The organism is Brevundimonas sp. (genome assembly GCF_029946145.1).
Lineage (GTDB): Bacteria > Pseudomonadota > Alphaproteobacteria > Caulobacterales > Caulobacteraceae > Brevundimonas.
The window spans coordinates 1-54,919 of the sequence record NZ_JAQSDY010000026.1; the positions used below are offsets into that span (position 1 = coordinate 1).

Here is a 54,919-nt window from a genome sequence, read left to right on the forward strand (position 1 = left end):
TGGACGACCTCGTCAAGGCGATGGACCGGCTGTGGACACACTGCAACGTGGCGCGCCTTCCTGCCGTCGCCTGAGCCAGGCCTCGGCGAGATTATCGTCGAACTGACCCGCAACGGGCCATACCTGAAATGCTCGGCCGTGCACGTTGCGACCGGTGTGGAGGCGTCCGCCGTCGGGCCGGTCACCGAGCGCGCGGGCCTGGAGCGGATCGCCATCGGCAAGCTGAAACGGGCGCTGGCCGCCCGCTGACCACAAGATGTTGTGGTGAACCGGCGTCGGGCCTAAATGGTTCGCCGCCAGAGCTTCGGGGATTCCAGTGACCGCCTTCACCCACGCCGACTATTTTTCGAAGACCCTCGCCGAGGCCGATCCCGACATCTTCGGCGGCATCCAGGGCGAACTGGGCCGCCAGAAGGAGCAGATCGAGCTGATCGCCTCCGAGAACATCGTCTCCAGGGCGGTGCTGGAGGCGCAAGGCTCGGTCCTGACCAATAAATACGCCGAAGGCTATCCGGGCCGGCGCTACTATGGCGGCTGCGAATACGTCGACGTCACCGAAAACCTCGCCCGCGAGCGCGCCAAGGCGCTGTTCGGCTGCGCCTTCGCCAACGTCCAGCCGCACTCGGGCGCCCAGGCCAACCAGGCGGTGTTCCAGGCCCTGCTGACCCCCGGCGACACCTTCCTCGGCATGGATCTGGCGGCCGGCGGCCACCTGACCCACGGTTCGCCCGCCAACCAGTCGGGCAAATGGTTCCGGCCGGTGACCTACAAGGTGCGCGAGAGCGACTGCCTGATCGACTATGACCACGTCGCCGAGATGGCCGAGAAGGAGAAGCCGAAGCTGATCCTGGCCGGCGCCTCGGCCTACAGCCGCCACATCGACTTCAAGCGGTTCCGCGAGATCGCCGACAGCGTGGGCGCCTATCTGATGGTCGACATGGCCCACTATGCCGGCCTGATCGCCGGCGGCGTCTATCCCGACCCGCTGCCCCACGCCCACGTCGTCACCACCACGACGCACAAGACCCTGCGCGGGCCGCGCGGCGGCATGGTGCTGTCGAACGACATCGAACTGGGCAAGAAGATCAATTCGGCGGTCTTCCCGGGCCTGCAGGGCGGGCCGCTGGAGCATGTCATCGCCGCCAAGGCCGTGGCCTTCGGCGAGGCGCTCAAGCCAGAATTCAAACTCTATGCCCAACAGGTCGTGACCAACGCCCGGGCCCTGGCCGCCGTGCTGGTCGAGCGCGGCGCGGCCATCGTCTCGGGCGGCACCGACAGCCATCTGATGCTGGTCGACCTGCGGCCCAAGGGCGTCACCGGCAAGGCTACCGAGGCGGCCCTCGAACATGCCCTGATGACCTGCAACAAGAACGGCGTCCCCTTCGACACCGCCCCCTTCACCGTCACCTCGGGCGTCCGTCTGGGCACCCCCGCCGGCACCACGCGCGGCTTCGGCGTCGGCGAGTTCCAGCAGGTCGGCCACTGGATCGCCGACATCATCGATTCCATGAAGGGCACGGACGAGGCCGACGCCGGCGTGTCCCAACGCGTCGCGGGCGAGGTGCGTGAGCTCACGCGCCGCTTCCCGATCTACGGATAACCCGCTGATGAAATGCCCCTTCTGCGGAAATCAGGACACCCAGGTGAAGGACAGCCGCCCGTCCGACGACGGCGCCGCCATCCGCCGCCGCCGGTCCTGCCCGCAGTGCAGCGGGCGTTTCACCACTTTCGAACGGGTGCAGCTGCGCGAGCTGATGATCCTCAAGCGTAACGGCCGCCGCACCCCCTTCGACCGCGACAAGCTGGAGCGGTCGCTGAACGTCGCCCTGCGCAAGCGTCCGGTGCAGGCCGAACAGGTCGAACAGCTGGTCAGCCGCATAACCCGCCAGCTGGAAAGCCTCGGCGAGACAGAGATCCCGTCCTCGACCGTCGGCGACTTCATCATGAAGGCGCTGAAGTCGGTCGATGAGGTCGCCTACGTCCGCTACGCCTCGGTCTACAAGGACTTCCGCCACACCGGCGACTTCGCGCGTTTCCTGGGCGACGAGGGTCTGGACGAAAACTGATGCGCCCCCCGGATCAAAGGATCCGCGTCACCCTGAAGCTGGCCACATCGCTGGACGGCCGGATCGCCACGGCCACGGGCGAGAGTCAGTGGATCACGGGCGAGGCGGCGCGGCTGGAAGGCCATCGCCTCAGGGCCGCTCATGACGCCATTCTGGTGGGCGTCGAGACTGTACTCGCGGACGACCCCGAACTGACGGCGCGGCTTCCGGGCCGGCCTGTAGACCAGCCGTTGCGGGTGGTGCTGGACAGTCGCCTGCGCACGCCCCCCACGTCGAAGGTCGCAAACGGCGACAGCCTGATCCTCACCGTTTCCGAGCCCGCGCCCGTCGGGACCGCCGTCGTTGAACGCGTCGAGGCCGACCAGGAGCGCCCGTCGGTCGTCGCCAGCCTCGGCGCCCTGAAACGCCGGGGCGTTTCATCGGTGCTGATCGAGGGCGGCGGGCAGGTGGCGGCCAGTTTCCTGCGAGCCGGCCTCGTGGATCGGCTGGAGTGGTTCCGCGCCCCGATCCTGCTTGGGGCCGAGGGGCGACCCTGCGTGGCGGCGCTCGGCCTTGCGAAGCTGGCCGATGCCCCCACCTTCCGGCGAGTGTCCGCCGAACCGGTCGGCGACGATCTGTGGGAACGCTATGACGCGATCCGCTAGCCTTCGCCGGCCTGCGACCGGTTTTGACGTACGGCGGCCCTCGCCGGGAGGGCGTTGAGTGTTCACCGGAATCGTCACCGACATTGGCCGGGTCCGTTCGGTCCGCCAGACCGCGCGCGACCGTCGCTATGAGATCGAGACCGCCTTCGACACCGCCGGCGTCGACCTCGGCGCCTCGATCAGCCACGCCGGCTGCTGCCTGACCGTGACCGAGAAGGGCCCCGGCTGGTTCGCCGTCGAGGTCTCGGGGGAAACCCTGTCGAAGACCACCCTCGGAGACTGGGCCGAGGGCCACCGCGTCAACCTCGAGCGCGCCGCGAAACTGGGCGACGAAATGGGCGGCCATGTCGTCTCGGGCCATGTCGATGGTCTGGGCCGGGTTGTCTCGGTCACGCCCGAAGGCGGCTCGCACCGCATCGACATCGAGGCCCCGGCGCCGCTGCACCGCTATATCGCCGCCAAGGGCTCGATCACGGTCGACGGCGTCTCCCTGACCGTCAACGCCGTCGAGGATCGGACCTTCGGTCTGAATATCATCCCCCACACCTGGGAAGCGACCACGCTCGGGGCCCTCAAACCGGGCGACGCGGTCAACCTCGAGATCGACATGCTGGCGCGATACCTCGCGCGGTGGCAGGAGACGGCGTGATGCAACTGGCCGCGAACATGAACGACAGCCCGATCAGCCCCATCGAGGACATCCTCGAGGACGCCCGCAACGGCAAGCCCTACATCCTCGTCGACGCCGAGGATCGCGAGAACGAGGGCGACATCATCATTCCGGCCCAGTTCGCCACGCCGGACCAGATCAATTTCATGGCTCGGCACGCCCGCGGCCTGATCTGCCTCGCCATCACCGCCGACCGCGCCCGCCAGCTGCGCCTGCCGCCGATGGCGGCCGAGAACCGCGAGAGCATGGGCACGGCCTTCACCGTCTCGATCGAGGCGCGCGAGGGCGTGACCACCGGCATTTCGGCCGCCGACCGCGCCCGCACGGTGCAGGTGGCGGCGGACCCGACCCGTGGCGCCGACGACATCGTCTCGCCCGGCCATGTGTTCCCGCTGGTCGCCCGCGACGGCGGCGTGCTGGTCCGCACCGGCCACACCGAGGCCGCGGTCGATATCAGCCGCATGGCCGGCCTTACGCCCGCCGGCGTGATCTGCGAGATCATGAACGACGACGGATCGATGGCGCGGATGCCGGACCTCGTCGCCTTCGCCCAGCTGCACGGAATGAAGATCGGCACCATCGCCGACCTGATCGCCTATCGCCGCCGCACCGAACGCTATGTCGAGCGGATCATGGATACGCCGTTCGAGAGCGTCCACGGCGGGCCGTTCCGCCTGATGCTGTACCGGAACACCATCGAGGGCGCCGAGCATGTGGCGCTGGTTCACGGCAAGATCGAGCCGGGCAAGCCGACGCTGGTGCGCATGCACCAGGTCGATTTCGCCGCCGACCTGCTGGGCCATGTCGAGGCGCGGCAAAGCTATATTCCCAAGGCCCTGAAAGTGATCAGCGACCATCCGGGGGCGGGCGTGACTGTCTTCCTCCGCGATCCTGACCTGCACGGCCTTGCGGAGCGGCTGGCGGGCGTTGAGAAACCCGTCGCGGTCGACCGCTCGATCCGCAACTACGGCGTCGGCGCGCAGATCCTGCTGGATCTCGGCGTGCGCGACATGATCGTGATGAGCTCGACCCGCCCCAATCCCGCTGCGCTGGAAGGCTACGGCCTGCGCATCGTCGGCTGGCGCGACATGGACGGAGAAGACCAATCCTGAGCGATCCCCCCCGCGTCCTCATCGTCGAGGCGCGCTTCTATGACGATCTGGCCGACGCCCTGCTGGAAGGGGCGAAGGACGCCCTGCGGGCTCGGAACGCGGAGTTCGACGTGGTCTCCGTGCCTGGCGCGCTCGAAGTGCCGACGGCCATCGCCCTGGCTGTCGAGGCTGGCCGCTACCCAACCGCGCCGCGCTACGACGGTTTCGTCGCCCTGGGCTGCGTGATCCGCGGCGAGACCTACCATTTCGAGATCGTCTCGGATCAGTCGGCGGCGGGGCTCCGCAATCTGGGGCTTAACGGCGTCGTCATCGGAAACGGCATCCTGACGACCGAGGACGAGGACCAGGCCTGGGCCCGGGCCCGCATCAGCGAGGGCGACAAGGGCGGCGGCGCGGCGCGCGCCTGTCTCGACCTCATTGCCTTGCGCAAGCGGCTGCGCGTAGGACTGGGCGCGTGACCGAACCCGCCAGCCTCCAGTCCGTCCTCGCCCAGCTCGCAGAGGCCGAGAAACAGCGCGCAGAACCGCAACTGACCAGCCGCCAGCGCCGCGCGCGCACCGTCGCGCGCCTCGCGGCCGTCCAGGCCCTCTATCAGATGGAGCTGGCCGGCGAGGGCGTCGAGACCGTCATCTCCGAGTTTTCCAACCATCGCTTCGACGCCGACATCGAGGGCGAACCCCTCGCCGAGGCCGACGAGGACTGGTTCGCCGGGATCGTGCGGGGCGTGGTCAGCGGCCAGCGCGACATCGACGACGCGGTCAAGGCGCGGCTGGCGTCCAACTGGCGGATGGAACGTCTCGACTCCACCCTTCGGGCCCTGCTCAGGGCCGGGGCGTGGGAACTGCGCGAACGCCAGGACGTGCCGCGCGAGATCGTCATCGACGAATATGTGGAACTGGCCAAGGCCTTCTTCGACGACGCCGAAGCCAAATTCGTCAACGCGGCGCTGGACGGCGTCGCCCGAGACGCCCGGCCCAGGGGCTGACACGGACATGCCCGCGGTCGATGTCGCAGGCGAGTTCGAGACCATCCGCCGCCTGTTCGCGCCCCTGGCCCATCCCGAGTGGGGACGGGGGTTGCTGGATGATGTCGCCGTGGTGCCCTCACGCGCCGGGCACGATCTGGTTCTGACCAAGGACGCCATCGTCGAGGGCGTTCACTTCCTGCCGGACGACCCGCTGGACACCGTGGCCCGCAAGCTGATGCGGGTGAACCTGTCGGACCTGGCCGCCAAGGGGGCCGAGCCGTTCGGCTATCTGCTGGCCTGCCACTGGTCCGAGCGTTGCGGCTGGCCCGAGCGGATGGCGTTCTGCGACGGCCTGCGTGTCGACCAGAAGGCGTTCGGCGTCGCCTTGCTGGGCGGCGACACGGTCGTGACGCCGGGCCCGGCCAGCTTTTCCATGACCATGCTTGGCTGGATCCCCAAGGGGCGAACCGTCGGCCGCGCTGGCGCCCGGGCGGGTGACCTGGTGTTCGTGACCGGCGCCATCGGCGACGGCTGGCTGGGACTGGAGGCGGTGCGGGGCAGGCTGTCGCTGGATCCTGAACGGATCGCCGCCTTGTCGGACCACTACCGGATCCCGACGCCGCGTACGGAATTCGCGGACCCGGTGCGGGATATGGCCACCTCGGCCATCGACATCTCCGACGGGCTGATCGCCGATCTCGGCCATCTGGCGGAAGCCGGGCGGGTGCGCATCGAGATCGATCTGGAAAACGTGCCGCTGTCGGCCGCCGGCCAGGCGTGGTTCGACGGCCGCGTCGACGAGCAGGCAGCGCTGGAAAAGCTGGTCACCGGCGGTGACGACTATGAGGTCGCCTTTACGGTCGGACCTCGCGATGAAGCCGCCATCCGGCGCGAGGCCGAGCGCCGGCATCTGCGCCTGACGCGAATCGGCCGCGTGACGGCGGGGCAGGGGGTCATCGCCCGTTTCGCCGGGCAGCCGGTACCCTTCGACAAGCCGGGTTTTACCCACGGCTGACAACGAAATCTCAAGGCGTGGCCGTCAAGGTGCCGCCATGCGCCGTCGTGACCTCATCGCCGCCTCCGCCGCCCTGCCGGTTCTCGTCGCCGGGAACGGGGCCATGGCCAGCGACAGACCCGCGCCCAGCGGCGCGAGCATCAGCATGCCCGGCGTGGGGCTGCCGGTCATCGCCGGCGGGCGTCTGCGGAACTATGTCTTCGTCTCCCTGCGCATGCATCTGGGCGGGTCGGCCACGCCCGAATCGATGCGCCTCAAGGAAGCCTATCTGCGCGACGCCCTGGTCCGCGCCGGACACCGGACGCCGTTTCTTGTGCCGGATGACTGGACGCGGATCGATGAGGCCGCCCTGTCCGCCAGCCTGATGCGATCGGCCGCTGTGATAGCTGGACGCGGCTCGGTGGTGCGCGTCGAGATCGTCAGCCAGGCGCCCCGCCGCCGCACCGGCGTCACCGCTGGCTGAACTTCGTTCACCAACGCTGTTGCGTCGGCCCCCGGCATTTGGCACGTTTCCGCCGCAATTCCCCAAGGACGCAACATGCGTCCGGTGCGCACGGGGGGACCGGAAGGCGGACAGAGGCGAATAACGCCCGCCGCGCCAAGGAACCGGGCGCCTGAACACACAGGGTTTGGAAACGCCATGAGTAACTATCTGTGGCTGGTCATCGCCGCGGGCGCGCTGGGAGTGCTTTACGGCCTCGTCCAGACCGCCGCGTTGATGAAGGCCAGCACCGGCAACGACAAGATGCGCGAGATCGCCGCGGCGATCCAGGAAGGGGCCTCGGCCTATCTGCGCCGCCAGTACACCACCATCGCCATGGTCGGGGTCGTCATCCTGATCGCGGCGTATCTGCTGATCGGCCCCTGGGCGGCCATAGGCTTCGTCATCGGCGCGGTGCTTTCGGGCCTCGCCGGGTTCGCGGGCATGCTGATCTCGGTCCGGGCCAACGTCCGCACCGCGCAGGCGGCGTCCGAGAGCCTCGCCAAGGGTCTGGACCTGGCCTTCCGGTCGGGCGCCATCACCGGCATGTTCGTGGCGGGCGGCGCGCTTCTGGGCGTGGCCGGCTACTACGCCTTCCTGACCGCCGGCGCGGGCTTTGAGTCCACCAGCCGCGAGGTCATCGACGGTCTGGTGGCCCTGGGCTTCGGCGCCTCGCTGATCTCCATCTTCGCCCGTCTGGGCGGCGGCATCTTCACCAAGGGCGCCGACGTGGGCGGCGACATGGTGGGCAAGGTCGAGGCCGGCATCCCCGAGGATGACCCCCGCAACGCCGCGACCATCGCCGACAATGTCGGCGACAACGTCGGCGACTGCGCCGGCATGGCCGCCGACCTGTTCGAGACCTATGCGGTGACGACGGTGGCGACGATGGTGCTGGCGGCGATCTTCTTCCGCGACCAGCCCTATGTCGAAACCATGATGCTGCTGCCGCTGGCCATCTGCGCCATCTGCGTGGTGACCTCGATCATCGGCAGCTTCTTTGTCCGTCTGGGCAAGAGCCAGAACATCATGGGCGCCCTGTACCAGGGCCTGATCGTCACCGGCGTCCTGTCGGTCGGTGCGGTCTGGTGGGTCATCACCAACCTGGTGACCGGCCCGGTCACGACGACCAGCGGTCTGGTCATCGAGCCTATGAGCCTGTTCTGGTCCGGCCTGGTCGGTCTGGGCGTCACCGCGGCCATCGTGGTGATCACCGAATACTACACCGGCTCCAACTTCCGGCCGGTGCGCTCGGTCGCCAACGCCTCGGTTTCGGGCCATGGCACCAATGTGATCCAGGGCCTGGCCGTTTCGCTGGAGTCCACGGCGCTTCCGGCGCTGACGATCATCGTCGGCATCGTCGCCAGCTATCAGCTGGCGGGCCTGTTCGGCATCGCCATCGCCACCACGACCATGCTGGGCGTGGCGGGGATGATCGTGGCGCTGGACGCCTTCGGTCCGGTCACCGACAACGCCGGCGGCATCGCCGAGATGGCGAGCCTGCCCTCGGACGTGCGTCACGTGACGGACGCCCTGGACGCCGTCGGCAACACCACCAAGGCGGTGACCAAGGGCTATGCGATCGGTTCCGCGGGCTTGGGCGCCCTGGTGCTGTTCGCGGCCTATACGTCGGACCTGAACTATTTCGCCGCCAACCCCGACCTGTTCCCGTTCTTCGCGGGCATGGGCGAGATCGATTTCGGCCTGACCAATCCCTATGTCGTCGTCGGCCTGTTGTTCGGGGGACTGCTGCCCTTCCTGTTCGGCGGAATGTCCATGATGGCGGTCGGCCGGGCTGCTGAATCGGTCGTGGAAGAGGTCCGTCGCCAGTTCCGCGAGAACCCGGGCATCATGACCTATGAGGTCAAGCCCGAGTACGGCCGGGCCGTCGACATCCTGACCAAGGCGGCGATCCGCGAGATGATCGTGCCGTCGCTGTTGCCCGTCCTGTCGCCGATCGTGCTGTTTGTGGCCGTCCTCATGATCTCGGACAAGGCCACCGCGTTCGCGGCCCTGGGCGCCATGCTGATGGGCGTGATCGTCACCGGCCTGTTCGTCGCCATCTCGATGACGTCGGGCGGCGGCGCGTGGGACAACGCCAAGAAGGTGATCGAAGAGGGCTTCACCGACAAGAACGGCGTCGTCCACGGCAAGGGCTCCGAGGCGCACAAGGCCGCGGTGACCGGCGACACGGTCGGGGATCCCTACAAGGACACCTCCGGCCCGGCGGTGAATCCGATGATCAAGATCACCAACATCGTCGCCCTGCTTCTTCTGGCGGTGCTGGCGAGCGGCAAGATCGCCTGAGTTTGAACGGCCTCTCCGGTTCGCCGGAGAGGCCGGCCATCCTGAAAAAGAAAGAGGCCCCGGAGAGCGATCTCCGGGGCCTTCTTCGTTCTGCCTGGTCGGGAGACCTAGTCGTCCCGGCGTTGCTGGCCGGGCGTGTCTTCGTCGGTGCGGGGCAGCTGGCCGCGGCCGACGTTGCCGAGCAGTTGCTCGAGGATCGTCAGCTGGCGGCCGCGGGTCGGCGTCTCGCGGCCGTTCATGGCGACGACCTGGCCGTCCTCGAGACCGAGATTGTTGACAGCCGAAACCTGACCGGCCTCGTTGAAGGTGATTTCGGTCACCGACCGCTGGGTCACGTGGGCGCGGTTGTAGGTGTATTTCTCGGTGACCTGGCTGATGTAGTACCAGATGCTGTCACGCTCGAAGGTCGAGGTCGTCGACGGCGTACCCAGCTTGGTCAGCACGGTCTGTTTGGTGTCCGTGCCGGCGACGATGTCGGCCGGCTTGGCGTCGATGGCTTGGAAACCGTTCTGACCCACCACCGGGGCGCACGCGGCCGTAAGGGCCGTGGCGGACAAAACGGCGATAAGGAGCTTGGAACGGAGCATTTGCGGCGCCTGCGACTTCAACAAGGTCTTTGACCTAACCGGACCCGAGCCTTAGTTCAACGGCGCGGCGGAAAAGGGGCCGCATGATCATGCTTCAGAATCTGTTCCGTACCCGCCCCCGAGAGCGTCTGGGCCAGCCGCTGTATGAACTGGCGGTGCGCCAGGCGCGCGACCCGGGCTTCTATACGGCGCTGGGCGTCGCCGACCGCATCGATGCGCGGTTCGAGCTCTACACCCTGCATGTGCTGTTGCTGGTCATGCGCCTGCGCGACGAGGGCGAGCGCGGGGCGCAGGCCGGTCAGGATCTGTTCAACACCTATGTTTCGTCGCTGGACCACGCCCTGCGCGAACTGGGTGTCGGAGACATCTCGGTGGGCAAGAAAATGCGCAAGCTGGGCGAGGCCCTGTACGGCCGGATGACCGCCTATGAGGGTCCCCTGCGCGAGGGTGACGCCGCGGCGTTGTCCGTCGGTCTGGCGCGCAACGTCTATGAGAGCGACGATCCCGCGGCCGGGGCTGCGCTTGCGGACTATGCGCTGGCCAGCCGGGGCCGTCTGGCGGCGCAGGATTTCGATGGGGTCGTGGCGGGGCCTGACTGGGCGGAGGTCGTCAAATGAGCGTTCCAACCCTTCCGTACAGCGAGCCGGTCCGCCTGCATCAGGTCCCCGGCGGCGTGAAGCGGACGCTGGAGCCCGACGCGGCGGCGCGAGCGCGGATCGCCAAGGCTCTGGATCTGGCCTCGCTGGAATCCTTCACCGCCGAGATGGATCTTGTTCCGACGGACGCCGGCTGGCGGTTGTCCGGACGGGTCCGCGCCAGCCTCGCCCAGATCTGCGGCATCACCTTGGAGCCCTTGCCCGTCGAGATCGACGCGCCGTTCTCCCTGACCCTGGCCGAGGCGGTGGACGAGGATTCCGACGAGATCGTCATCACCCTGGATGACGAATCGCCTGACCTGATCGAGGACGGCCAGATCGACCTGGGCCAGTATGCGGTCGAACAGCTTGCCCTGCGGCTGGACCCGTTCCCCCGCAAGCCCGGCGCCGAGTTCGTCCAGCCGCCGGAACCGGCCGAAATCTCGCCCTTCGCCGTGTTGAAGCAACTGCGTCCGTCCGACGAAGGTTGACGTCGGGGCGGCGCGGTTGCATCCCCCCGGGGCGGCGCTATCGTCGCCTTACTGACAAGCGCCGGACTGACGGCGCGACGGAGTCGAAACGGCTTGTCATCCCCCATCCTGATTTCGCTCGACGCCATGGGCGGGGACCACGGTCCGTCGGTCGTGGTTGCAGGCGTCCGCGACTACCGCAAACGCCACGGCGGCGACGGCGTGCGTTTCCTGCTGCATGGAGACGAGACCGCCATCCGGCATGAAATGGCCACCTGCGCGCTGACGGACGAGGTCTGCATCGTGCGCCACACTGACAAGATGGTGGCCATGGACGAGAAGCCGGCCCAGGCGATGCGTCGCGGCAAGGGCTCAAGCCTGTGGAACGCCATCGAGGCGGTCAAGCTGGGCGAGGCGGGCGCCATCGTTTCGGCGGGGAACACCGGCGCGCTGATGGCCATATCCAAACTGCTGCTGCGGATGTCGGCGCACGGGCTGGAGCGACCCGCCATCGTGGCCAGCTGGCCGACGCTCAAGGGCGTGACGGCGGTGCTGGATGTCGGCGCCAACGTCGAGAGCGATGCCGAACAGCTGGTCGAATTCGCCATCATGGGGGAGGCCTTCCACGCAGCGGTGCACAGCAGCGGCCGCCGGCCCACAATCGGCATTCTGAATGTCGGGTCCGAGGACATGAAGGGCCATGAGGAGGTCCGCGAGGCCAACCGCATCCTGCGCGAGGGCGGCGAGGCCTTCGGCTTGGACTACAGGGGCTTCGTCGAGGGCGACGACATCGCCAAGGGTACGGTCGACGTGGTCGTCACCGACGGGTTCACCGGCAATATCGCGTTGAAGACAGCTGAGGGCGTGGCCCGTTTCATTTCGGCCCTGATGAAGGAGGCCCTGACTTCTGGTGTCATGGCCCAGGCCGGAGCCTTGCTGGCCCTGCCGGCGCTGAGACGCATGCGCCAGAAGATCGACCCCAGCGCCATCAACGGCGGTCCGCTGCTTGGCCTGAACGGAATCGTGGTGAAAAGCCACGGGGGCGCAGACGCCAAGGGCTTCGGCAACGCCATCCGCATTGCGGTCGAGTTGGGCCGCAGCGACTATCTGGTCAAGGTCAGCGAGAGCTTCAACCGCCTGACCGCCGTCATGGAACAGCCGACCGCGCCCGCGGAATCGGCCATGGAGACTCCCCAGTGAGCGTCATTCGCAGCGCCGTGACCGGCGTAGGCTCATTCCTGCCGGAACAGGTCGTCACCAACGCGGACCTGGCGAAGATCGTCGACACCTCCGACGAGTGGATTCAGGAACGGACGGGCATCCGCCAGCGGCACAAGGCCCGCGACGACCAGCCGACCAGCGATCTGGCGGTCGAGGCGGCGAAGAGGGCCCTGGTCGACGCCGGCCGGACGGCCGCAGACGTCGACCTGATCATCGTCGCCACGACCACGCCTGACATGACCTTTCCGTCGGTCGCCTCGATCGTCCAGCGCAAGATCGGCGCGCCGACCTGCATCGCCTTTGACATTCAGGCCGTGTGCTCGGGATTTGTCTATGCGCTGAGCGTCGCCGACGGCTTCGTCGCCCGCGGCATGGCGAAATGCGCCCTGGTCATCGGCGCCGAGGAGATGACGCGGCTGATGGACTGGACCGACCGGTCGACCTGCGTCCTGTTCGGCGACGGCGCCGGCGCGGTCGTCGTCGAGCCTCGCGAGGGGCAGGGGACCAAGGAAGACCAGGGCCTGCTGGGCTTCGCCCTGCGCTGCGACGGGACCAAGACCGATCTGCTGTACGTCGACGGCGGTCCGGCCACGACGGGCACGGTCGGCCATCTGCGGATGGCGGGAAATCAGGTGTTCCGGCACGCCGTGGTCAATATCGCCGAGGCCATCACCGCCGCGTGTATCGCTTCCAACATCGAAGTCGCGGACGTCGACTGGTTCGTGCCCCACCAGGCCAACCAGCGCATCATCAAGGGCGTGGGCGACCGGCTTGGACTCGACGAAAACAAGGTGATCACCACCGTCGCCATGCACGCCAACACATCGGCGGCGTCGATTCCGCTGGCGCTTGACGCCGCCATCCGGGATGGACGCATCAAGCGTGGCGATCTGATCCTGCTGGAGGCCATGGGCGGCGGTCTGACCTGGGGCGCCTGCGCGTTTCGTCTGTAGGGCGTATTTCCGGCTTTCCATTTGACGACGCTTGCCCTTTTATGTCGGCGACCGACCTTTGGAGGGGAGCGGACCTTGGCCGAACACCAGACCCTGACACGCGCGGACCTGTGTGAAGCGGTGCATGAAGAGGTCGGACTTTCCCGACAGGAGTGCTCGTCACTGGTCGAGCGCACGCTCGAACTGATCATCGAATCGCTCGAACGCGGCGAGACCGTGAAATTGTCAGGCTTCGGCGTCTTCCAGGTGCGCGAGAAACGCGCCCGCATGGGCCGCAATCCGAAAACGGGTCAACCCGCCGCGATCCATCCGCGCCGGGTCATCAGTTTCCGCGCCTCGCAGATCATGAAGGGCCGGGTTCACGACGCTGTCGTGAGCGCCTGACGCCCGTGGCCAAGAGCCCGAACGCTTTCCGGACGATTTCAGAAGCCTCTGACGAGGTCGGCGCGCCCCAGCATGTGCTGCGCTTCTGGGAGACCAAATTCGTGTTCCTGACACCGCTCAAGCGGGCCGGGGGGCGGCGCTTCTACCGGCCGCAGGACATCGTGGTGCTGAGGGCCGTCAAACGGCTGCTGCACGAGGAAGGCCTGACCATCAAGGGCGTGCAACGGCTGCACAAGGAGCAGGGGCTGAAGCGTCTGGCCCACTATGGCGATCCGGACGGAACGGTGACCTTCGAGCCGGAGGGGGGCGCGCCGGTCGAGGTTTCGGCCACGAACGCCAGCGGTCCACCGTCCATCCGCCTGCGTCAGGCGCTGGCCGAACTGGAGGGCGCGCGGGCCCGGCTGGAAGCCGTCCTGTCGAGAAGCGCCTGAGGGCTGCTTTTTCGGTTTGCGGCGCCGCGAACCCCGTCTATAGGGAGCGCCTCTCGGAGCGTGGCGCAGCCTGGTAGCGCACTTGACTGGGGGTCAAGGGGTCGCAGGTTCGAATCCTGTCGCTCCGACCATTTTCCTTGTGAAAATCGGTTGGTTGAAGGGGTCGTCTCAGGACGGCCCCTTTGCAATTGAACCGTTACTTCTTTCTGTCCGCGCCCTCGGCCCAGCGGAACAGCGGATAGAGGGGCACGCCCCAGCCGATGCCGGCGACGGCGTAGACCAGCAGGTCGATCAGCGGCGAGGCCGGCAACAGGCCCCGGATCGCGATCGCGCCCCAGATCCAGACGGCGAGAAAGACGATCACGCCCAGCATGGCGACGAAGCGGCGTGTCCGCGGACCCATGGTCAGCGCTTGCTCCGGAACAGGAAGAAGCCGCCGAGGGCCAGGGCCGAGGCGGTCAGCGCCCAGACGACCCAGCCCCATTCGTCCATCGTTCCGATGGCGAAGACGCGGATGGCCAGGAACCAGCCGACGACGGCGGCGACGCCCGAGACGAGCGAGGTCGCGAACAGGCCGCGGCGGCCGGTGACCAGGTCGGCCAGCCAGGCCAGGGCGAAGGCCCCGAGAACGGCGATGGCGATGTCGGCGTACTGCAACGGCCTCTCCTGACTTGCGGCGATGCGACGCCGAAAAGCGACTCGATCTCGCCGCACAGGGCGGGCATACCGCTCAGTCCGGCGTCGGACCAGAGACGCGCCGGCACTGTAACGGTCGGGACGGCGGGCGTCGAATGAAGCGTTTCATCGGAGGCGATCAGAGCCGGGCCGTCGCCATCTGGCTGTTCGCCTGCGCCGTGCTGGTGTTCGCCATGGTGGTGGTCGGCGGCGTGACACGGCTGACCGGTTCGGGCCTGTCGATCACGGAGTGGAAGCCGATCATGGGGGCCCTGCCGCCCATGAACGCGGCTGACTGGCATGAGGCCTTCGAGAAATACCGGGCCATTCCGCAATACGCCCAGGTCAATGCCGGGATGAGCATGGGCGAGTTCCAGGGCATCTTCTGGTGGGAGTGGGCGCATCGCCTGCTGGGGCGTCTGATCGGGGCGGTCTTCTTCCTGCCCTTCGTGGTGTTTCTGGCCCTGCGACTGATGCCGCGGCGGCTGATCGCGCGCTGCGCCGTGCTGCTGGCGCTGGGCGGGCTGCAGGGGTTCATCGGCTGGTGGATGGTGTCCAGCGGGCTGTCGGAACGGGTCGACGTCGCCCCCGAGCGGCTGGCGACGCACCTGGGCCTGGCCTTGCTGATCTTCATGGGACTGATCTGGACCGGGCTGGAGGCCTGGAACGGCGAGTCGCATTCGCGGTCGCCCCAGGGGTGGAGCCGGGGGGCGGCGGTCCTGCTGGGCGCGGTTTTCATTCAGTGCCTGCTGGGCGGGCTGGTCGCGGGGGCCAAGGCGGGTTTCGTCTACACCGACTGGCCGATGATGAACGGGGCGGTCCTGGCGCCGGTGGACTGGGGCAAGGGGGCGCTGGCCTTCCTGCACGACCAGGCGCTGGTGCAGTTCAATCACCGGGTCTGGGCCTACGCCCTGCTGACCGGAGGCATGGTCTATGCGGTGCAGGCATGGCGCTGGCGGCTGGCCGAGGGGCTGGGCGTTTCGGCCTTTGTGGTGGCGGCCGTGCTCTGGCTGCAGGCGTTATTGGGCGTCGCCACCCTGATGAACGCCACGCCGCTGTGGCTCGGGGCGTTGCATCAGGCGGGGGCGGTGCTGGTGCTGACGGCGGCGACGGTAAACCTGTGGCTGGTCCGACGGTCGCAGGCGCGTCTGTTTACGTCCGGACCGAGGTCCAGGGGCCTCTGATCGCGAAGGTGATCCCGGGGTACTGGATGTTGACGAACATCACCTGGCCATCGGGCGAGAAGCAGGCCCCGGCGAACTCGGCGTTGCCGGTGAAGACGTTGCGGGCGATCGTGTAGAGCTTCCCGTCCGGCGTGACGCCTTTCACATGGTTGCGGATGTCGGCGGAATAGTTGTCCTCGCAGACGATCAGATGACCCCAGGGCGCAACGCAGAGATTGTCGCCCATGTTGATAGTCTTTTCATCGGTGCTTTCGACGAACAGCTGAAGCCGGCCCGGCCGCAGCCGCTCGCCAAGCGAGCCCTCGAAGCGCGAGGGGACGTAGCGCAGGATCTGGCCGCGCTGGATCGGTCCGCCGGAGGTGGCGGTCAGATACATTTCACCGTCGCCCCAGAAGATGCCTTCGCCGCGGGCCACGAGCGTCGCGCCGGCTGCATGGCCGCGTTGGCGGAGGTCGCCGGCGGGGCTTTCGACGTCCTCCATGTCGATCCAGACAATCTCGCGCCAGTCGCCGACGGACCAGATGCGGGTCTCGTGGTTGGAGGAGTCCGCGCCGCGAGCGTCACGGAAGGCCATGGCCTGGAGGCGGCCGCCCTCGACAAGCCTGCCGGGCGTCGTGGGGATGAAGCGGTAGAACAGGCCGTCGACCTTGTCCTCGGTCAGATAGACGATGCCGGTGCGGGGATCGACGCAGGCGGCCTCGTGGTCGAACCGGCCCATGGCCTTGAGCGGGACGGGATCGACCAGACCGGTGGCGGTGGCGGGCACCTCGAAGACATAGCCGTGCGCCCTGGCGACATCGGCGTCCGCGGGCGTGGCCTCGGTTTCCTCGCAGGTCAGCCAGCTGCCCCAGGGCGTGTGGCCGCCGCAGCAGTTGGTGCTCGTGCCCGAAAGCGAGAGGAACTGGCGCACGGTCCGCCGGGTCTCGAGGTCGTAGACGAGGGTGGTCGTGCCGCCGGGGAGGGGGCGGCCGTCCTTGTAGGTGTCATAGCCCCTGGCCGGATCCAGCAGGCCGAGGCGCTCCTGGTGGAAGCCGCCGGGGCCGAGGTTCCGGTGGAGGCCGCTGGAGCTGCCCAGTTCATGGTTGCGGACCAGGGCGACGCGCGGCCCGTCGAGGGGAAAACAACCCATGCCGTCGAACTGACCCGGGACGAACAGGCCGTCGTCCATGGTGTCGCCGCTCTGGGAGATGACCTGGTAGGAAAAGCCCTCGGGCAGGTCGAGCAGGCGGTTGGGGTCGCGAATCAGCGGGCCGTAGCCGGCGACCTGGTTGACGTAGGTCTCGGCGCCGACGGCGGTTTGCGCATGGGCGTTGCGCGCCAGGCCGACGAAGGCGAGGGCGGCGGCCGAGCCGGCGATAAGATCGCGACGATGGGGGCGCATGGAGACTCCGGAGGTGACGGGATCGCTTATGACGGGGGCGGGCCTTGTGGTCATCATGGTTCTGTGACGGGTGTGCGGGCTGGGTTCTCCTCGCTTCATCATTTCTGTCGTCATCCCGGCGAAGGCCGGGACCCAGCGGCGCCGAAGGCGATCTGTTCACGCACTCTGGGGCGCTCCGATGTGTCCGCGACAGGTTCGCGCTCGCGCGCGCCACTGGGTCCCGGCCTTCGCCGGGATGACGACAAGGAGGGGGCGGGGCTCAATCCTTCAGCGCCCGCCCGGCCACCACCGCCTTCGCTCCGAATTTCGCCCGCAGCGCGTCGATGGCGGTTTCGGTTTTCAGGGCCCGGGTCTCGGTCGTGTCGAACAGGGCCGGGGCGTCGACGGCGTCCACCACGTCGCCCATGCCGATGCCGATCAGGCGGTAGGGTCGGCCCAGTTCGGGGGCCATCAGGGCGCGGCCGGCCGCGAACAGGGCGCGGGCGGTCTGGACCGGCTCGGGCAGGGAGATGCGGCGGGTGATGATCCTGAAGTCCGTGCGGCGCAGTTTCAGCACCAGAACCCGACTGGCCACGCCGTCGCGGCGGGCCTTGGACGCCAGCTTCTCGCACAGGGGCCAGAGTTCGGCTTCCAGATCCTCGGCCGAGGTCAGGTCCTCGTTGAAGGTGGTCTCGGCGCTCATGCCCTTGCGGTCGTGGACTGGATTGACCAGCCGGGCGTCGCGCCCGTGGGCGAGGTCATGCAGCCGCAGACCGGTCTCGCCATAGCGTTTGACCAGATCGCGGACGTCGGCGGCGGCCAGATCGCCGACGGTGGCGAAGCCGTCGCTGTTCAGGGTCTTCGCGAACACCGGGCCGACGCCGGGCAGGATGCGGATGGGTTTGGGGGCCAGAACGTCCTTCGCCTCGGAGCCGAGAACGGAAAAGCCGCGGGGCTTGTCCAGTTCGGACGCCACCTTGGCCAGGAAGCGATTGGGGGCCAGGCCGATCGAGACAGTCAGGCCCGTGTCTTCCTCGATCTGTTTCTGCAGGCGAATCAGCTGCCAGGCGGGTGGGCCGCCGTTCAGGCGCTCGGTGCCCGCCAGGCCGATCCAGGCCTCGTCCAGCGACAGGGTCTGGACCAGGGGCGTCAGTTTGCCCACGGCGCCGAAGATGGCCTCGCTGGCGGCGATATATTTGCGGAAGTCGGGCTTGATGACGACGGCCTCGGGGCAGGCCTTGAGCGCCTTGAACATCGGCATGGCCGAGTGAACGCCGTACTGGCGCGCGACGTAGCAGCAGGTCGAGACCACGCCACGCTTTCCGCCGCCGACGATGACAGGTTTGTCGCGCAGTTCGGGCCGGTCGCGCTTTTCCACCGAGGCGTAGAAGGCGTCGCAGTCGAGGTGGGCGATGGTCAGCTGGTCCAGCTCGTCATGGCAGACCACGCGGCGCGAATCGCAGGCTTCGCACCGGTCGACCTTGTGGTCGCCGGTCCAGAGGCAGTCGCGGCAGATGGCTTTCACCCAGGCACCGTCATCCTCGGGCTTGTCCCGAGGACCCACGGCCGGTGCGGTTGCAAAGGGTGGATCATGGCGGCGCGATCGTGCCTCACCGCTGTCTTTCATGCGACGGAGAAATGGGTCCTCGGGACAAGCCCGAGGATGACGGGAAAAACGGGCTTCACCCCAACTTAAGACCCGTGGGGCCACAGTGCACGAAGAAGGCGACAAGCCTCCGTGCAGCCGCACTCCATGAGGCGACAGGCCAGGTGATGATGTCCAAGAAAGTCCTCATCGTCGAGGATAACGAGCTGAACATGAAGCTCTTTCATGATCTGCTCGATTCCCAGGGCTATGAGACCCTGCAGACCCGCGAGGGTCTCCAGGCGCTCGCCCTGGCGCGCCTGCACAAGCCCGACCTGATCCTGATGGACATCCAGCTGCCGGAGATCAGCGGCCTGGAAGTCACCAAATGGCTCAAGGACGACGAGGAGTTGAGCCACATCCCCGTCGTCGCCGTCACCGCCTTCGCCATGAAGGGCGATGAGGAGCGCATCCGGCAGGGCGGATGCGAGGCGTATATCTCCAAGCCGATCTCGGTGATGCATTTCCTCGACGTGGTTCGGAAACATCTGGGGTAGGGATCGATGACGGCGCGTATTCTGGTTGTTGACGACGTCGAGCCGAACGTTCGCCTGCTCGAGGCCAAGCTGACGCTCGAGTATTACGAGGTGCTGACCGCCTGCGACGGCGCCACGGCGCTGCAGATCGCCTCGGACGAACGGCCCGACATCATCCTGCTGGACGTCATGATGCCCGGCATGGACGGGTTCGAGACCTGCCGCCGGCTGAAGGCCGATCCCGTGACCCGCCACATCCCCGTGGTGCTGGTGACCGCGCTGGACGGGCGCGAGGACAAGATCAAGGGGCTGGAGGCCGGGGCCGACGACTTCGTCACCAAGCCGATCGACGACGTGGTGCTGTTCGCCCGGGTGAAGTCGCTGGTGCGGCTGAAGTCCGTGATGGACGAGCTGCGCGAGCGCGAGGAGACGGGACGCCGCATTGGTGTCGACACCGACGGCGCGGGCCGTCTGCGCGGATCGGGCGGGCGGGTGCTGATCGTCGATGACAATGCGCGTCAGGCCGAGAAGATGGTCGAACATCTGGCCGGGGAACACCGGCCGACGGTGGAGTCCGACCCGGCGGCTGCGCTGATCGCGGCGCGCGGGCCGGTCGATCTGATGATCGTCAATGTTTCGAGCTCGGAGTTCGACGGCCTGAGGTTCGTGGCCCAGGTGCGCTCGACCGAGGCGTCGCGGCGTCTGCCGATCCTGGCGGTGGTCGATCAGGCCGACCGGCCGCGCCTGCTGAAGGCGCTGGAGCTGGGGGTCAACGACATCCTGCCCCGGCCGGTGGATCCGGAGGAGCTGGAGGCGCGGACGCGCACCCAGATCAAGCGCAAACGCTATGCCGACTTCCTCAAGGAGAAGCTGGACTACAGTCTGGAGATGGCGGTCACCGACGCCCTGACGGGGCTGCACAACCGCCGCTACATGGCCGGGCAGCTGCAGGGGCTGATGAACCGGGCGGGACAGGGCGGCGAGCCCGTGGCCCTGCTGATGATGGATCTGGACCATTTCAAGCTGGTCAATGACAGCTTCGGCCACGACGCCGGCGACGAGGTGCTGCGCGAGTTCGCGGTGCGGCTGGCGACCAATGTGCGGGCCATCGACCTGCCGTGCCGTCTGGGCGGCGAGGAGTTCGTGGTGGTCATGCCGGGTGCGAGCATTGAGGACGCCGTGCGCGTCGCCGACCGCATCCGGCGCGACGTGGCGTCCCAGCCGTTCCCGATCATGGGCGGCGCCGAGGGGCTGACGATCACCGTCTCGGTGGGCGTGGCGGCGAGCACGGGGGACGGCGACACGCCCGAGGCCCTGCTGAAGCGGGCCGACGAGGGCGTCTATGAGGCGAAGGCCCACGGGCGGAACCAGGTCATCGCCCGGGCGGCGTGAGGGGCGTTAGCGGCTCATCCAGGGCTTGGACTTGCCGGTGGCGATGCGCGCGGCCTGTTCGCGCTGGAAACGGCCGCCCCGCGGCGGCTTCTCTCGCGCATTGATCGCCGCCTGCTTCAGCCGGAGCGCCCGCTGGACGGGACTCTCGCTGGCGGGTTCGGGCGCGGCGGGGGCCTGCGGATCGTCGGTCGGATCACTCATCACATCAGTCTAGCACGCCAAAGAAAAACGCCCGGCGTTTCCGCCGGGCGTTTTTTTGTCCAGCAGGGCGTTGGCCCTACTTGATCTTGCCTTCCTTAAACTCGACGTGCTTGCGCACGACGGGATCGTACTTCTTGACGACCATTTTCTCGGTCATCGTACGGGCGTTCTTCTTGGTGACGTAGAAAAAGCCGGTGTCGGCCGAGGAGTTCAGGCGGATCTTGATAGAGGCGGGCTTGGCCATCGGGAATTACCTTTGCGACGGCGAAAGCCGCTGGAAATAAGAGGCGCGGAACATACTCAGGCGCGACCGGAAGTCAACGACGACTTGCGGCCTTCCATTCGCCGAGACGCCGGACGGTGGCGCAGGCGGGCGAACCGTCCTTGCCGCGGCCGGGCAGATGGACCTCCAGAACGGCGCCGGGGGTGAGCAGGGCCGGCGGGATGTCGTGGATATCGATCTTGGCGCGGCGGCTCCAGACGCTGGCGTGGTCGCCCGCGGACGTGCCGATGCGGATGTAGACGAAACGGCGCTGCGGGCCCTCACGGCGCACGAACGGGCCGGTGAGGCGGCCGTCGGGATGCAGGGTGACCGGCAGTTGGAACGAGACGGGGCCGTCGCCGGCGGTGAGGGGCTCGAACGGCAGGTCGTCCTTCTGGAGGCTGTAGCGCACCCCGGGGACCGGATCGTCGATGGTGAGGCGAAGCGTCACGGTGTCGGCCATGTGGGCAGATTAGACGAGATGAACGGGCCGTGCCACGCTGGCCTGATGAAACAGCTCGCCGTCCTCGCCGCCGCCTTCGCCCTGTCCGCCTGCGCCACGGTTCCGGCGCCCGCGCCGCAGCAGGACGCCTTCATGGCCAGTCTCAACGCCCTGTGCGGACAGCGATTCGAGGGGCGGGTGGTGAGCACCGACGCCGCCGACGCGAACTTCGCCCGGTCGCGGCTGGTGATGCACGTGCGCGACTGTTCGCCGGACGAGGTCCGCATTCCCTTCCATGTCGGCGACGACACGTCCCGGACCTGGGTGATCAGCCGCAACGAAGAGGGCGGGCTGACGCTGAAGCACGATCACCGCGATCCCGAGGGCAGGCCCGACGGCCTGCACTGGTACGGCGGCGACACGACCTCGGCCGGGACGGCGAACCGCCAGGAGTTCCCGGTCGATGCGTTCTCCATCGAGCTGTTCACCGCTGGCGATGCGGCGGTGTCGACGACCAATGTCTGGGCCGTCGAGGTGCATCCCGGGCGGACATTCGCGTATGAACTGAGGCGCGCGAACCGCCACTTCCGGGTCGAATTCGACCTGACCGACCCGTTGATCCAGGTCGCACGCTAGCCGGCCGCCATCACGCCGCAGACGACGCGGTCGCCCGCGCCGCCGATGGGCTGGCTGGTCTGGTCGTCCATGCTGGCGTGGATGACCAGGGCCGAGCCGTCCGCGTCCCACAGCCACTGGCCGGGGCCGTCGCGGGCGATGCGGGCGCGGGTGGTGAAGACCTCGGCGTTCACCCGGCCCCGGGGGTCAGCGAAGACATTGGGCAGGTCGCCGTCGTCGGGTCCGCCGGCGTTCAGCAGGCCGTGGGTCGCCTTGGGGTCGCCGTGGTTGATGTGGCCGCCGGCCGAGGTGAAGGGCGCCGCGCACTGGCCCGTGGCGTGGATGTGGACGCCATGCCAGCCTGGGGTCATGCCCTCGGCCTCGATACGGATCAACAGGCCGGTCGCGCCCTGGGTCAGGATGGCTCGTCCGGCCCGGGCGCCCGACGAATTCATCAGAGTGGCCTCGCCGAAATCGCCGATCGCGGCGCGATCCGGGCCGTCGGAATAGTCCACGGCCGTCACGCTGACACAGGCCCCCAGGGCGGCCATCAGGGGCAGGGCGGCGAGGGCGGAGAGGCGGGCGGGGCGCATGGGCTGGAATCCTTGTGTGGAGGGAGCGTGTCCGGGGCCGGCTGGCTTTGCCACGGGGGTTCCCGGATGCTAGAAAACCCGTTCGCGGATCACGTTCCGATTCCGGCCATTTAAAGCCTGATTTCCTTGACTGACGACAGCTATAACGACGCGCTTCCCCCGGTCTCGGGCGGCGGCGGCGGCGACATCTCCACCATCACCATCGAGGACGAGCTGAGGCGCTCGTATCTCGACTACGCCATGAGCGTGATCGTGAGCCGCGCCCTGCCGGACGCGCGGGACGGACTGAAGCCCGTGCACCGCCGCATCCTGTATTCGATGCACGATCTGAAGATGACGCCGGACCGGCCGTATTCGAAGTGCGCCCGGGTCGTCGGCGACGTGCTGGGCCGTTTCCACCCGCACGGCGACGCCTCGGTCTATATGGCGCTGGTGCGCATGGCCCAACCGTTCTCGATGGGGCTGATGCTGGTCGACGGCCAGGGCAATTTCGGCTCGGTCGATGGCGATATGCCGGCCTCGATGCGTTATACCGAGGCCCGGATGGCCCCGGCGGCCTCGGCCCTGCTGACCGATATCGACAAGGACACGGTCGATTTCCAGCCGAACTACGACGAGAAGGAGCTGGAGCCCGTCGTCCTGCCGGCGCGGATCCCGAACCTGCTGGTCAATGGCGCGGGCGGCATCGCCGTCGGCATGGCGACCAATATCCCGCCGCATAATCTGGGCGAGATCGTCGACGCCTGCGTCGCCTTGCTGGACGACCCCAACATCAGCGACGACGCCCTGCTGGACATCGTGCCCGGTCCCGACTTCCCGACGGGCGGCGAGATCATGGGCCGAACCGCGCCGCGCAACGCCCTGCGCGACGGGCGCGGCTCGGTCATGGTGCGCGGCCAGGCGACGATCGAGACGATCCGCAAGGACCGTGAGGCCATCGTCGTCACCCAGCTGCCCTATCAGGTCAACAAACAGACCCTGATCGAGCGCATCGTCGAAATGGTCCGCGAGAAGCGGATCGAGGGCATCTCCGACGTCCGCGACGAATCCGACCGCGACGGCATGCGGATGGTCATCGAGCTGAAGCGTGACGCGTCCGGCGACGTGGTGCTGAACCAGCTGTGGCGCTTCACCGCGATGCAGAGCTCGTTCGGCGTCAACATGCTGGCCCTGAACCACGGCCGCCCGATCCAGATGGGGCTGCGCCAGCTGCTGGAAGCCTTCCTCGAGTTCCGGGAAGAGGTGGTCGTCCGCCGCATCAAATTCGAACTGGCCAAGGCTCGCGACCGCGGCCATGTGCTGGTCGGTCTTGCCGTGGCCGTGGCCAATATCGACGAGGTGATCCACATCATCCGCAGCTCGGCCGATCCGGCCGAGGCGCGCGAGCGGCTGCAGGCCAAGAGCTGGCCGGTGGGCGACATGATCGCCCTGATCGAGCTGATCGCCGACCCGCGCTCGATGCTGGTCGACGGCGACAAGCTGAACCTGACCGACGAACAGGCGCGGGCCATCCTGGGTCTGACCCTGTCCCGCCTGACCGGCCTGGGCCGCGACGACATCTTCGCCGAGGCGCGCGGTCTGGCCGACACCATCCAGGGCCACCTGACCCTGCTGAGCGACCGCGCCAACATCCTGGCCGTGATCCGCGAGGATCTGCTGCTGGTCCGCGAAGAGTTCGCCGTTCCGCGCCGCACCGTCATCGGCGAGGGCGATTTCGAACTGGAAGACGAGGACCTGATCCCGCGCGAGGACATGGTCGTGACGGTCACCCACGGCGGCTACGTCAAGCGCGTGGCGCTGAACGCCTATCGGACCCAGCATCGCGGCGGCAAGGGCCGCAGCGGCGTGGCGATGAAGGAAGACGACGCCGTCGTCGGCGTCTTCTCGTGCTCGACCCATACGCCGGTGCTGTTCTTCGCCACCAACGGCAAGGCCTACAAGCTGAAGACCTGGCGTCTGCCGCTGGGCAATCCCCAGTCGCGCGGCAAGGCGTTCGTCAACCTGCTGCCGATCGTGCCGGGCGATTCGATCATGAACGTCCTGCCGCTGCCGGAGGATGAGGCCGAGTGGGCCAATCTCGACATCATGTTCGCGACCCGGTCCGGCGACGTGCGCCGGAACAAGCTGAGCGACTTCGCCACCGTCAACCGGGCCGGCAAGATCGCCATGAAGCTGGAAGAGGGCGACCACATGGTCGGGGTGGCCCTGTGCACCGCCGAGGACGACGTCATGCTGACGACCGCCCTGGGCCGCGCCATCCGCTTCAAGGCCGACGACGTGCGCGTGTTCAAGGGCCGCGATTCGACCGGCGTGCGCGGCGTGCGCCTGCAGAAGGGCGACGAGGTCATCTCCATGGCCGTGCTGGGCCGGGTCGACGCGACGCCGGACGAGCGGGCCGCCTACGTCAAACACGCCTCGGCCATGCGCCGGGCGACGGACGGCGAGGACGAGACGCCGACGGTCGAGGCCGACGACGAGGGCGGCGAAGGCTCCGCCGACGCCGCGGCCCTGAGCGTCGAGCGCATCGCCGAGCTGGGCGCCGCAGAGCAGTTCATCCTGACCGTCACCGACACGGGCTTCGGCAAGCGGTCTTCCGCCTATGAGTACCGGCGCACGGGCCGGGGCGGGCAGGGGCTGACCGCCCACGGCCTGGGCGGCCGCGCCGGCACGCGTCTGGCGGCCTCCTTCCCGGTCGAGGACGGCGACGAACTGCTGCTGGTCACCTCGGGCGGGCAGATGATCCGCACGCCCGTGGGTCAGGTCCGAATCGTCGGACGGTCGAGCCAGGGCGTCACCATCTTCCGCACCGCCGAGGGCGAGCGGGTCGTGTCGGTCGAGCGGTTGCCGGATTCCGGCGGCGGGGATGAAGGCGGGGTCGACGAGGCGCTGGACAGCGAGGGCGGCGAAGAAACCGAAAGCTGAGTTTCCGATCCGGTCATCCCGGCGAAAGCCGGGACCCAGTCCTTCGGGCGATCCGGCCGCGCCAAGCTTTGCTGGCATCGATTCCATGCAGCCTGCCTCGCGAAAGCACTGGGTCCCGGCTTTCGCCGGGATGAGCGGAGTTCTTGATGTCAGCAGCACCTGAACTGTGGGTGGATGGTCAACCGGCCACCGCGGACGACCTGACTCATGTCGCCCTGGTCAACTACGGCGCCTACACCTCGTTCCGGGTGGAGGAGGGCGGGGTGCGGGGGCTGGACCTGCACCTGTCGCGACTCGAGGCGGAGGCTGTCGAACTCTTCGGGGCGCCGGTCGGCGAGGCGCGTCTACGTGAGCTGATGCGGGCGGCGGTGGCGGGACGCGGGGCGTGCTGGCTGCGGGTCAGCCTGTTCTCGCCTGAAATCGGGCCGCGAACGCCGGACTGGCGCGGTCGTCCCAAGGTCATGATCGCTGCGTCGCCGCCGCCTTCGCCGCTGGCCGAGAGCGTGCGGGTGCAGGTCCAGACCTATGCCCGGGAAACGCCGCATCTGAAGCACGTCGCGACCTTCGGCCTGATCCGCGCCCGCCGGCTTGCCCGCGCCGCCGGCTTTGACGACGCCCTGTTCGTGGATGTCGAAGGTCAAGTGTCAGAAGGAAGTCTTTGGAATATCGGTTTTATATCCGGGACTGATGTGACCTGGCCACAAGCGCCGATGCTGGCGGGTGTCGCCCAGGCGCTGGTGCAGCGCGGCCTTGGTCAGTCCGGCTTCACGGGTCGGACCGCGCCGGTCCATGTCGATGACCTTGGCGGTTTCGACGCCGCCTTCATCTGCAACAGCGCGACGCCGGCCTGTGCTGTGACCGCGATCGGCGATCAGGCCTTCGCCACGTCGCCCGCGATCATCGACCGCCTCAAGGCCGCCTGGGCCTCGAACCCCGTTCAACCGATCTAGGCTGTGGCGGCGACGGCTGCTAAACCTCTGGAAAGCGGGGAGGACTGTATGCGCATCGGCCTGTATCCGGGCACGTTCGATCCCGTCACCAACGGGCATATGGACATCATCGGCCGCGCCGTGAAGCTGGTCGACAAACTGGTCATCGGGGTGGCGCGCAACGACGACAAGGGTCCGCTGTTCACGACGGACGAGCGGGTCGAGATGGTGCGCGCCGAGGTGGCCCATCTGGGCGACAAGGTCGAGGTTCAGGCCTTTTCCAGCCTGCTGATGCATTTCGCCGAGCAACTGGACGCCAGCATCATCGTGCGCGGTCTGCGCGCCGTCGCGGACTTCGAATACGAATTCCAGATGACGGCGATGAACCAGCGCCTCAATGCCGACATCGAGACGGTCTTCCTGATGGCCGACCCGCGGCACCAGGCGATCGCCTCGCGGCTGGTCAAGGAGATCGCCCGTCTGGACGGCGCGATCGACAGTTTCGTCAGCCCGGCCATCGCCAAGGCGGTCCGGGACAAGGTCAAGGGATAGAATGAACCTCAGGATCGCAACCATCGGCGTGTTTTCGATGGCCTTGTTCGCCGCCGGTCAGCCCGTCACGGCCCAGGCGCCCGCCGCCGACTGGCGCACCGTCGCTCCGGAAAACCTGCTGGTCATCGACACGGCCAAGGGGCGCATCCTGGTCGAGCTGGATCCCGTGGTCGCGCCGCTGTCGGTCGCGCGGGTCCGCACGCTGGCGGATCAGGGCTTCTATGACGGGCTGAAATTCCACCGAGTGCTGCCGGGCTTCATGGCCCAGACCGGCGATCCCCTCGGCACGGGCGCCGGCGGCAGCGAACTGCCGGACATTCCGGGCGAGTTCCAGTTCAGGCGCGGACGGGATCTGGGTTTCGTCAACCTGGTCGCCGCGCCGACGGGGCTGCTGGGCGTCGCCGGCTCCATGCCGATCTTCACCCAGCCGGACGCCCAGATGATGGTCACGGCCGACTTCAAGACCGCGGCCCAGGCCCTGTTCTGCCCCGGCGTCGTGGGCATGGCCCGCAACCAGGACCCGAACAGCGCCAACAGCCAGTTCTTCCTGATGACGGGGAACAACGACAGTCTGAACGGCCTGTACACCCCCTTCGGACGGGTCGTTGCGGGGCTGGAAGTGGTCAAGGCGCTGAAGGCTGGCGTCGAGGCCAACAACGGTCAGGTCGTCGATCCGGACATCATGACCCGCGCCCGCACGGCGGCGACCATGCCCGAGGGCCAACGCCCGGCCGTGCGGGTGATGACGCCGCGCAGTCCGGCGTTCGCGGCCATGGTGGAGCAGAAGCGGGTCGAGCTGGGCGCACGGTTCACGGTTTGCGAGATACAGCCCCCGGCCGAAGTGACCGGCGGCTGATTCAAGGATGAGGGGGAAGACGATGCGACAGTTTCCGGGCCTCGCGGCGCTGACCGCCCTGGCTGCCCTGGCGGCCGGAGGGGTGAACGCCCAGGATGCGGGAGGCACGCCCGCGCCGCCTCCGCCGCCCATCCCTGCAACGGTTGTGGCGGCGCCCGAGTGGCGCACGACGCCGGCCGAGAACCTGCTGGTCATCGATACGACCAAGGGCCGGATCCTCGTCGAGCTGACGCCCGAGGTCGCGCCGCTGCACGTCGAGCGGATCAAGCTGCTGGCGCGCCGCGGCTTCTATGACGGCGTGCCGTGGCACCGCGTCATCGACTGGTTCATGGCCCAGACCGGCGATCCGCTGGGCAATGGCGAGGGCCAGAGCCCCTATCCCGACCTGAAGGGCGAGTTCACCTTCCGCCGCGAGGCGACGATGCCCTTCGCCGCCGTGGCCGAGCCGGCCGGGGCGCGGGTCGGCTTCTTCCATTCGCTGCCGGTCCAGACCCAGCCCGATTCCGCCTTCGCCCTGACCGCCGACGGCAAGGTCCATGCATGGGGTCTGTACTGCCCCGGCGTCGCGGGCATGGCCCGGGACGAGGGCAATGACACGGCCAACAGCCAGTTCTTCCTGATGCGGCAGGCCTATCCGGCGCTGGACAAGCGCTACACCATCTGGGGCATGACGGTTTCGGGCCTGGACGTGGTGCGTTCGCTTCAGGTCGGCGACGGCGACAACGGGATGATGACCCAGACCCAGCCGGACCGGATGACACGGGTGCGCGTCGCCGCCGATATTCCGGAGGCCGAACGGCCCTCGGTGCAGGTGCTGGCGACGGATTCGCCGCGCTTCCGGGCGCTGGTGGAGGAGACGCGGGCGGCGCGGGGTGCGGACTTCTCGGTCTGCGACGTCACCCTGCCGGTTCAGGTGGTCAACTAGTTTCGGACCGCGGCGGGGAGCCCTGGCCTCGCCCGCGCCGACGGCGGCGTCCGGGCGTCCGGGCGGCGCGCATCTGTTGCAGCAGCAGGCCTTCCCTCAGGCCGCGATCCGCGACGCGGACGCGTTCGGACGGCCAGGCGCGCTGGACGGCCTCCATGATGGCGGCGCCGGCGAGCACCAGGTCGGCGCGATCGGGTCCGATGCAGGATTCCGCCGCCCGGCCCGCGGGGCCCAGGTCCATCAGCTTCGCCGCGGCTCTTTCACAGTCGCCGCTGGTCATCCAGAGGCCGTCCACCAGGTTTCGCTGATAGCGGCGCAGGCCGAGGTGGATTCCGGCCAGGCTGGTGATCGCGCCGGACGTTCCGATCATGTGGCCGCGCCCGCCCGTGAAGATGTCCCGCAACGCCGGGCCCACCGGCGCGGCGGCGAGGGCCTGGCCCATGTCCGCGACCATGGCTTCGTACCAGAGATCCAGTCCCGTCCCGGGCTCCGGGTGGCGTTCGGCCAGGGTGACGACGCCCACAGGTGCGGACATCCAGCCCTCGAGCACGAAGTCCGCGCGGCCCTCGCGCCTCAGCCAGCTGAGTTCGGTCGATCCGCCGCCGACATCCACGACGAGGACGGCCTCGGCCGAATGGTCGAACAGGTTGAGGCAGCCTTCGACCGCCAGCCGCGCTTCCTCGACCGGGTCGATGATCCGGAGTTTGAGTCCGGTGCCCAGCCGGACCCGTTCGATGAAGGCCTCGCCGTTGTCGGCCTGGCGGCAGGCCTGGGTCGCCACCGCCATCAGCCGGGAGGAGTTGACGCCCTTTTTCGCGATGCGCTCGCCGCACAGGACCAGGGCTTCATAGGCGCGGTCCATGGCCCCGTCATCGAGCCGGCCCGTGCGGGACAGGCCTTCGCCCAGGCGGACGATGCGGCTGAAGGAATCGACGACGCGAAAGCCGTCGCGCGCCGGCTTTGCGATCAGCAGCCGGCAGTTGTTGGTCCCCAGATCGAGCGCGCCATACAGGGGCGCCTCGCGACCTGACGTCCCGGATCCGCCGACGGCGCCGCCCGGGGCGCGCTGTCGATCAGGCTTTCGGGACTGGGACCGCTCGTCACGCCGGGGCGCGCCGTCGGTCTCCGGCATGGGCCGAACTTTCAAGGTGGGCGGTCCGATACGGCGCCCGTCCCGCACACCTTGGACCGGAGGACGGCGGTCGCCAAGCGCAGGTGACGCGAAAATGAACGGGGCGACGGTCATGAGGCTCAGGTTCGGACCGGCATTCTGCGGCCATGACCCGTCAAACTGTCGCGAAATTCGGCCTCGGCCAGATCGTCCGCCATCGGGATGCCGCCTTCCGCGGCGTCGTGATCGACATCGACCCCAGCTATGCCGGCGATCCGGCCGAGACGGGCGAGGTGACGCCGGATCAGCCCTTCTATCAGGTGCTGGCCATCGGGCCGGACGGCGGCTTTATCGCCTATGCGGCGGAGACCGCGCTGGAGCATGATCCCGAGCTGTCGGCCCTGACCCGGGAGGCGGAAAAGCGCTGGTTCACCGTCGACTTCGAGGGCCGGCACGCGCCCCTGGCGCACGCCATTCACTGACGACGGCTGGCGTGGACGTCGCGACGGCCCTAGATTGGCGACAAGGGCCAGTCAGAGCCCGCAGGTTGCAGGAGACGTCCATGTCAGACTTCGAGCATGTGTTCGACAAGCCGCCCGAAGGCGCGGCCGCTGACTGGACCATTCCGCAGGACTGGGCGTCCTATACCGCGGGCGAGCACCGGACCTGGGACACCCTGTACGCCCGGCAGATGAAGATCCTGCCCGGCCGCGCCGCCGACGTCTTTCTGAAAGGGCTGACGGCGCTGGATCTGAACACCGGCGGAATTCCTGATTTCGCGGTGATGAACCCCAAGCTGCAGGCCCTGACGGGCTGGACCGTGGTCTGCGTGCCCGGTCTGGTGCCGGACGAGGTCTTCTTCGACCATCTGGCCAACCGCCGTTTCCCCTCGGGGCAATTCATCCGCAAACCTGACCAGCTGGACTATCTGCAGGAGCCGGACATCTTCCATGACGTCTTCGGCCATGTGCCGATGCTCAGCGATCCGGACTTCGCCGCCTATATGGAGGCCTATGGCAAGGGCGGGCAGCGGGCGGCCTCGCTGGGCATGCTGCAGAACCTGGCGCGGCTGTACTGGTACACGGTCGAGTTCGGCCTGATGCAGGATCCGGGCGGACTGCGCATTTACGGCGCCGGGATCGTCTCGTCGGCGACCGAGAGCGTATTCTCGCTGGAGGACCCGTCGCCGAACCGGCTGGGCTTCGATCTGGAGCGGGTGATGCGAACCCTGTACCGGATCGACGACTTCCAGCAGGTCTATTTCGTTATCGACTCCATCGAGCAGCTGAAGGCCGAGACGCTGAAGGATTTCGGCCCCATCTACGACCGGCTGAAGGGCGCCGATGACATAGCCATCGACGCCATTCTGCCGACCGACCGGGTCTTCACCCGCGGCACCCAGGCCTATGCGGGCAAGGGCGGGCGGTTCGCGGCCTGAACGGGCGCCTTCCGCGGCTGCGGCTTGACGCCGAGCAGCAGGCCCAGCCATCCTGACCGCCGGGCGATCTCATAGGCCGCGAAACAGGCGGCGAAGGTCGCCGTGATCACCAGCCCGGCCTCGATTGGCAGCGGCAGGTTCAGCGGCATCAGATACCAGGCGGCCAGGATGATCACCGTCTGGTGCACGATGTAGAACGGGAAGACTCCAACGCTCAGATACCGCAGCACCGGCCCGCCGTGGTTCAGATACCGCGCGCCGTAGCCGAGGATGACGGCGATCCAGGCCCACTGGTCGATCGCGTAGACGACCCGCATCGCGTGGCGCAGCGTCTCGGGCGGCATCGCGTCGTCGGCGCGATAGATCAATGCATAGGTCGCCCACGCCGCCCAGCTGAGCACCGCCAGGATGGCCGCGGGTCGGCGCAGCCGCACGAAGTTCGCCTTCAACACTTCCGACCGCGCGATCAGGAAGCCGAACAGATAGGCGCCGAACGACAGGGCGTGATTGTACCAGTCGCCCCAGAAGGCGTGGGTGACCTCGAAGATCGGCGCGAGGGTGAAACGCAGCACGGCGAACCAGAGGATCGGCCAGATCAGCAGGCCCCAGCCGGCGCAGGCCCGCTGGATCCAGCGGCTCACGACGTCCAGCGGCTTTCCCGGAAGCCCGACGAGGGCCGCGATGAGCAGGCCGTAGGGTAGGAGGTAGGCGATGAACCACAGATGGTTCCAGGTCGGGGTGGTCAGGCAACCGTCGGCGTCGCACCAGCCCCCGGAAGCGGTGGCGTATTTGACCCAGAAGTCCTGCAGCCACGGAGAATGCGCCGGGTCCGCGACGCCCAGTCCCTGCGCGGCCTGGAAGACCTCATAATAGCTCTGGGGCGGAACGATCACGAACATGCCGAACAGAAGGGCGGGCAGAAGCCGCAGGATCCGCGACCCCGCCAACCGTCGGCCGGCCCGGCCGCCAGCAGCTTCAAAGCCGTCCACCATGAACCGGGTCGCCGCTCCTGAAACCACGAACAGCAGGGTCAGCCGCCAGGGGCTGGTAATCATCATGAACGGCTGGACCGCCTCGACGATGCGCGGGCTCTTCACATGGAAGTCCCAGGACACGTAGAGCATGCCCACGTGGTAGAGGATGAGAAGGAAGAAGGCCCCGACCCGGATCCAGTCGAGGTCATATCGGCGGACGGCGCCCGAGGCGGCGTCGGGGAGCGGTGCGGACGACATGGCGGTTTCTCATGAGCGATGAACGGTCCCCCGGGGTCCCATCCGGAGCGGGCGCCGGGCAACCGTACGGGGACGGGCGGACCGACCGGCGGGGCGCGGTCACGCAGGCTGTGACGACCGGCGCGAACCCTGTGACGGGCGGATGGTTTCGGGCGCCCCTGGATGGTCGCGATCTGCGCACGGCCTGGCTGGTCATCGCACCCGTGACGGCGATCGTGATTTCCGTGAACGCCCTGACCAACCTCAGCGACATGCCTCACATCGCACCGTGGGAGCCGTGGGTCTGGGAGATCAGCAGCGCGGTCGCCATCATGTTGGCGATGCCGGTTCCCTGGCTGGCCACGGCCCTGGCGCCGCCCGATGAGGCGGCGGCCGAGGGCTGGCGGCCCAAGGCGCGATTCCTGCTGATTCATCTCGTGGCCCTGCTGGCCTTTTCGGCGCTGCATGTGGCCGGCTTCGTCCTGCTGCGCACGGTCGCCTACGATCTTGTGGACGCGGGCCCTTATAAGTTCGGCGACCGGTTCATCTACGAGCTGCGCAAGGACCTGATCAGCTACGCCACCTATGTCGCGACCTTCTGGCTGATCGGCTATCTGCGTCGGCGGCGTGACGAGCCGGTGCGGCCGGTGAGTTTCGACATTCGCGACGGCGCCCGCATCATCCGCGCGGCGCTGCCGGACATCGTCGCAGTGTCCTCGGCCGGCAACTATGTCGAGTTCTGGCTGGCGGACGGACGTCGCCCGCTGATGCGCGCGACGCTCGCGGCCATAGAGGTGGAGCTGGAACGGTTCGGCTTCGTCCGGGCGCACCGGTCGTGGCTGGTCAATGCGGGCCGCGTCACCGGTCTGCGACCCGATGGGTCGGGGGACTGGACCGTCGAACTCGGTCCGGTCGAGGCGCCGCTGTCGCGCCGCTATCCGCAGGCCCTGGAGCGGCTCAGGTCGCCGGTCTGATCAATCCTCATGGACGATCAGGCTGCGGTGTCTGGTGTCGCGCATGAACAGATAGACCAGCAGGGACACGCCGATCATGCCGGTGACGTACCAGAAGAAGGCGCTCTCGATCCCGTTCGACTTGAACCACAGGGCCACATACTCGGCCGTGCCCCCGAAGACCGCGTTGGCGATGGCGTAGGGCAGGGCGACGCCGAGGGCGCGGATGTGGGCCGGGAACAGCTCGGCCTTCACCACGGCGTTGATGGCGGTGTAGCCGCTGACGATCACCAGCGAGACCATGGCCAGAAGGAAGGCGATGAAGGGGCTGTCGGTCGTGGCCAGGGCCGACATGATCGGCACGGTCAGCAGCACGCCCGAAACCCCGAAGGCGATCATCACCGGCTTGCGGCCGATACGATCGGACAGGGCCCCGACCGCGGGCTGGAGCAGCATGAATACGAACAGGGCGGCGGCGCTGATCTGGGTCGCCGTGTCCTTCGAAAAGCCCGTCGTGTTGACGAGGAATTTCTGCAGGTAGGTGGTGTAGGTGTAGAAGGCGAGCGTGCCGCCGGCAGTCAGACCCAGCACCAGCAGGGCCTCGCGCGGATGCTTCATGATCAGCAGAAGGGCGCTGGACTTCGGCGCCTCGCCGGCGTCGGAAGCGATGAAGGCCGAGGTCTCGTCCAGCCGGCGCCGCAGCCAGAAGACGACCACCGCCAGGGCGGCCCCGACGAAGAAGGGGATGCGCCAGCCCCAGGCCGCCAGATCGGCCTCGCTCAGGGTGTTCTGCAGCAGGATGAGCAGCAGCAGGGCCAGCAGCTGGCCCGAGATCAGGGTGACGTACTGGAAGCTGGACCAGAAGCCGCGATGCTTGGCCGTGGCCATCTCGGACAGATAGGTAGCCGACGATCCGTATTCGCCGCCTACGCTGAGACCCTGAAGCAGGCGGGCGAACAGCAGCAGGGCCGGGGCGGCGACGCCGATCGCTGAATAACCGGGGGTCAGGCCGATGATCAGGCTGCCGGTGCACATCAGGGTCACCGACAGGGTCAGGCCGGCCTTGCGGCCCTTGCGGTCGGAATAGACTCCCATGACCCAAGCCCCGACGGGCCGCATGAAGAAGCCGACGGCGAAGATGGCGGCGGTGCTGAGCAGCTGGGCGGTGGAATCGCCCTTGGGGAAGAAGACCGGGGCGAAGTAGACCGTGAAGGCGGCGTAGGCGAACCAGTCGAACCATTCGACCAGATTGCCGGCCGAACCGCCGATGATGTTGCGCAGGCGGCGGGCGGGGGTCATCGCAGGGTCCCCCAGGTCGTCCAGGTTCCGATGGCGTAGGCGAGGCCGAACACCAGGACGATCGCCGAACTGACCCAGGCGAAGGTCCCGGCCTGACCCGTCTGGAGCATGACCGCAGGTACGAAGACGAGGGCGCGGATCAGGTAGACGGCGCTGATCGCGACCAGACCGAGCCGGAGCAGGGGCAGGCGCGGCAACAGGCCCGCGCCTGAGAAGGCATAGGCCGCCCAGACGGCGAGCACGGCGGCGATTCCTAGGGTGATCAGGGTCGCCGAGGGCGCGCCCTGCTCAGCCAGCCGGACCATGCGCTTGCCGGCGCCGAAGGCGGCGTACCAGCGCGGCCCGCCGACGATGACGGCCAGATGGGCCAGCGAGGCCGCGGCGCTGAGCGCGCCGCCGATCAGCAGCCATGGGTTGGAATTCTGCACGGCAAGCTCCCCTCAACGCGGCGCATCATCCAGCGGTTTGCCCATTCGGACCAGAGGCACAGCCGCGCCCCCGCGGTCGTCGTCGAAGCGTTCGATCTCGCGATAGCCGTTGGCGAGATAGAGAGGCTCGCCCCCCAGGGTGGCGACCAGCTCGATGCGGTCGTAGCCCTCGGCGCGGGCGGCGTCCTCGCAGACCTGCAGGATCAGCCGGCCGATCCCCCGACGAACGAACTCTGGCGCCGTGTACATGGCGCGGATGCGGGCGGCGTCGGTTCCGGGATGCAGCAGGGCGGGCTCGCGGCCGGGCGAATGGTCGCCGCCGTAGGTGGTGATGCGCCGGCTCCAGCCGCCGCATCCGGCCAGGACGCCGTCGACCTCGACGATGAACCAGGTGCGGTCGGTCAGAAGCTGGCTGTCCAGTCCCATCAGCTTGCGGCTGGCGGCGATCTGCTCCGGCGTCAGAAAGGCGGCGAGCGGGCCGGAGATGGAGCGGTCCATCAGGGCGACGAGCGCCGGAATATCGGCCTCGGTCGCGACGCGGTGGGTGAAATCGGCCACGGGTCTCGCTCCTGAACGCCTTGCGTCCCGGCCTATGTCCGGTCGCGGCCCATATAGACGAGTTCGATACCCTCGTCCGAGCATCGCCGATCAAACTCCTCGAACCCGAGAAGCCAGTACAGGGCGATATGGCGCGTGCTCAGGGCGCCGGTGAAGAGCTCGAAACGCCGCACCGAGGGCGGCGCATGGTCCTGTACCGCCTTGATCAACCGGACGCCGAGCCTCGCACCCTCTCGATCCGGCGCAACCACCAGCCGCCCCATATGGCCCACGGATCCTTCGATGCGGACCCGTGCGGAACCCACGATACGGTGTCCGTCGACCGCCGCCAGAACGATCTCCGACCGGATGGCTTCGGCGACCTGCTGAAGGGTTTCCAGAAGGGGCGGCAGGAACGGATCGCGGTACAATTGGGCCGTGGTCACATAGGCGGCCCGCTGCAGCGTCAGAAGCTCCCCGGCATCCGCCTCGATGGCCCTGCGCAGGATTACGGGCATGCGATTCAGCTCCGCTGGAACGGATAGAAGCCGCCGCCGAGGCCGAGCAGGCCGGTCAGTTCGTCGAGGGCGGAGCGGCTCTCGTCCAGCAGGAACGGGTCGGCCAGATCGGCGGGGGCCAGGTGGTCGCGATAGTGGGCCGCGGCCCAGGCCGACAGTCGCGAATGCAGATCGTCGGTCAGCCGCATGGCGGGGTTGGTCGCGGCCAGTTCGGCCTCGGTCAGGACCACGCGCAGACGCAGACAGGCCGGGCCGCCGCCGTTGCGCATCGACTGGCGCACGTCGACGTATTCGATCTTGCCGATGGGTCCGTTGGAGGTGGCGAGCCGTTCGGCGACGGCGTGGCTGCGCGGGTTGTCGCGGGTCTCGGTCGGGCAGATCAGGGTCAGGCGATCCTCGCCCGGGATCCGCACCAGCATGGAGTTGAACAGATAGCTGGAGATGGCGTCGGCCAGCGGCAGGTCGGCGGACGACACCTCGATGAAGACCGGTTCGAACAGGCCCAGGGCGGCGGCGCGGACCGAAGCCTTCGTCGCCTCCGTGTCCTCGAAGGCGAGCTCGTGGAAGAAGAGGGTCTCCAGCGCGCCGACGCAGACGACGTCGTTGTGGAAGGTCCCGCCGGCGATGGCGGCCTTCGACTGGCGCGGGAAGACGGGCCGGGCGGCGACGTGTCGGCGGGCGAGGGCTTCGGAGGCTTCGCGCGTCTGGCGGGCGGGGTAGGCGCCGGACCACGGCTCATACGCCTCGCGGCCCCAGACGAGGATGTTGACGCCGGGCGCGCCGTGGTCGGCGCACAGGCGGACGTGGTTGGCCGCGCCCTCGTCGGCGAGGTGGCCGACCGAGGGCAGGGCGTCGTGGACGGCGAATCGGGCGGGGTCCGGGAAGAGGGCGTCCAGCGCGCGCTTCGTCTGCTGGTGCTCCAGCGAGCGGTGCAGGTTGGTCACCAGATTGGCGGGGGTGAAATGGACCCGGCCATCGGCGGCGTCGGCGGATGGCGTCACCGTGGCGGCGTTGGCGGCCCACATGGGCGAGGCCGAGCACGCGGCGGCGGCGAAGGACGGCGCGGTCTTCCACGCGGCTTCCAGAACGGCGGCGTCGGAGCCGCTGAAGCCGAGCGTGCGCAGGAAGGGGATGTCGGGCCGCTCATGCGGCGGCAGGACGAACTGGGGCAGGCCGAGGTCGGCCAGCCGCTTCATCTTGTCGAGACCCTGCAGGACGGCGGCGCGGGGGTTGGAAGCTTCTCCGGCGTTCAGGCTGGAGGCGAGGTTGCCCGGCGACAGGCCGGCGTAGGAGTGCGTCGGACCGATCAGTCCGTCGGCGTTGGCTTCGACAGCGGATGTCACGGTCTCAAGCCCTTGATCTCACTCTCGATGTTCTTGACCGCGCCGGCCTCGAAACTGGCCACCGGATAGGCGCAGTAGTCGGCGGCGTAGTACGCGCTGGGCCGGTGATTGCCGCTGGCGCCGAGGCCGCCGAAGGGCATGTCGCCGGCGGCGCCGGTGGTCGGGCGGTTGAAATTGACCACGCCGGCGCGGATGCGGCGGATGAAGCGGTCCCAGTTGGCGGGGTCGTCGCTCACCAGACCGGCGGACAGGCCGTAACGGGTGGCGTTGGCCTCGGCGATGGCGGCGTCGAAGCTGGCGACCCGGGTGACGGACAGGAAGGGGGCGAACATCTCCTCATCCGGAACCGCCACGCCGGTGACGTCGATGATGGCCGGCCGGACGAAGGCGCCGGGCAGGTTGTCGACGGGGCCTGAGGCGCGGATGACCTTCGCACCCATGGCGATCCGGTCCTGCAGCGCCTGCAGCGCGGCCTCGGCGGCCTTCTGTGAGATCAGGGGGCCGGCGTAGGGTTCGGGCGTGGAGTTCCAGGGCGCGAAGATCAGGCGATCGACGAAGGCGGCGACGGCCTCGACGATGGCGTCGCCCCGGGGGCCCTCGGGCACGATCAGGCGGCGCGCGCAGGAGCAGCGCTGGCCCGTGGTGACGAAGGCGGACTGGACCACGATGCCGGCGACGGCCTCTGCGTCACGTGCGTCCCACACGACCAGCGGATTGTTGCCGCCCAGCTCCAGCGCCAGGATGACGTGCGGGTCGTCGGCGAATTTGCGCCGGAAATGGGCGCCGGCCGCGCCCGAGCCGGTGAACATCAGGGCGTCGATGCCCGCGTCCAGCAGGGCGGCGCCCGTGTCCCGCCCGCCCTGGACGACATTGACCACGCCGTCGGGCAGGTCGGCCTCGGCGAAGGCCTCGGCCATCAGCTGGCCGGTCAGGGGCGTCTCTTCCGACGGCTTGAACACCACGGTGTCGCCGGCCAGCAGGGCGGGGACGATGTGGCCGTTGGGCAGGTGGCCGGGGAAGTTGAACGGCCCCAGCACAGCCGCGACCCCGTGCGGGCGGTGGCGAAGGGTCGCGTGGCCGAAGGCGGTGTCGGCCGTCCGCTCGCCGGTGCGCTCGTCATAGGCGCGGATCGAGATGTCGACCTTGCCGGCCATCGCGGCCAGCTCCGCCGTGGTCTCCCACAGGGCCTTGCCGGTCTCGCGGCTGATGGCCTCGGCCATCCGCGGCGCGCGATCCTTGAGGACGGCCTGGTAGCGTTTCACCGCATCGATGCGGTCCTGGCGCGGGCGGTCGGCCCAGTCGGGGAAGGCGGCGCGGGCGCGGTCGGCGGCGGCCTGAACTTCGGCGGGCGAGGCGGCGGCGCCCTCCCAGACGGTGTCGCCGGTGGCGGGGTCGATGGATTTGAACGGGATCATGGTCATGGGCTCAGGTCTTGACCCGCACCGTATCCCCCGCCCGCACCCTGAGGGCGTCGGCGGTTTCGGCGGTCAGGGTGGCGGTGTCGCCCTCGATAAGGGCGCGCTGGCGGACGGCGCGGAAGTCGGAGACGCTGTCGGTCGAGATCAGGGCGGGCAGTTCGGCCTCGACCTCGGCGGCGACGGCGACGGTCAGGCGGCGGGCGTCGCGGACGGTGCGGATGTTGTCGCGACCGCAGGCGACCGTGGGGCCGGCGTCGAAGATGTCGATCAGGCCGTTGGGCCGGAAGCCCTCGCTCTCCAGCAGGGCCATCGCGGGCACGCCCTGCGGATGGACCTTGCCAATCACGGCGCGCGCCGGTTCGGGCAGGAGGTCGATGTAGATCGGATGACGCGGGGCGAGGTCGAGGATGAACTGCTTGTCCGTCGAGCCGGTCATGCGGTCGGCCTCGTCGAACTCCATGGGGAAGAATTTGTGCGCCACATGGTCCCAGAACGGGCAGGCCCCATCGGGGGTGAAGACGCCACGCAGCTCGGCCAGGACGTTCTCGTTGAACAGCTCCGGCTGGGCGCCGATCAGCATGTAACGCGACTGGCTGAGCAGGCGGCCCGCGCCGCCCTTGCGCCGGTCGGCCTTGAGGAACAGCGAGCCGACCTCGCTCCAGCCGGTGCATTCATTGACCAGCACCAGCGTCCTCTGTTCGAGCTTGATGCCCAGAGAAGGCGACGACTGGGTGTTGGTCACCACGCGGAACGAGAAGAAGGGCCGGTTCAGGCCGACCGCCGCCTTGACCGAGCCGATGCCGTCGACGTCGCCGGTCTCGGTTTCCTCGAGCATCAATGTGTACCAGCGATCCGCCGGCGCGAGCTTGCCCGTGAAACTGTCACGGCTGACATCCAGCCGTTCCGCCAGCTGGTCCGGATCCTCGGGCAGGCTGGTGAAGCCCGGGCCGCTGAGGATGGCGAGCTCCAGCAGGTGGTCGAGGTCGGCGGGCGCGGCGGGTCGGACGACGAGCATGGGGTTACATCGTCTCCAGACGCAGGGATTTCAGCTTCAGGGCGTCAATCTCGCCCGAGGCGATCTTGCACAGTATCAGGGCGCTGAGCCGGGCGCGTTCGACGAAGCTGGCGGGCCAGGCGAACTCCTGATCCGAATGGATGTCGCCGCCGAGGACGCCGAGCGTGTCGACATTGGGCAGGCCGGCGGCGTGCAGGTTGTTGCCCTCGCAGACCCCGCCCGACGGCTTCCAGGCCACGGTCTGGCCCAGCAGGGCGCCCGTATCGCGCACGGCCTCGAACAGGGCCGTCTGGGACGCGTCCATCGGCTTGGGCGCGCGGGTCATGCCGCCGTGCAGATGCACGGTTAGTCCGGGGAAGGGGAGGTCGGCGATGATCTCGCGAATCGCGGCCTCGATCCAGTCCGAGGCGGCCTTGTCGGGAACGCGGACGTTGAAGCGGACCACGGCGTTGTCGGCGACCACGTTGAGGGCCCCGCCGCCGGATATCTTCGCGACATTGACAGTGACGCCGTCGCGCCGACCGTTCAGGGCGTGCAGGCCGGCGGCGAGGATTGCGGCCCCGGCGACGGCGTTGGCGCCCTCGTGGAAGGCGCGGCCGGCATGGGCCGCCTTGCCCGACACGATCAGATGATAGTTGCCGCTGCCCTTGCGCGCCCCGGCCAGCGTGCCGTCGGCGAGGGCGGGTTCGTAGGTCATGCCGATGTGGCCGCGCGCGCCGAGGTCCGCCAGCAACGGCGCCGAGGCAGGAGAGCCGATCTCCTCGTCCGGGGACAGCAGGACGGTCCAGCCGACGCGCTCCCGGTCGGGGCAGGTCTCGAAGGCTTCCAGAGCCGCCAGCATGACGCTGATCCCGCCCTTCATGTCGGCGATGCCCGGTCCGTTCAGCGCGCCGTCCGGACGGGTCGAGACGGTCTGGAAGCCGCTGTCGACGGGGAAGACGGTGTCGTAGTGGCCGGTCAGGACGACCTGGATCGGCGCCTCGGGCCGGGCGGTGATCTTCAGGGCGTCGGCGTGGGCTTCGGTCCGCACCGCGCCGTCGTCGCCGACCGAGGTCGAAGCCTGGGTGGCGATTCGTTCGACCGTGGCGGGCAGACGGGCGGCTTCCGTCTCGAGCCGATCCAGCATCAGGGCCAGACCCACGGCGTTACGGCTGCCCGAGTTGACGCCGGCCCATTCGACGGCCCTGCCGACGATGGCGGCTTCGCGCGCCGCGACATGGTCGAGCGCGAGCTGGTCGGAGGGCTGAATTCGCATGCCGGCGGACCCTAGCGGGGCCGACGGCAAAGGTGAAGGAGGCCCGGGTATCGACTCGTCTCCGCTCGGGGTAGGCTCGCGACATCCTCGGGAGGAACAAGAGAATGACCGATCTTATCAAGGCGATGAACCCCACCGCGCCACTGACGACGGAGGATGTGGCGCTTGCGGCCGCCCGGGTCAGCGCCGTCGGCATGGTGATAGGCGCGATCAATCAGGCGGTGGCCGGCTGGTACGCGTCGACGCCGGAGGCGGTCGAGGCAGCCGGCCGAATGGTCGAACAGTTTACCGGTCAGGCGCCCGACCCCGCCGCCCTGGCGCAGCAGTCCCAGATCGGTCTGGGCATGACCGGCGCCTTTGTCGTGCTGCAACTGGTCCTCGCGTTCGTCCAGTGGCGGAAACCGAACCAGGTGCTGCCGATCCTGTTCCTGGTTCTGGTGATCTGGGGGCTGGGCGGAGCGCTTATCTCGATCTTCGCGCCCGCGTTCTCTGGCGGCCAGCCGATGTGGCTGACGGTGTTCACCCTTGTCGCCCTGTCCGTCGCCGCGATCATGCATGTCGCGGCGATCCGGGGCGCCAGCGCCCTGGACAAGATCCGGACAAACGCCGCGAAATACCAAGCCTAGCGGTTCGGGCGCCGGTCCTCGCGATCGGCGCCCGGCTGCCGTGACTGGCGGCGCCAGCGGATCGACAGACTGGCCTCGCCCTGTCCGCCGAATTTCGAGCTGATGGTCAGGTTGCGGCGCACCTGCCATTCGACGTTCACGGCCGCGCCGCTCTCCCCGCCGCCGATGATCTCCAGATAGACATTGTCGTTGATATAGCGCCCGCCGGCGACGGTGAGGCCCGACGCCTCGCCGCCGAACGACAGCCGGTCGAGACCGGCCAGTTCGCGCAGGTTGCCGATGACGTCGAAACCGCCACCGCCCGCGAGGGCCGCGACGCCCGCCGCCAACTGGGCGGCCTCGAACGCCGACAGCTGGGACGCCGACCGTCCGAACAGCACCTGGGACAGGATTTCGTCCTGGGGCAGGGCGGGGGTCGAGGTCAGGGCGATCTCCGGCCTGGCCGCCGTTCCCGTGACGCGAATGGTGGCCGTCAGCGCCGGGTCGTCGCGCGTCGCGGTGAGGTCCAGCCGGATGAGTTCAGGATTTGTCGACAGGCTGACCGTTCCGCGCTCGTCGAACACGAACCGCTTGCCGGCGAAATCGTAGTCGCCGCGCACGACCCGCGCCGTGCCGCTGAGGATCGGCCGGCTGATGGTGCCCGTCACCCGGGCATTGACGTTCATCTCCACGTTCAGGCCGCGGCCGACGACGCGCACATCGCCGCCGGGAGACCGCAGGCCGATGTTGAGGCCGAATTGAAGTCCACGCTGCTGGTTCTGCTCCTCTTCCGGGACATCCCCCCCCGGCTTGTTGATCTCGACCACATCCATGCGGACGATGCCGTTCGAGCCCGGCGGATTGGCCTCGATGCGGGCTTCGTCGATGTCCATCTCGCCTGTCAGGGTGATGTTGCCGTCCTGGCCGCGCGTCACGGTAAGAGGTCCGGACGCCCGGGCCTCGGCAATGTCGTTGTCGATGATCCGGAACCGGTTCAGCAGCAGCTGGAAGCTGGAGCCGGACCCCTGTCGCAGGCCTATGCGCCCGTTGCCTGTCACCGAGCCGCCCGCGCCGTCCACCGCGCTGAAGGCTTCCACGAGGCCCGTGGTGTCGTCGAAGCGGCTGGCGAGGGTGACGTTCTCAAGCCGCACGCCGGTGGCGCTGTCGCGGAAGGTTCCCTGTTGCAGGTCGAGCCGTCCGTTGATGCGCGGTTCGGCGAGTGATCCAGCCAGGGTGGCGCGGGCGTTCACCTGACCGGTCAGGGACCGCTCGCCGCCGGCCAGCAGGTCCCAGATCGGCTGAATCTGGCCCTGGATGGAGACGTCGCCCGACATGGCGCCGGTGCGCACGATCGCCAGCCGCAAGGGAACGGCCGACGCCACCACGGGCAGGGTGACGTCCGCCGTGGCGCGGACGGCGTCGCCGTCATTGGCCTGGGCCTGAACCCGCAGGGTGTGGTTGACCAGGATCGCGTTCAGCGTTCCATCGACCGCCAGGCCACGCGGCGCATCGACGCTGCGAACGTCCTGCAGCGCCAGGTTGGCCGAACCCGACAGGTCGTCGCCGGCGCCCCGCAACGACAGGCGGCCGGTCATGGATCCGCGCATGTCGCGCACCACGGTTCCGAGGTCGACGCTGGTCAGATTGGCCTCGATGATGGCGGCGCGGGAATCCTGACGCAGTTCGCCCAGAAGGACGCCGCCGCCGATGCCGAGATCGACCCGCGCCACGCGTCCATCACCCGAAAGGGCGATGACGGCGGGGTTGCGCGTCGTGAAGGCGATCTCGCGGACCCGACCAGAACCCTCCAGCACCACCGACTGGGCAGCCCCTTCGCGGGAGTAGACGCCGGTTCCGTCGAAGGAGACCGGAGTCGCGCCGCCGATGTCGGTCTTGAGCGTGAAGGGCAGGCGCGACAGGGTCCCGCGGCCGTTGAGGTCGAGGGTCCGGATCACCCAGCCGGATCCCGTCAGGCGGACGTTGCGTCCTGTCACGTCCAGGATCGCCGTCTCCGCTCCGTCGCCGTCGGTCAGACGGACACGGCCGTCGGCGGTCCCCGAAGCGAGGAAGGCGCCGGGCCGTGCGGTGAACGTCAGGTCGGCGCTGGACGGGAAACTGTTGGACAGGGCGATCGCGCCCTGGGCCGTGACGCCGCCTGCGTTCAGATCCACATCCGTGAGGCGGATGCGGTCGCCGCCGAGGAAGAAATTCCCGCTGGCGCGTGCGGGTCCATAGTTCGATCCGGCGGTCAGGGCGATGCGGCCGTCGGAGGCGTCGGCGCCGCGCCGGAAGCTCAGCACCATGTCCGCATCCGTCAGGACCAGCGCACCGGCGCTCAGCTTGCCGAATTTCGCCGTCAAATCCGCTCTGGGCCGGGCGAGGGTGCCGGTCAGGGCTCCGTCCCCGGTCATCGCCCCGTCGATGGCGACCGGACCCACTCCGAAAGGACCTCGGGCGTTCCAGTTCAGCGCCAGCCGCAGCCGCCCGTCCCCTTCGATCAGACCGCGCGCGCCGGCGGTCCCCTGGGCTCCGGTCAGCACGGCGCGTTCGACCTCGATCCGCCCGCCGTTGAGCGCGCCGGTCAGCTGGAGCCGCGGTGTCGTGCCGAGGAGCCGGTCCAGTTCCGCCATGCCGGTCGCCAGCCCGCGGCCCCGGGCGTCGAATGTCAGTCGCCACGGCTGTCCCGCCCGCGTCATGGAGGCGGTGATGGGGCCGCCGAACGCGCCGCGCGCGCCCTTGCGGAGGCGGGAGACGTCGGTGATCCGGGCCTCGCCGCGGAATCCCAGACCGCCCGTCAGGCTTCGGCCGCCCGATCCGGACAGGGTCAGCGCCTGGCCGGTCGCCTGCACCCGCTCCAGCAGAATCGCGCCGTCCGCCAGCCGGGCCGCTTCGAACGAGACGCGTGGCTGGCTTCCCAGAAGACCGCCCACGATTCCGGCATTGGAGCCGCCGGCGGCGCGAATGTCGCCGTCCAGATCCAGCCGCCCCAGGCGCATGCGAGCGTTCAACGGCCCGCTCACACGCCGGGCCCGGTAGCTCGAGACCTCGACAGCCAGCAGGTCCGCCGATCCCGTAAGGGCCCATGCAGAGACGTCGCCCTTGAACAGTCCCTTCCAGGCTGCCGGCCCCGCCGCGCGCTGGCCGACCAGGCGGGTCAGGGAAGGCGTCGATATGTCCAGGGTGACGCCGGCCGGACTGCTGCGGTCGCTTAGCCGGATGTCGCCGCTGGCGCTGGCGTTCAGATTGTCGGCGATCAGCCGCCAGCCGACACCGTGCAGGCCATCCCTGTCGCTGTCGGTCGAGGTGGCGAAGCCGAACCGGGCCGTGCGGCCGATCCGCCGGGCAAACGGCGCCAGCAGGTCTGATCCGGAGAAGTCGGCGAAGCCGGAGATCCGCGTCAGGTTCCCGCCGTACCGTCCCTTGATCACCAGGGGAACGAAGTCGCCGGTGCGGACCGTGGCGTCGATGACCGAGCCATTGACCACCGCCGTGGCGAAGAACGGTCTGTCCGGCGAATAGCCCAGCGCCCCCGCGATGGGGCCGCCCTGCGCCTCGTTGGCGCGCAGGTTCAGCCGCAGGTCGGTGATCTTCGCTCCGAGCGTGGCGTTGACGCGCAGATAGTCGCCGGGCCGGCTGTTGCTGGCGGCGTTGATGATCGCCTTCTTCGGGCCTTTCCGCGGCACATCGGCCTCGCCCGACAGCCGCCAGCGGCCATATTCCTGGCTGAAGCCTTCCAGCAACTCGACGTCGGCGGAGAAGCGGTCGATATCGACCGACAGGGGCTGGGGGCCGGGCGGGGTGGTCGTGGGTTCGACCTCAGGGCGCCGGATCAGACGAATGACCTGGGCTTCGACATTGGTGGCGTGGAACTCGCGCGCCATCAGCGGCCACCAGTCCCAGTCGACGCGAACCTTGCGGGCTTCCAGCCAGACGCCCCTGGCGTCGGTGACGGTGACGCGGTCGATGGTGAAGTCATCGAACAGGTCGCCGCGCACGCCCTCGACATTGATGCGGCCGTAGCGGCCCAGCTTCTTGCCGGCGACGAAGCTGGTGACCAGCTCGCGGCCCGGGCCGGACAACAGATACATGCGTCCGCCGACCATGACGACGATCAGCAGGGCCGCGATGACGGCCGCCGCCATGCCGCCGAAGAAGGCGATGGCCTGCAGGCGCGTGCGCTTCCTCTTCGCCGTCTCGGCCGGCGTGTCAGGTGTTTCCACAGGAGGCGGGGCGTCGGTCAAAACGCCTGTCCGATACTGACATAGACCTGAAAGTCCGCGTCGCCCTCACGGCGGTCCAGCGGGAAGGCGATATCGGCCCGGATCGGTCCGAACGGCAGCTTGTAACGGACGCCGAAGCCGGCGCCGTAGCGCAGGTTGCCGAAGTCCGGCGTTTCCTGGAAACCGATCGCACCCGCGTCGACGAAAGCCACGGCCTGGAAATTGCGCCAGACGTCGCGGCGAATCTCGACCGAGGCCTCGATCAGGCTGAGGCCCCCGCGCGGCGTGTTGTCGGGAAGGCGCGGTCCGACGCCCTGGTATTCAAAACCCCGCACCGAGCCGCCGCCCCCCGAGTAAAACAGGCGATCGGACGGAATGGTCAGTTCGGCGCCGCCAACGATGGAGCCGAGGCGGGCGCGTCCCGCCAGCACGGTCTTCGCGCCGTCCTGAAGCGGCAGATAGGCGGTGACCTGGGCCTCGGTGCGCAGGAAGATGGTCGTATCCTCGCCAGACACGGCGGTGGGCTGGGCCCAGGCGGACAGCCGCCAGCCGGTCGTCGGATCGAGGGGATCGTTTGACCGGTCCAGGAAAGCGCTGGCCCGGCCGGTGAGGATGATCAGATCACGGTCGAAATTGATCGGCAGCCGGGTGACCGGATCGAACCGGTTCTCGTCATATTTGCCAGCATCGAAACCGACTCCGTAGCTGATGTATGACGTCTTGCCGAGGCGCTGCTGAAGGTCGGCGGCCAGGGACAGGGCTGTGCGGCGATAGGCGTCCGTATCCTCGTTCAGCACGGCCGCGGACAGCCTCAGGGTCTCGCCCGGCCGCCGCCAGTGCGGCAGGCCCAGACTGACGCCCAGCCGGCTGTCGACATCGGCCGCCCGCGCCTGCCAGACGATGGTGTCGGCGCGTCCGAAATGGTTGTGCCAGGTCCAGATCAGGTCGAGGCCCGATCCTTCGGCCGTCGAGAAGGTCGCGCCTGCCTCCAGGATCCGACGGGGGCGGTCGGTCAGGGTGACGACGATGGGGCGGTTGCCGTTGCTCAGGTTCTGCTCGCGGGGCGCCAGGGCCACGCCGACGCCGTCATAGACGCCGGTTTCCAACAGCCGCCGCTCCAGCTCGGCGACGTCCTCGGGATCGTAGACCTCGCCTTCGGACCACGGCGCCAGGCTCGTCACCCAGGCGGGATTGGTGGGGCCGCGGGTCTCGAGCCGCACACCGTCCAGACGCACCAGGGCGCCGGACGAGATTCGATAGCTGGGCTGGACGGTGAAGGCCGCATGGTCGACGACGACACGCCGGGGCTCGGCCGCCGCGTCGGCATAGCCGCGACGCGTCAGGGCGGCGACGACCCGGCCCTCGGCGGCGATGACGTCGCCGGCCCGGCCGGCCTGGGCGGCTTTGACCGCGACTTCGTGGAGTGCGGCGGTCTCCGATTCGGCGTCCGGCGCGGGAGCGGTCCACTGCACGCGGGGATCGGTCAGCACGAACCGTCGGCCAGGCGTGACGTTGACGATGGCGACGGGATTTTCCTCGCCCTCGACCGCATCTTCCAGCACGGGCTGGTAATAGCCCTCGGACCTCAGCAAGGCCTCGGCGGCCTCCATGGCGCCGCGCGCGCGCCGGCGGGCTTCAAACCGGTTCGAAGGCGGATCGTCGACCTCGCCGACGGCCCGGACAAGCTGCGCGCGAAGCTCGGCGTCCATCTCGCCGCGGATCTGCGCGCGCGGGTCTGCATGGGCGGCGGACGCGAGAAGAGCGAGACCCGCCGTGCTGACGAGAAACAGGGCGTGCCGTGGCGTCAAACTGAAACTTTCGTCAGGGCAGGGAGCCGCCGCGCGATCGGCGGCCGGATCAGTAGAAGAGGGTTTCGCTTTCGGGTTTGACCGACTCTTCGGACGTCCGCTTCTCGGGAGGAAGGGTGGTCGAGTCCACGGGCGGCGTGTCGACCGCGCTGGGGGCGGCGACCGGGACGCCGGCGTCTTCGGCGGCGGGGGCGACCGGTTCGTCCATCGTGATGTCAGCGGTTTCAGGCTCGTTCGAAGCCTGGGGATCGTCGCAGGCCGCGGCGGTCAGGGCGCTGGTCAGGACCAGACAGGCGATGAGTCGTTTCATGGATGGCGTCTCCCCCGGATCGGCCTTCCAACGCGCGACCGGTTCGCCCGTTCCATAGCCTTGAACGGGGCGAGGGTCACCACGCCAGGCGGCGGCAGGACAAGATTTTGCAGCCCTGTGTCGGGGGAGTCCACGTCGCGACTGCTCAGCTCCAGCGGGCCAGGGCCTCGGCGACCGACAGGGCGGCTCCCTGGGGTTCGGGAGGCGCGTTCGATCCCGCGAACCTGGGGGCCGGGGCGGGCTGGGGCGGGCGGGTGGCGCTGAAGGTGTTTCGAGCGGCGTTGTGGGGATGGAGCGGCGCTTCGGCGAGCGACAGCACCGGGGTAACACAGGCGTCGGAGCCTTCGAACAGCGCCGCCCAGTCGTCGCGGTCCCGGGTCGCGAAAGCCGCTTCCAGCCGGGCGTGCAGCGCCGGCCAGTTCGCCATGTCGTATTGCGGGGCTTCGTCCTCGCGGAGGCCCAGGCCTGTCAGCAGGGCGGCGTAGAACTGCGGCTCCAGGGCTCCGACGGCGACGAACCGGCCGTCGCGGCAGGCGAAGCAGCGATAGAAGGGGGCGCCGCCGTCCAGCAGATTGGCCCCGCGCGCATCGCTCCACAGGCCGCGGCCCGCGAGCGCGTGGAACAGGCTCATCAGCAGGGCCGAGCCGTCGGTCATGGCGGCGTCCACGACCCGCCCGGCGCCGGTGCGTCGGGCTTCCAGGAGCCCGGCGAGTACGCCGGTGACCAGCATCATGGCCCCGCCGCCGTAGTCGCCGATCAGGTTCAGCGGCGGCCGGGGCGGCCGGTCGGGCTCTCCCATGGCGTGGAGGGCCCCGCTCAGGGCGATGTAGTTGATGTCATGCCCGACCTCCGCCGCCTTGGGCCCCGTCTGGCCCCATCCGGTCACGCGGCCGTAGACGAGACGCGGGTTCCGCGCCGCGCAGACGTCGGGTCCGAGACCCAGCCGTTCCATGACGCCGGGCCGAAAACCCTCGATCAGGCCGTCCGCAACGGCGATCATGTCGAGGATCCGGGCCTGGTCCCCAGCGTCCTTCAGATTGACGGCGACGGATGATCGTCCGCGATGAAGAACCTCGCCGCCCACGTCGGAGAACACCGGTGCGCCCGCGCTGGCGCTGCGTGTCAGGCGCAGCACGTCAGCGCCGAGGTCGGCCAGGACCATGCCGGCGAAGGTCACTGGCCCGAGGCCGTCGAACTCGATGATGCGCAGGCCGGACAGGGGTTTCATGACCGATGCCTAGCCCGGAGCCCTCAATCCGTCGACCCGGCGCTTGACCCGGACGCCGGATTGCAACAGAAGGCGCGTCGCCGGGTCGCGAACGCGATCCCGCAGGTGTGCGTCCTTAGCTCAGTTGGTTAGAGCATCTGACTTTTAATCAGAGGGTCCTCGGTTCGAGCCCGAGAGGACGTACCACCCCCTCTTCAGCACCGGGCGTCAGCGCGGCTTCGGCCGGCGCGCGCGGCACTTCTTGCAGACCAGGGTCCCGGGCTTGGTGCGGCTGTATTTGAAGTCGTGTTGGCACTGCTGCTGCGCGAACCACGTTTTTATGAACTGAAACATGCAGTGGGAGCCTAACCGGATTTGCGCAGCCGTGAAGCGCTTTCGCCGCGACGCCTGCCGTGGTTGAAGGAGGGATGCGCCCGACCCTGTTCATGCTCGCGATCGCGACAGTCCTCGCCGGCTGCCAGGCCGGAGGTTCGGCCATGGACGGCGCGCGCCAGTTCGGGGCGGGGCTGGGCGCCGCGGCGACAGCGCCGCTGGATGACCTGAACCTGCGGCGGGAGTACATCCCGACCGTCCTGTTGCAGGCCGAGGCCAACCCCTACGACCTGCGCAACCTGACCCGGTGCGCCACCATCGGGGCCGAGATCGCCCGACTGAACGAGGCGCTGGGGCCAGACACCGACGAGCCGCCCGCGCCGGACGGCTCGTACCTCAGCGAACGGGCGGCGGATGCGACGGCGGAGGCGGCGCTGGACGCCGTCCGGGACGCCACGACCGACTTCATCCCGGGCCGCGGCTGGATCCGCCGGCTTTCGGGCGCGGAGCAACACAGCCGCCACGTCCAGTCCGCCGTCCAGGCGGGGCGGATGCGGCGCAGCTTCCTGAAAGGGGTGGGAATGCAGCGCAACTGCGCCCCGCCCGCCGCTCCGGCGTGGTTCCGCCCGCGGGGCGGCAGCCAGCGCTAGCCGTTGGAGGTATGCCGGGCGTGGAAATCCCGTCGGAAGGCCTCGAAACGGCCCTCGGCGATCGCGGCCCGCATCGCCGCCGTCAGGGCCTGGAAGAAGGCGATGTTGTGCCAGCTCAGCAGAACCTTGCCGAGGATTTCGTCGGCGCGGATCAGGTGATGCAGATAAGCTTTTGAATATTGGGATGAAGCGGGGCAGGCGAGGGTAGGGTCCAGCGGGTCCTGGTCCTCGGCGAAGCGGGCGTTCTTGAGGTTCATCGGCCCTTCCCAGGTCCAGGCCTGGCCGTGGCGGCCGGCACGGGTAGGCAGGACGCAGTCGAACATGTCGACGCCGCGCCAGACCGCCTCCACGAGATCAACGGGCTTGCCGACGCCCATCAGATAGCGGGGGCGGTCGGCGGGCAGCATGTCGGGCGCATAGTCCAGGACGTCGCACATGGCCTGATGGCCCTCTCCGACGGCCAGGCCGCCGATGGCGTAACCGTCGAAGCCGACCTCGCGCAGTCGGTCCGAGGACTCGCGGCGCAGATTTCTGAAGGTCGAGCCCTGCTGGATGCCGAACAGGGCCTGGGTCTCGCGCACGCCGAAGGCGGCCTTCGAGCGCGCGCCCCAGCGGGCCGACAGTTCCATGGCGGCGCGGGCGGCGGGCTCCTCGGCCGGCCAGGAGACGCACTGGTCCAGCTGCATGGAGATGTCGGCGCCGATGCGGTCGGCCTGGATCTCGATCGAGCGTTCGGGGCTGAGGACGTGTTTCGAGCCATCGATATGGCTGGCGAAGGTGACGGCCTCTTCCTTCACCTTCGAAATGCCGGCCAGGGACATGACCTGGAAACCGCCGCTGTCAGTCAGGATCGGCTTGTTCCAGCCCATGAATTTGTGCAGCCCGCCCAGCCGCTCCATCCGCTCGGGACCGGGACGCAGCATCAGGTGGTAGGTGTTGCCCAGGATGATGTCGGCGCCGGTCTGGGCGACCTGATCCACCGTCATGGCCTTGACCGTGGCGGCGGTGCCGACGGGCATGAACGCGGGCGTGCGGATGTCGCCGCGCGGGGTCTTCAGCACGCCGGTGCGGGCGCGGCCTTCGGTGGCGGAGATGTCAAAAGGAAAGGGCATGGGGCGGTGGCCTTAGCGCCTAAAGCCCGGCGCGTCACCTCGGAGCCCGGGCGGGCTTGGTTCAGGCCTTGGGCTGCCTCGGCAGGAAGCGACGCCAGCCCAGCACCACCGCGGCGCCGAGAGCCGAGATCGCCGCGTTCATGAACAGGGCGAAGCAGAGCAGGAAAATCAGCACACTGATCGCCCCGACCGGCGTCGTGGCCGGAACGCCGTTCATGTTGAAGAGCCCCGGAGAGAGCACCGCCAGAATCAGGCCCAGAAGGGTCGCGGCGACCTGAAAGCTCGCCGCGACGAGGAAGGTGGTCGTGAAGAGGCCGCCAAACGACGCTGTGCGGATGTAGTGCATGAAGTCCCCCCGGATCAGTCGGTCCGGAATAGCAGGCTGCCGTCCCCGTAGGAATAGAAGCGGTAGCCGTCCCTCACCGCATGGGCATAGGCCGCCTTCATCGTCTCCAGGCCGGCGAAGGCGCTAACGAGCATGAACAGGGTCGATTTCGGCAGGTGGAAATTGGTCATCAGCACGTCGACGGCGCGGAATCGGTAGCCAGGGGTGATGAATATCGCCGTATCGCCGTGGAAGGGCCGGATCTCACCGGCCTCCGTCGCAGCGCTCTCCAGCAGGCGGAGGCTGGTGGTGCCGACGCAGACGATGCGACCGCCGGCGGCGTGGACGGCGTTCAGGGCGGCGGCGGTTTGGGCGGAGACCTCGCCCCACTCGGAATGCATCCTGTGGTCGGCGGTGTCGTCGGCCTTGACCGGCAGGAAGGTGCCGGCCCCCACGTGCAGGGTCACCGCATGGGTCGAGACGCCCTTCGCCTCGATCGCCGCCATCAGGGCCGGGGTGAAATGCAGGCCGGCCGTCGGCGCGGCGACCGAGCCGTCCCATTTGGCGAACAGGGTCTGATAGTCCGACCGGTCGCGGTCGTCCTCGGCCCGTTTCGCGGCGATATAGGGGGGCAGGGGCATGACCCCGACATCGCGAATGGCCTCGTCGAGTGCAGGGCCCGCGAGGTCGAAACACAGGATGACCAGGCCGTCGTCGCCCTTGTCGACCGCGGTCGCGTCGAGGCGGCCGAGCAGGCAGGCGCCGTCACTCGCAGCGCCAAACCGGATGCGGTCCCCCGCCTTGATCCGCTTGCCGGGCTTCATGAAGGCCGACCAGACGTCGGGCGCGTCGCGGTGATGCAGGGTGGCCTCGACGGCGACGGTCAGGGTCTCGCCTTCCTGGCCGACCCGCTCGCGCACCCCCGACAGCCGCGCCGGGATCACCCGCGTGTCATTGAACACCAGGGCGTCGCCGGGGCGCAGGAAGTCGGGCAGGTCGCGGACGATCCGGTCTTCCAGCCCGCCGTCGCGCACCACCAGCAGGCGCGCGGAATCCCGCGGCTCGGCGGGGCGGAGCGCGATGTGGTCGTCCGGCAGGTCGAAATCGAAATCGGCGGTGCGCATGGGTTGGCGTCACGCACACGAGGCGATCAGTCAAGCCTTGGGAACTCCCCACGTTTGCCCCCGTTCAGGAGACCGTCGGTATGATCCGCGATTTGCGGAACCGACCCGGTGGGCGATAGATGATCTTCGCGCCGATGTGAGTTCGTTGAATGCCTGTCCCGATTGATGTCGCCGGCGAAGGTCGCGAAGCTCTCCGTCTTGACGCTGTCAGGCGCTATGACATCCTCGATACGCCTCCGGACGGGTCGTTTGATCGCCTGGCCGCCATCGCGGCTCGCCGGTTCAGGACGCCGATCGCCATCATCAGCATCGTTGACAACGACCGCATCTGGTTCAAGTCGCACCACGGCCTCGACGTTTCCGAGATCGATCGGGCGCCCGGTCTGTGCGCGTCTGCGATCCTGTCGACCGAGACCTATGTCCTGACCGACGCCAAGCTGGATCCCCGGTCACTGGCCAATCCGCTGGTCGCGGGCGAGTTCGGATTGCGGTTCTATGCCGCCGCGCCGCTGACCACCCATGACGGCTTCAACCTCGGGACGTTGTGCGTCATCGATTTCGAACCCCGCGAACCCGATGAGGGGGCCGTGAACGATCTCACCGACCTGGCCTCGGTGGTCATGGACCAGATGGAACTCCGGCGAGCCTCGCGACAGGCGGCCGCGCACGCGGATTTGATGTCGCGGGAGATCGACCATCGCGTCGCCAACAGCCTGCAGTTCGTCTCCTCCCTTCTGGTCATGCAAAGCCGCGCATCGGGGTCGATGGATGCCCCGGAGCAGTTGCGGATCGCCGCCAACCGGGTCGCGACCGTGGCCCGGATTCATCGAAATTTCTACGCCGAGGAGGGGATCGAGATTGAAGTCCTGGCCTTCCTGAGGCGGCTGAGCGCCGATCTGTCGGACGCCCTGGACCGCAAGATCACCGTCGAAGGCGCGGAGTCGCTCCTGCCTTCGGGGATGGTGCAATCGCTCGGACTGGTCGCCAACGAGCTGATCACCAACGCGGCCAAATATGGCGAGGGCGAGATCGGTGTGGAGTATCGCCTGATTAACGGCGTGCACGACCTCTGCGTCTCGAATGACGGACCGCCGCTGCCGGATACGTTTGACCCGGCCGCCAGCACCGGCCTTGGGATGAAGGTGGTCGTCAGCCTGACGGCGCAAATGGGCGGCACGTTGAAGTGCGAGCAGAAGAACGAGGACGGGGGTGCGCGGTTCAGGCTGACCTTCCCGCGACTCTGGCAGGGCTCGCGCGGCAGTGACGCGGGGCGGTGACCGCCGGCCCGTGTCCCTGCAAACCCCGCCCATGCTGCAGAACCTCGAAACCCTCGCGCGCGACGCCAGGTCCTCGCCGTTCGAACAGGCCCGAAATCTGCTGGCCCAAGTGCTTGAGAGGCGGCTGTCGGACAGGCGCGCGGGGACCACCCGCGTGTCGTGAAGACCAGGGCGCCCTTGCCGCCGCCTCACTGCGTCGCGGCGCTCGGCGGCAGGTCGGGGGCGCCGGCGGGCGGCGGTTCGCGTGACAGGTCGGCGATCAGGGCGTCCATCTCGGCGATCTCGCGCACCTGGGCCTCGATGATTTCGTCAGCCAGCTGTCGGACGCGGGGATCCCGGATATGGGCGCGTTCGCTGGTCAGAATGGCGATCGAGTGGTGGGGGATCATGGCCCTCATATAGGCGACATCCCCGACGGTCGCCTGACTGCGCACCAGCCACAGCGAACCG

59 protein-coding genes, 2 tRNA genes and 1 pseudogene (1 of these 62 cut by a window edge) are annotated in these 54,919 nt (G+C 68.5%); 35 read left to right on the plus strand and 27 right to left on the minus strand.

The genetic code is table 11. From position 1 onward, the window contains the following. The 11 genes from PSV23_RS11235 to PSV23_RS11285 all read left to right on the plus strand — a co-directional run. On the plus strand, positions 1-249 hold a 249-nt coding region (locus PSV23_RS11235; protein ID WP_300468956.1), incomplete at its 5' end, for a hypothetical protein. Between the two features lie 67 nt (positions 250-316). Beyond that, positions 317-1,600, plus strand: a complete 1,284-nt coding sequence (gene glyA, locus PSV23_RS11240; protein ID WP_300468958.1) for a serine hydroxymethyltransferase — start codon at positions 317-319, stop codon at positions 1,598-1,600. Between the two features lie 7 nt (positions 1,601-1,607). Beyond that, on the plus strand, positions 1,608-2,066 hold the full coding sequence (gene nrdR, locus PSV23_RS11245) for a transcriptional regulator NrdR (protein WP_300468960.1): 459 nt from the start codon (positions 1,608-1,610) through the stop codon (positions 2,064-2,066). Continuing rightward, on the plus strand, positions 2,066-2,710 hold the full coding sequence (locus tag PSV23_RS11250; RefSeq protein WP_300468963.1) for a RibD family protein: 645 nt from the start codon (positions 2,066-2,068) through the stop codon (positions 2,708-2,710). Before nrdR ends, PSV23_RS11250 begins: the two co-directional genes overlap by 1 nt. A 58-nt stretch (positions 2,711-2,768) precedes the next feature. Continuing rightward, complete coding sequence (locus PSV23_RS11255; RefSeq protein ID WP_300468966.1) at positions 2,769-3,359, plus strand: riboflavin synthase; 591 nt, start codon at positions 2,769-2,771, stop codon at positions 3,357-3,359. Continuing rightward, the gene (gene ribB, locus PSV23_RS11260; RefSeq protein ID WP_300468969.1) at positions 3,359-4,492 is read left to right on the plus strand and encodes a 3,4-dihydroxy-2-butanone-4-phosphate synthase; all 1,134 of its coding nucleotides are present in this window, start codon (positions 3,359-3,361) and stop codon (positions 4,490-4,492) included. The genes PSV23_RS11255 and ribB overlap by 1 nt, the downstream gene beginning before the upstream one ends. After that, on the plus strand, positions 4,489-4,950 hold the full coding sequence (gene ribH, locus PSV23_RS11265; RefSeq protein ID WP_300469284.1) for a 6,7-dimethyl-8-ribityllumazine synthase: 462 nt from the start codon (positions 4,489-4,491) through the stop codon (positions 4,948-4,950). The genes ribB and ribH overlap by 4 nt, the downstream gene beginning before the upstream one ends. Then, on the plus strand, positions 4,947-5,477 hold the full coding sequence (nusB, locus tag PSV23_RS11270; protein WP_300468972.1) for a transcription antitermination factor NusB: 531 nt from the start codon (positions 4,947-4,949) through the stop codon (positions 5,475-5,477). Before ribH ends, nusB begins: the two co-directional genes overlap by 4 nt. A gap of 7 nt (positions 5,478-5,484) precedes the next feature. Further along, the gene (gene thiL, locus PSV23_RS11275; protein WP_300468974.1) at positions 5,485-6,474 is read left to right on the plus strand and encodes a thiamine-phosphate kinase; all 990 of its coding nucleotides are present in this window, start codon (positions 5,485-5,487) and stop codon (positions 6,472-6,474) included. 37 nt (positions 6,475-6,511) lie between these two features. Continuing rightward, positions 6,512-6,937: a hypothetical protein gene (locus tag PSV23_RS11280; protein ID WP_300468976.1), complete on the plus strand. Its 426-nt coding sequence runs from the start codon at positions 6,512-6,514 to the stop codon at positions 6,935-6,937. Between the two features lie 177 nt (positions 6,938-7,114). Further along, entirely contained in the window at positions 7,115-9,262 is a 2,148-nt protein-coding gene (locus PSV23_RS11285; RefSeq protein WP_300468978.1) for a sodium-translocating pyrophosphatase, read from the plus strand. Between the two features lie 107 nt (positions 9,263-9,369). Here the strand turns inward: PSV23_RS11285 and PSV23_RS11290 are convergent, their stop codons facing one another. After that, positions 9,370-9,849: an outer membrane protein assembly factor BamE gene (locus PSV23_RS11290; protein ID WP_300468980.1), complete on the minus strand. Its 480-nt coding sequence runs from the start codon at positions 9,847-9,849 to the stop codon at positions 9,370-9,372. A gap of 83 nt (positions 9,850-9,932) precedes the next feature. Between PSV23_RS11290 and PSV23_RS11295 the strand changes: the two genes are divergently transcribed. The 7 genes from PSV23_RS11295 (at position 9,933) to PSV23_RS11325 (ending at position 14,074) form a co-directional block, all read left to right on the plus strand. Next, positions 9,933-10,466, plus strand: coding sequence for a ubiquinol-cytochrome C chaperone family protein (locus PSV23_RS11295; protein ID WP_300468982.1), 534 nt, complete (start codon positions 9,933-9,935; stop codon positions 10,464-10,466). Further along, on the plus strand, positions 10,463-10,975 hold the full coding sequence (locus PSV23_RS11300) for a DUF177 domain-containing protein (protein ID WP_300468984.1): 513 nt from the start codon (positions 10,463-10,465) through the stop codon (positions 10,973-10,975). The genes PSV23_RS11295 and PSV23_RS11300 overlap by 4 nt, the downstream gene beginning before the upstream one ends. A gap of 93 nt (positions 10,976-11,068) precedes the next feature. Continuing rightward, positions 11,069-12,154, plus strand: a complete 1,086-nt coding sequence (gene plsX / locus PSV23_RS11305; RefSeq protein ID WP_300468986.1) for a phosphate acyltransferase PlsX — start codon at positions 11,069-11,071, stop codon at positions 12,152-12,154. Further along, a complete protein-coding gene (locus PSV23_RS11310) occupies positions 12,151-13,128 on the plus strand; it encodes a beta-ketoacyl-ACP synthase III (protein ID WP_300468988.1) in 978 nt (325 codons plus the stop codon). The genes plsX and PSV23_RS11310 overlap by 4 nt, the downstream gene beginning before the upstream one ends. 75 nt (positions 13,129-13,203) lie before the next feature. Further along, positions 13,204-13,512, plus strand: a complete 309-nt coding sequence (locus PSV23_RS11315; protein WP_300468990.1) for an integration host factor subunit alpha — start codon at positions 13,204-13,206, stop codon at positions 13,510-13,512. Between the two features lie 5 nt (positions 13,513-13,517). Further along, complete coding sequence (locus PSV23_RS11320) at positions 13,518-13,943, plus strand: MerR family transcriptional regulator (protein ID WP_300468993.1); 426 nt, start codon at positions 13,518-13,520, stop codon at positions 13,941-13,943. Positions 13,944-13,997: 54 nt separating this feature from the next. Then, positions 13,998-14,074, plus strand: a tRNA-Pro gene (locus PSV23_RS11325). A gap of 65 nt (positions 14,075-14,139) precedes the next feature. Here the strand turns inward: PSV23_RS11325 and PSV23_RS11330 are convergent. Beyond that, a complete protein-coding gene (locus tag PSV23_RS11330) occupies positions 14,140-14,346 on the minus strand; it encodes a DUF2842 domain-containing protein (RefSeq protein ID WP_300468995.1) in 207 nt (68 codons plus the stop codon). A gap of 2 nt (positions 14,347-14,348) precedes the next feature. After that, positions 14,349-14,600, minus strand: a complete 252-nt coding sequence (locus tag PSV23_RS11335) for a transglycosylase (protein WP_300468997.1) — start codon at positions 14,598-14,600, stop codon at positions 14,349-14,351. Positions 14,601-14,734: 134 nt separating this feature from the next. Between PSV23_RS11335 and PSV23_RS11340 the strand changes: the two genes are divergently transcribed. Continuing rightward, positions 14,735-15,802, plus strand: a complete 1,068-nt coding sequence (locus PSV23_RS11340; protein WP_300468999.1) for a COX15/CtaA family protein — start codon at positions 14,735-14,737, stop codon at positions 15,800-15,802. On the opposite strand, the gene PSV23_RS11345 is transcribed toward PSV23_RS11340, so the two are convergent. Together PSV23_RS11345 and PSV23_RS11350 are read right to left on the minus strand one after the other, a co-directional pair. Further along, positions 15,771-17,183, minus strand: a complete 1,413-nt coding sequence (locus tag PSV23_RS11345) for an alkaline phosphatase PhoX (protein WP_300469001.1) — start codon at positions 17,181-17,183, stop codon at positions 15,771-15,773. The genes PSV23_RS11340 and PSV23_RS11345 overlap by 32 nt on opposite strands. A 259-nt stretch (positions 17,184-17,442) precedes the next feature. Next, positions 17,443-18,687 (minus strand): DNA polymerase IV, encoded by a 1,245-nt coding sequence (locus PSV23_RS11350; RefSeq protein ID WP_300469003.1) that lies wholly within the window; start codon positions 18,685-18,687, stop codon positions 17,443-17,445. Positions 18,688-18,938: 251 nt separating this feature from the next. On the opposite strand from PSV23_RS11350, the gene PSV23_RS11355 reads away from it, so the two are divergent. Together PSV23_RS11355 and PSV23_RS11360 are read left to right on the plus strand one after the other, a co-directional pair. After that, positions 18,939-19,304, plus strand: a complete 366-nt coding sequence (locus PSV23_RS11355) for a response regulator (protein WP_055830736.1) — start codon at positions 18,939-18,941, stop codon at positions 19,302-19,304. 6 nt (positions 19,305-19,310) lie between these two features. Next, positions 19,311-20,675, plus strand: a complete 1,365-nt coding sequence (locus tag PSV23_RS11360) for a PleD family two-component system response regulator (protein ID WP_300469005.1) — start codon at positions 19,311-19,313, stop codon at positions 20,673-20,675. 6 nt (positions 20,676-20,681) lie between these two features. Here the strand turns inward: PSV23_RS11360 and PSV23_RS11365 are convergent, their stop codons facing one another. The 3 genes from PSV23_RS11365 to PSV23_RS11375 form a co-directional block, all read right to left on the minus strand. Beyond that, positions 20,682-20,876 carry a hypothetical protein gene (locus PSV23_RS11365; RefSeq protein WP_300469007.1) on the minus strand — a complete coding sequence of 65 codons (195 nt, stop codon included), beginning with the start codon at positions 20,874-20,876 and terminating at the stop codon, positions 20,682-20,684. 76 nt (positions 20,877-20,952) lie between these two features. Beyond that, complete coding sequence (gene rpmG / locus PSV23_RS11370; protein WP_055830646.1) at positions 20,953-21,120, minus strand: 50S ribosomal protein L33; 168 nt, start codon at positions 21,118-21,120, stop codon at positions 20,953-20,955. Positions 21,121-21,193: 73 nt separating this feature from the next. Then, positions 21,194-21,601: a DUF5990 family protein gene (locus PSV23_RS11375; RefSeq protein WP_300469009.1), complete on the minus strand. Its 408-nt coding sequence runs from the start codon at positions 21,599-21,601 to the stop codon at positions 21,194-21,196. Between the two features lie 45 nt (positions 21,602-21,646). On the opposite strand from PSV23_RS11375, the gene PSV23_RS11380 reads away from it, so the two are divergent. Beyond that, entirely contained in the window at positions 21,647-22,216 is a 570-nt protein-coding gene (locus tag PSV23_RS11380) for a hypothetical protein (RefSeq protein WP_300469011.1), read from the plus strand. Here the strand turns inward: PSV23_RS11380 and PSV23_RS11385 are convergent. Then, positions 22,213-22,788: a superoxide dismutase family protein gene (locus tag PSV23_RS11385; protein ID WP_300469013.1), complete on the minus strand. Its 576-nt coding sequence runs from the start codon at positions 22,786-22,788 to the stop codon at positions 22,213-22,215. The two genes, PSV23_RS11380 and PSV23_RS11385, sit on opposite strands and share 4 nt — an antisense overlap. Before the next feature lie 126 nt (positions 22,789-22,914). Between PSV23_RS11385 and gyrA the strand changes: the two genes are divergently transcribed. The 5 genes from gyrA (at position 22,915) to PSV23_RS11410 (ending at position 28,972) form a co-directional block, all read left to right on the plus strand. Beyond that, complete coding sequence (gene gyrA / locus PSV23_RS11390) at positions 22,915-25,710, plus strand: DNA gyrase subunit A (protein ID WP_300469016.1); 2,796 nt, start codon at positions 22,915-22,917, stop codon at positions 25,708-25,710. 146 nt (positions 25,711-25,856) lie between these two features. Continuing rightward, entirely contained in the window at positions 25,857-26,660 is an 804-nt protein-coding gene (locus PSV23_RS11395; RefSeq protein WP_300469019.1) for an aminotransferase class IV, read from the plus strand. A 48-nt stretch (positions 26,661-26,708) separates the two neighbouring features. Next, on the plus strand, positions 26,709-27,191 hold the full coding sequence (gene coaD / locus PSV23_RS11400) for a pantetheine-phosphate adenylyltransferase (RefSeq protein ID WP_300469021.1): 483 nt from the start codon (positions 26,709-26,711) through the stop codon (positions 27,189-27,191). Position 27,192: 1 nt separating this feature from the next. Next, the gene (locus tag PSV23_RS11405) at positions 27,193-28,047 is read left to right on the plus strand and encodes a peptidylprolyl isomerase (protein ID WP_300469023.1); all 855 of its coding nucleotides are present in this window, start codon (positions 27,193-27,195) and stop codon (positions 28,045-28,047) included. 22 nt (positions 28,048-28,069) lie between these two features. Then, positions 28,070-28,972, plus strand: a complete 903-nt coding sequence (locus tag PSV23_RS11410; protein ID WP_300469025.1) for a peptidylprolyl isomerase — start codon at positions 28,070-28,072, stop codon at positions 28,970-28,972. Here PSV23_RS11410 and PSV23_RS11415 read toward each other — a convergent pair. Further along, on the minus strand, positions 28,965-30,104 hold the full coding sequence (locus PSV23_RS11415) for a Ppx/GppA phosphatase family protein (RefSeq protein ID WP_370461060.1): 1,140 nt from the start codon (positions 30,102-30,104) through the stop codon (positions 28,965-28,967). The genes PSV23_RS11410 and PSV23_RS11415 overlap by 8 nt on opposite strands. 146 nt (positions 30,105-30,250) lie before the next feature. Here PSV23_RS11415 and hspQ point away from each other — a divergent pair, with 146 nt between their 5' ends. Both hspQ and phhA read left to right on the plus strand, forming a co-directional pair. Then, positions 30,251-30,565, plus strand: coding sequence for a heat shock protein HspQ (gene hspQ, locus PSV23_RS11420; RefSeq protein WP_300469029.1), 315 nt, complete (start codon positions 30,251-30,253; stop codon positions 30,563-30,565). A gap of 80 nt (positions 30,566-30,645) precedes the next feature. Beyond that, positions 30,646-31,521, plus strand: coding sequence for a phenylalanine 4-monooxygenase (gene phhA / locus PSV23_RS11425; protein WP_300469031.1), 876 nt, complete (start codon positions 30,646-30,648; stop codon positions 31,519-31,521). On the opposite strand, the gene PSV23_RS11430 is transcribed toward phhA, so the two are convergent. Beyond that, a complete protein-coding gene (locus tag PSV23_RS11430; RefSeq protein ID WP_300469033.1) occupies positions 31,488-32,753 on the minus strand; it encodes an acyltransferase in 1,266 nt (421 codons plus the stop codon). The genes phhA and PSV23_RS11430 overlap by 34 nt on opposite strands. 131 nt (positions 32,754-32,884) lie before the next feature. On the opposite strand from PSV23_RS11430, the gene PSV23_RS11435 reads away from it, so the two are divergent. Beyond that, positions 32,885-33,706 carry a LytTR family DNA-binding domain-containing protein gene (locus PSV23_RS11435; RefSeq protein WP_300469035.1) on the plus strand — a complete coding sequence of 274 codons (822 nt, stop codon included), beginning with the start codon at positions 32,885-32,887 and terminating at the stop codon, positions 33,704-33,706. On the opposite strand, the gene PSV23_RS11440 is transcribed toward PSV23_RS11435, so the two are convergent. The 8 genes from PSV23_RS11440 to PSV23_RS11475 are packed head-to-tail and all read right to left on the minus strand — an operon-like array spanning position 33,707 to position 41,498. After that, a complete protein-coding gene (locus PSV23_RS11440; protein ID WP_300469037.1) occupies positions 33,707-34,984 on the minus strand; it encodes an MFS transporter in 1,278 nt (425 codons plus the stop codon). Then, positions 34,981-35,412: a hypothetical protein gene (locus PSV23_RS11445; protein WP_300469039.1), complete on the minus strand. Its 432-nt coding sequence runs from the start codon at positions 35,410-35,412 to the stop codon at positions 34,981-34,983. The genes PSV23_RS11440 and PSV23_RS11445 overlap by 4 nt, the downstream gene beginning before the upstream one ends. 12 nt (positions 35,413-35,424) lie before the next feature. After that, the gene (locus PSV23_RS11450) at positions 35,425-35,970 is read right to left on the minus strand and encodes a GNAT family N-acetyltransferase (protein ID WP_366524241.1); all 546 of its coding nucleotides are present in this window, start codon (positions 35,968-35,970) and stop codon (positions 35,425-35,427) included. Between the two features lie 32 nt (positions 35,971-36,002). After that, positions 36,003-36,467 carry a GNAT family N-acetyltransferase gene (locus PSV23_RS11455; RefSeq protein ID WP_300469041.1) on the minus strand — a complete coding sequence of 155 codons (465 nt, stop codon included), beginning with the start codon at positions 36,465-36,467 and terminating at the stop codon, positions 36,003-36,005. Between the two features lie 5 nt (positions 36,468-36,472). Further along, positions 36,473-37,810 carry an N-succinylarginine dihydrolase gene (gene astB, locus PSV23_RS11460; protein ID WP_300469043.1) on the minus strand — a complete coding sequence of 446 codons (1,338 nt, stop codon included), beginning with the start codon at positions 37,808-37,810 and terminating at the stop codon, positions 36,473-36,475. Beyond that, positions 37,807-39,225 (minus strand): succinylglutamate-semialdehyde dehydrogenase, encoded by a 1,419-nt coding sequence (gene astD / locus PSV23_RS11465; RefSeq protein WP_300469287.1) that lies wholly within the window; start codon positions 39,223-39,225, stop codon positions 37,807-37,809. Before astD ends, astB begins: the two co-directional genes overlap by 4 nt. A gap of 10 nt (positions 39,226-39,235) precedes the next feature. Then, positions 39,236-40,243, minus strand: a complete 1,008-nt coding sequence (locus PSV23_RS11470) for an arginine N-succinyltransferase (RefSeq protein WP_300469045.1) — start codon at positions 40,241-40,243, stop codon at positions 39,236-39,238. Between the two features lie 4 nt (positions 40,244-40,247). Next, entirely contained in the window at positions 40,248-41,498 is a 1,251-nt protein-coding gene (locus PSV23_RS11475; RefSeq protein WP_300469047.1) for a hydrolase, read from the minus strand. A 104-nt stretch (positions 41,499-41,602) separates the two neighbouring features. On the opposite strand from PSV23_RS11475, the gene PSV23_RS11480 reads away from it, so the two are divergent. Beyond that, complete coding sequence (locus tag PSV23_RS11480) at positions 41,603-42,124, plus strand: hypothetical protein (protein ID WP_300469050.1); 522 nt, start codon at positions 41,603-41,605, stop codon at positions 42,122-42,124. Here the strand turns inward: PSV23_RS11480 and PSV23_RS11485 are convergent. From PSV23_RS11485 to PSV23_RS11500, 4 genes are all read right to left on the minus strand, one after another. Next, positions 42,121-46,344: a translocation/assembly module TamB domain-containing protein gene (locus PSV23_RS11485; protein WP_300469052.1), complete on the minus strand. Its 4,224-nt coding sequence runs from the start codon at positions 46,342-46,344 to the stop codon at positions 42,121-42,123. The two genes, PSV23_RS11480 and PSV23_RS11485, sit on opposite strands and share 4 nt — an antisense overlap. After that, positions 46,341-48,131: an autotransporter assembly complex family protein gene (locus PSV23_RS11490; protein ID WP_300469055.1), complete on the minus strand. Its 1,791-nt coding sequence runs from the start codon at positions 48,129-48,131 to the stop codon at positions 46,341-46,343. Before PSV23_RS11490 ends, PSV23_RS11485 begins: the two co-directional genes overlap by 4 nt. Before the next feature lie 49 nt (positions 48,132-48,180). Then, entirely contained in the window at positions 48,181-48,441 is a 261-nt protein-coding gene (locus tag PSV23_RS11495) for a hypothetical protein (protein ID WP_300469057.1), read from the minus strand. 145 nt (positions 48,442-48,586) lie between these two features. Beyond that, on the minus strand, positions 48,587-49,669 hold the full coding sequence (locus PSV23_RS11500; RefSeq protein WP_300469059.1) for a CaiB/BaiF CoA-transferase family protein: 1,083 nt from the start codon (positions 49,667-49,669) through the stop codon (positions 48,587-48,589). Between the two features lie 109 nt (positions 49,670-49,778). On the opposite strand from PSV23_RS11500, the gene PSV23_RS11505 reads away from it, so the two are divergent. Both PSV23_RS11505 and PSV23_RS11510 read left to right on the plus strand, forming a co-directional pair. Then, a tRNA-Lys gene (locus tag PSV23_RS11505) sits at positions 49,779-49,855 on the plus strand. A gap of 221 nt (positions 49,856-50,076) precedes the next feature. Beyond that, positions 50,077-50,631 carry a hypothetical protein gene (locus PSV23_RS11510; RefSeq protein WP_300469060.1) on the plus strand — a complete coding sequence of 185 codons (555 nt, stop codon included), beginning with the start codon at positions 50,077-50,079 and terminating at the stop codon, positions 50,629-50,631. Here the strand turns inward: PSV23_RS11510 and tgt are convergent. From tgt to queA, 3 genes are all read right to left on the minus strand, one after another. Next, on the minus strand, positions 50,628-51,743 hold the full coding sequence (gene tgt / locus PSV23_RS11515) for a tRNA guanosine(34) transglycosylase Tgt (protein ID WP_300469061.1): 1,116 nt from the start codon (positions 51,741-51,743) through the stop codon (positions 50,628-50,630). The genes PSV23_RS11510 and tgt overlap by 4 nt on opposite strands. Positions 51,744-51,804: 61 nt before the next feature. Then, positions 51,805-52,089: a hypothetical protein gene (locus PSV23_RS11520; RefSeq protein ID WP_300469062.1), complete on the minus strand. Its 285-nt coding sequence runs from the start codon at positions 52,087-52,089 to the stop codon at positions 51,805-51,807. Between the two features lie 14 nt (positions 52,090-52,103). After that, a complete protein-coding gene (queA, locus tag PSV23_RS11525; protein WP_300469065.1) occupies positions 52,104-53,192 on the minus strand; it encodes a tRNA preQ1(34) S-adenosylmethionine ribosyltransferase-isomerase QueA in 1,089 nt (362 codons plus the stop codon). Between the two features lie 149 nt (positions 53,193-53,341). On the opposite strand from queA, the gene PSV23_RS11530 reads away from it, so the two are divergent. Beyond that, on the plus strand, positions 53,342-54,469 hold the full coding sequence (locus tag PSV23_RS11530; protein WP_300469069.1) for a sensor histidine kinase: 1,128 nt from the start codon (positions 53,342-53,344) through the stop codon (positions 54,467-54,469). Between the two features lie 31 nt (positions 54,470-54,500). Next, positions 54,501-54,605 (plus strand): annotated as a pseudogene (locus PSV23_RS11535) (hypothetical protein); the annotation flags it as partial. Between the two features lie 52 nt (positions 54,606-54,657). On the opposite strand, the gene PSV23_RS11540 reads toward PSV23_RS11535, so the two are convergent. Beyond that, positions 54,658-54,919, minus strand: the 3' portion of a protein-coding gene (locus PSV23_RS11540) for a DUF305 domain-containing protein (RefSeq protein WP_300469076.1). It continues 233 nt past the right edge of the window; 262 of the gene's 495 nt are visible here — the last part of the coding sequence; its start codon lies off the right edge, out of view — the gene reads right to left on this strand; it ends in the stop codon at positions 54,658-54,660.

What these genes read in the sequence shown, in the direction of transcription:
- nrdR (WP_300468960.1), top strand. Translation starts at nt 1,608, where the DNA reads ATGAAATGCCCCTTCTGCGGAAATCAGGACACCCAGGTGAAGGACAGC.
- PSV23_RS11250 (WP_300468963.1), top strand. Translation starts at nt 2,066, where the DNA reads ATGCGCCCCCCGGATCAAAGGATCCGCGTCACCCTGAAGCTGGCCACA.
- ribB (WP_300468969.1), top strand. Translation starts at nt 3,359, where the DNA reads ATGCAACTGGCCGCGAACATGAACGACAGCCCGATCAGCCCCATCGAG.
- thiL (WP_300468974.1), top strand. Translation starts at nt 5,485, where the DNA reads ATGCCCGCGGTCGATGTCGCAGGCGAGTTCGAGACCATCCGCCGCCTG.
- PSV23_RS11280 (WP_300468976.1), top strand. Translation starts at nt 6,512, where the DNA reads ATGCGCCGTCGTGACCTCATCGCCGCCTCCGCCGCCCTGCCGGTTCTC.
- PSV23_RS11285 (WP_300468978.1), top strand. Translation starts at nt 7,115, where the DNA reads ATGAGTAACTATCTGTGGCTGGTCATCGCCGCGGGCGCGCTGGGAGTG.
- PSV23_RS11290 (WP_300468980.1), bottom strand. Translation starts at nt 9,849, where the DNA reads ATGCTCCGTTCCAAGCTCCTTATCGCCGTTTTGTCCGCCACGGCCCTT.
- PSV23_RS11295 (WP_300468982.1), top strand. Translation starts at nt 9,933, where the DNA reads ATGATCATGCTTCAGAATCTGTTCCGTACCCGCCCCCGAGAGCGTCTG.
- PSV23_RS11300 (WP_300468984.1), top strand. Translation starts at nt 10,463, where the DNA reads ATGAGCGTTCCAACCCTTCCGTACAGCGAGCCGGTCCGCCTGCATCAG.
- PSV23_RS11330 (WP_300468995.1), bottom strand. Translation starts at nt 14,346, where the DNA reads ATGGGTCCGCGGACACGCCGCTTCGTCGCCATGCTGGGCGTGATCGTC.
- PSV23_RS11340 (WP_300468999.1), top strand. Translation starts at nt 14,735, where the DNA reads ATGAAGCGTTTCATCGGAGGCGATCAGAGCCGGGCCGTCGCCATCTGG.
- PSV23_RS11345 (WP_300469001.1), bottom strand. Translation starts at nt 17,183, where the DNA reads ATGCGCCCCCATCGTCGCGATCTTATCGCCGGCTCGGCCGCCGCCCTC.
- PSV23_RS11355 (WP_055830736.1), top strand. Translation starts at nt 18,939, where the DNA reads ATGTCCAAGAAAGTCCTCATCGTCGAGGATAACGAGCTGAACATGAAG.
- PSV23_RS11360 (WP_300469005.1), top strand. Translation starts at nt 19,311, where the DNA reads ATGACGGCGCGTATTCTGGTTGTTGACGACGTCGAGCCGAACGTTCGC.
- PSV23_RS11365 (WP_300469007.1), bottom strand. Translation starts at nt 20,876, where the DNA reads ATGAGTGATCCGACCGACGATCCGCAGGCCCCCGCCGCGCCCGAACCC.
- rpmG (WP_055830646.1), bottom strand. Translation starts at nt 21,120, where the DNA reads ATGGCCAAGCCCGCCTCTATCAAGATCCGCCTGAACTCCTCGGCCGAC.
- PSV23_RS11375 (WP_300469009.1), bottom strand. Translation starts at nt 21,601, where the DNA reads ATGGCCGACACCGTGACGCTTCGCCTCACCATCGACGATCCGGTCCCC.
- PSV23_RS11380 (WP_300469011.1), top strand. Translation starts at nt 21,647, where the DNA reads ATGAAACAGCTCGCCGTCCTCGCCGCCGCCTTCGCCCTGTCCGCCTGC.
- PSV23_RS11385 (WP_300469013.1), bottom strand. Translation starts at nt 22,788, where the DNA reads ATGCGCCCCGCCCGCCTCTCCGCCCTCGCCGCCCTGCCCCTGATGGCC.
- PSV23_RS11395 (WP_300469019.1), top strand. Translation starts at nt 25,857, where the DNA reads ATGTCAGCAGCACCTGAACTGTGGGTGGATGGTCAACCGGCCACCGCG.
- coaD (WP_300469021.1), top strand. Translation starts at nt 26,709, where the DNA reads ATGCGCATCGGCCTGTATCCGGGCACGTTCGATCCCGTCACCAACGGG.
- PSV23_RS11405 (WP_300469023.1), top strand. Translation starts at nt 27,193, where the DNA reads ATGAACCTCAGGATCGCAACCATCGGCGTGTTTTCGATGGCCTTGTTC.
- PSV23_RS11410 (WP_300469025.1), top strand. Translation starts at nt 28,070, where the DNA reads ATGCGACAGTTTCCGGGCCTCGCGGCGCTGACCGCCCTGGCTGCCCTG.
- PSV23_RS11415 (WP_370461060.1), bottom strand. Translation starts at nt 30,104, where the DNA reads ATGCCGGAGACCGACGGCGCGCCCCGGCGTGACGAGCGGTCCCAGTCC.
- hspQ (WP_300469029.1), top strand. Translation starts at nt 30,251, where the DNA reads ATGACCCGTCAAACTGTCGCGAAATTCGGCCTCGGCCAGATCGTCCGC.
- phhA (WP_300469031.1), top strand. Translation starts at nt 30,646, where the DNA reads ATGTCAGACTTCGAGCATGTGTTCGACAAGCCGCCCGAAGGCGCGGCC.
- PSV23_RS11430 (WP_300469033.1), bottom strand. Translation starts at nt 32,753, where the DNA reads ATGTCGTCCGCACCGCTCCCCGACGCCGCCTCGGGCGCCGTCCGCCGA.
- PSV23_RS11440 (WP_300469037.1), bottom strand. Translation starts at nt 34,984, where the DNA reads ATGACCCCCGCCCGCCGCCTGCGCAACATCATCGGCGGTTCGGCCGGC.
- PSV23_RS11455 (WP_300469041.1), bottom strand. Translation starts at nt 36,467, where the DNA reads ATGCCCGTAATCCTGCGCAGGGCCATCGAGGCGGATGCCGGGGAGCTT.
- astD (WP_300469287.1), bottom strand. Translation starts at nt 39,225, where the DNA reads ATGATCCCGTTCAAATCCATCGACCCCGCCACCGGCGACACCGTCTGG.
- PSV23_RS11470 (WP_300469045.1), bottom strand. Translation starts at nt 40,243, where the DNA reads ATGCTCGTCGTCCGACCCGCCGCGCCCGCCGACCTCGACCACCTGCTG.
- PSV23_RS11475 (WP_300469047.1), bottom strand. Translation starts at nt 41,498, where the DNA reads ATGCGAATTCAGCCCTCCGACCAGCTCGCGCTCGACCATGTCGCGGCG.
- PSV23_RS11480 (WP_300469050.1), top strand. Translation starts at nt 41,603, where the DNA reads ATGACCGATCTTATCAAGGCGATGAACCCCACCGCGCCACTGACGACG.
- PSV23_RS11495 (WP_300469057.1), bottom strand. Translation starts at nt 48,441, where the DNA reads ATGAAACGACTCATCGCCTGTCTGGTCCTGACCAGCGCCCTGACCGCC.
- PSV23_RS11500 (WP_300469059.1), bottom strand. Translation starts at nt 49,669, where the DNA reads ATGAAACCCCTGTCCGGCCTGCGCATCATCGAGTTCGACGGCCTCGGG.
- PSV23_RS11510 (WP_300469060.1), top strand. Translation starts at nt 50,077, where the DNA reads ATGCGCCCGACCCTGTTCATGCTCGCGATCGCGACAGTCCTCGCCGGC.
- tgt (WP_300469061.1), bottom strand. Translation starts at nt 51,743, where the DNA reads ATGCCCTTTCCTTTTGACATCTCCGCCACCGAAGGCCGCGCCCGCACC.
- PSV23_RS11520 (WP_300469062.1), bottom strand. Translation starts at nt 52,089, where the DNA reads ATGCACTACATCCGCACAGCGTCGTTTGGCGGCCTCTTCACGACCACC.
- queA (WP_300469065.1), bottom strand. Translation starts at nt 53,192, where the DNA reads ATGCGCACCGCCGATTTCGATTTCGACCTGCCGGACGACCACATCGCG.
- PSV23_RS11530 (WP_300469069.1), top strand. Translation starts at nt 53,342, where the DNA reads ATGCCTGTCCCGATTGATGTCGCCGGCGAAGGTCGCGAAGCTCTCCGT.